44 protein-coding genes and 2 rRNA genes (1 of these 46 cut by a window edge) are annotated in these 57,671 nt (G+C 56.1%); 19 read left to right on the forward strand and 27 right to left on the reverse strand.

Annotation, left to right across the window (positions count from 1 at the left end; translation table 11 throughout):
* Positions 1–129: 129 nt before the first annotated feature.
* Both C4S59_RS05135 and rrf read left to right on the forward strand, forming a co-directional pair.
* Positions 130–2,959: ribosomal RNA gene (locus C4S59_RS05135) — 23S ribosomal RNA — on the forward strand.
* A 109-nt stretch (positions 2,960–3,068) separates the two neighbouring features.
* Positions 3,069–3,183 (forward strand): 5S ribosomal RNA (gene rrf, locus C4S59_RS05140).
* Between the two features lie 154 nt (positions 3,184–3,337).
* Here the strand turns inward: rrf and C4S59_RS05145 are convergent.
* Positions 3,338–4,021 (reverse strand): GntR family transcriptional regulator, encoded by a 684-nt coding sequence (locus C4S59_RS05145; RefSeq protein ID WP_160006758.1) that lies wholly within the window; start codon positions 4,019–4,021, stop codon positions 3,338–3,340.
* A gap of 166 nt (positions 4,022–4,187) precedes the next feature.
* Here C4S59_RS05145 and C4S59_RS05150 point away from each other — a divergent pair, with 166 nt between their 5' ends.
* The gene (locus tag C4S59_RS05150; RefSeq protein WP_103909435.1) at positions 4,188–5,723 is read left to right on the forward strand and encodes an aldehyde dehydrogenase (NADP(+)); all 1,536 of its coding nucleotides are present in this window, start codon (positions 4,188–4,190) and stop codon (positions 5,721–5,723) included.
* A gap of 39 nt (positions 5,724–5,762) precedes the next feature.
* Entirely contained in the window at positions 5,763–6,665 is a 903-nt protein-coding gene (locus C4S59_RS05155) for a 5-dehydro-4-deoxyglucarate dehydratase (RefSeq protein WP_407703044.1), read from the forward strand.
* A gap of 35 nt (positions 6,666–6,700) precedes the next feature.
* Here C4S59_RS05155 and C4S59_RS05160 read toward each other — a convergent pair whose 3' ends face one another.
* Positions 6,701–7,432: a FadR/GntR family transcriptional regulator gene (locus C4S59_RS05160; protein WP_103910273.1), complete on the reverse strand. Its 732-nt coding sequence runs from the start codon at positions 7,430–7,432 to the stop codon at positions 6,701–6,703.
* Positions 7,433–7,656: 224 nt separating this feature from the next.
* On the opposite strand from C4S59_RS05160, the gene C4S59_RS05165 reads away from it, so the two are divergent.
* The 3 genes from C4S59_RS05165 (at position 7,657) to argC (ending at position 11,848) form a co-directional block, all read left to right on the forward strand.
* Positions 7,657–8,805 (forward strand): mandelate racemase family protein, encoded by a 1,149-nt coding sequence (locus C4S59_RS05165; RefSeq protein ID WP_103909437.1) that lies wholly within the window; start codon positions 7,657–7,659, stop codon positions 8,803–8,805.
* Between the two features lie 37 nt (positions 8,806–8,842).
* Positions 8,843–10,432, forward strand: a complete 1,590-nt coding sequence (locus C4S59_RS05170) for an ABC transporter substrate-binding protein (RefSeq protein ID WP_103909438.1) — start codon at positions 8,843–8,845, stop codon at positions 10,430–10,432.
* 438 nt (positions 10,433–10,870) lie between these two features.
* Complete coding sequence (argC, locus tag C4S59_RS05175) at positions 10,871–11,848, forward strand: N-acetyl-gamma-glutamyl-phosphate reductase (RefSeq protein ID WP_103909439.1); 978 nt, start codon at positions 10,871–10,873, stop codon at positions 11,846–11,848.
* Between the two features lie 171 nt (positions 11,849–12,019).
* Here the strand turns inward: argC and C4S59_RS05180 are convergent, their stop codons facing one another.
* The 4 genes from C4S59_RS05180 to C4S59_RS05195 are packed head-to-tail and all read right to left on the reverse strand — an operon-like array spanning position 12,020 to position 15,541.
* Positions 12,020–12,766, reverse strand: a complete 747-nt coding sequence (locus tag C4S59_RS05180; protein ID WP_103909440.1) for an ABC transporter ATP-binding protein — start codon at positions 12,764–12,766, stop codon at positions 12,020–12,022.
* Positions 12,763–13,602, reverse strand: a complete 840-nt coding sequence (locus C4S59_RS05185) for an ABC transporter ATP-binding protein (protein WP_103909441.1) — start codon at positions 13,600–13,602, stop codon at positions 12,763–12,765. Before C4S59_RS05185 ends, C4S59_RS05180 begins: the two co-directional genes overlap by 4 nt.
* Positions 13,603–13,604: 2 nt before the next feature.
* Positions 13,605–14,513 (reverse strand): ABC transporter permease, encoded by a 909-nt coding sequence (locus C4S59_RS05190; RefSeq protein ID WP_103909442.1) that lies wholly within the window; start codon positions 14,511–14,513, stop codon positions 13,605–13,607.
* Between the two features lie 2 nt (positions 14,514–14,515).
* The gene (locus tag C4S59_RS05195) at positions 14,516–15,541 is read right to left on the reverse strand and encodes an ABC transporter permease (RefSeq protein WP_103909443.1); all 1,026 of its coding nucleotides are present in this window, start codon (positions 15,539–15,541) and stop codon (positions 14,516–14,518) included.
* 211 nt (positions 15,542–15,752) lie between these two features.
* Here C4S59_RS05195 and C4S59_RS05200 point away from each other — a divergent pair, with 211 nt between their 5' ends.
* Positions 15,753–16,274 (forward strand): acyloxyacyl hydrolase, encoded by a 522-nt coding sequence (locus tag C4S59_RS05200; RefSeq protein ID WP_103909444.1) that lies wholly within the window; start codon positions 15,753–15,755, stop codon positions 16,272–16,274.
* 73 nt (positions 16,275–16,347) lie between these two features.
* Here C4S59_RS05200 and C4S59_RS05205 read toward each other — a convergent pair whose 3' ends face one another.
* From C4S59_RS05205 to C4S59_RS05225, 5 genes are all read right to left on the reverse strand, one after another.
* Positions 16,348–17,853, reverse strand: a complete 1,506-nt coding sequence (locus tag C4S59_RS05205; protein WP_103909445.1) for a fumarate hydratase — start codon at positions 17,851–17,853, stop codon at positions 16,348–16,350.
* Positions 17,854–18,092: 239 nt separating this feature from the next.
* Complete coding sequence (locus C4S59_RS05210) at positions 18,093–19,052, reverse strand: amidohydrolase family protein (protein WP_103909446.1); 960 nt, start codon at positions 19,050–19,052, stop codon at positions 18,093–18,095.
* Positions 19,053–19,068: 16 nt separating this feature from the next.
* Complete coding sequence (locus C4S59_RS05215; RefSeq protein ID WP_103909447.1) at positions 19,069–20,367, reverse strand: TRAP transporter large permease; 1,299 nt, start codon at positions 20,365–20,367, stop codon at positions 19,069–19,071.
* A complete protein-coding gene (locus C4S59_RS05220) occupies positions 20,364–20,861 on the reverse strand; it encodes a TRAP transporter small permease (protein WP_103909448.1) in 498 nt (165 codons plus the stop codon). Before C4S59_RS05220 ends, C4S59_RS05215 begins: the two co-directional genes overlap by 4 nt.
* A gap of 9 nt (positions 20,862–20,870) precedes the next feature.
* Positions 20,871–21,875, reverse strand: a complete 1,005-nt coding sequence (locus tag C4S59_RS05225) for a TRAP transporter substrate-binding protein (RefSeq protein ID WP_103909449.1) — start codon at positions 21,873–21,875, stop codon at positions 20,871–20,873.
* Between the two features lie 103 nt (positions 21,876–21,978).
* On the opposite strand from C4S59_RS05225, the gene C4S59_RS05230 reads away from it, so the two are divergent.
* On the forward strand, positions 21,979–22,893 hold the full coding sequence (locus C4S59_RS05230) for a LysR family transcriptional regulator (RefSeq protein ID WP_103909450.1): 915 nt from the start codon (positions 21,979–21,981) through the stop codon (positions 22,891–22,893).
* A 17-nt stretch (positions 22,894–22,910) separates the two neighbouring features.
* Here the strand turns inward: C4S59_RS05230 and C4S59_RS05235 are convergent, their stop codons facing one another.
* From C4S59_RS05235 to C4S59_RS05245, 3 genes are all read right to left on the reverse strand, one after another.
* On the reverse strand, positions 22,911–23,498 hold the full coding sequence (locus tag C4S59_RS05235) for a hypothetical protein (protein WP_103909451.1): 588 nt from the start codon (positions 23,496–23,498) through the stop codon (positions 22,911–22,913).
* Positions 23,495–23,845, reverse strand: a complete 351-nt coding sequence (locus tag C4S59_RS05240; RefSeq protein WP_103909452.1) for a hypothetical protein — start codon at positions 23,843–23,845, stop codon at positions 23,495–23,497. The genes C4S59_RS05235 and C4S59_RS05240 overlap by 4 nt, the downstream gene beginning before the upstream one ends.
* Positions 23,846–23,919: 74 nt before the next feature.
* A complete protein-coding gene (locus tag C4S59_RS05245; protein ID WP_103909453.1) occupies positions 23,920–24,390 on the reverse strand; it encodes an Lrp/AsnC family transcriptional regulator in 471 nt (156 codons plus the stop codon).
* A 122-nt stretch (positions 24,391–24,512) separates the two neighbouring features.
* Here C4S59_RS05245 and C4S59_RS05250 point away from each other — a divergent pair, with 122 nt between their 5' ends.
* Positions 24,513–27,911 (forward strand): indolepyruvate ferredoxin oxidoreductase family protein, encoded by a 3,399-nt coding sequence (locus C4S59_RS05250; RefSeq protein ID WP_103909454.1) that lies wholly within the window; start codon positions 24,513–24,515, stop codon positions 27,909–27,911.
* A gap of 110 nt (positions 27,912–28,021) precedes the next feature.
* Here the strand turns inward: C4S59_RS05250 and C4S59_RS05255 are convergent, their stop codons facing one another.
* Positions 28,022–29,665: a sulfatase-like hydrolase/transferase gene (locus C4S59_RS05255; protein WP_103909455.1), complete on the reverse strand. Its 1,644-nt coding sequence runs from the start codon at positions 29,663–29,665 to the stop codon at positions 28,022–28,024.
* A complete protein-coding gene (locus C4S59_RS05260) occupies positions 29,662–30,171 on the reverse strand; it encodes a MarR family winged helix-turn-helix transcriptional regulator (RefSeq protein ID WP_160006760.1) in 510 nt (169 codons plus the stop codon). The genes C4S59_RS05255 and C4S59_RS05260 overlap by 4 nt, the downstream gene beginning before the upstream one ends.
* Positions 30,172–30,310: 139 nt before the next feature.
* On the opposite strand from C4S59_RS05260, the gene C4S59_RS05265 reads away from it, so the two are divergent.
* Both C4S59_RS05265 and C4S59_RS05270 read left to right on the forward strand, forming a co-directional pair.
* Positions 30,311–31,366: a TAXI family TRAP transporter solute-binding subunit gene (locus tag C4S59_RS05265; RefSeq protein WP_160006762.1), complete on the forward strand. Its 1,056-nt coding sequence runs from the start codon at positions 30,311–30,313 to the stop codon at positions 31,364–31,366.
* Between the two features lie 51 nt (positions 31,367–31,417).
* Positions 31,418–33,724, forward strand: coding sequence for a TRAP transporter permease (locus tag C4S59_RS05270; RefSeq protein ID WP_103909458.1), 2,307 nt, complete (start codon positions 31,418–31,420; stop codon positions 33,722–33,724).
* Between the two features lie 22 nt (positions 33,725–33,746).
* Here the strand turns inward: C4S59_RS05270 and C4S59_RS05275 are convergent, their stop codons facing one another.
* From C4S59_RS05275 to C4S59_RS05300, 6 genes are all read right to left on the reverse strand, one after another.
* Positions 33,747–34,484, reverse strand: coding sequence for a FadR/GntR family transcriptional regulator (locus tag C4S59_RS05275; protein WP_103909459.1), 738 nt, complete (start codon positions 34,482–34,484; stop codon positions 33,747–33,749).
* Positions 34,481–35,485: a galactofuranose ABC transporter, permease protein YjfF gene (gene yjfF / locus C4S59_RS05280; RefSeq protein ID WP_200813171.1), complete on the reverse strand. Its 1,005-nt coding sequence runs from the start codon at positions 35,483–35,485 to the stop codon at positions 34,481–34,483. Before yjfF ends, C4S59_RS05275 begins: the two co-directional genes overlap by 4 nt.
* Positions 35,482–36,543, reverse strand: a complete 1,062-nt coding sequence (locus C4S59_RS05285) for an ABC transporter permease (protein ID WP_103909460.1) — start codon at positions 36,541–36,543, stop codon at positions 35,482–35,484. The genes yjfF and C4S59_RS05285 overlap by 4 nt, the downstream gene beginning before the upstream one ends.
* Complete coding sequence (locus C4S59_RS05290) at positions 36,540–38,054, reverse strand: sugar ABC transporter ATP-binding protein (protein WP_103909461.1); 1,515 nt, start codon at positions 38,052–38,054, stop codon at positions 36,540–36,542. The genes C4S59_RS05285 and C4S59_RS05290 overlap by 4 nt, the downstream gene beginning before the upstream one ends.
* Positions 38,055–38,175: 121 nt before the next feature.
* Positions 38,176–39,129 carry a galactofuranose ABC transporter, galactofuranose-binding protein YtfQ gene (gene ytfQ / locus C4S59_RS05295; RefSeq protein WP_103909462.1) on the reverse strand — a complete coding sequence of 318 codons (954 nt, stop codon included), beginning with the start codon at positions 39,127–39,129 and terminating at the stop codon, positions 38,176–38,178.
* 355 nt (positions 39,130–39,484) lie between these two features.
* Positions 39,485–40,483, reverse strand: coding sequence for a GlxA family transcriptional regulator (locus tag C4S59_RS05300; protein ID WP_103909463.1), 999 nt, complete (start codon positions 40,481–40,483; stop codon positions 39,485–39,487).
* 106 nt (positions 40,484–40,589) lie between these two features.
* On the opposite strand from C4S59_RS05300, the gene C4S59_RS05305 reads away from it, so the two are divergent.
* The 4 genes from C4S59_RS05305 to C4S59_RS05320 are packed head-to-tail and all read left to right on the forward strand — an operon-like array spanning position 40,590 to position 45,676.
* Positions 40,590–41,843, forward strand: coding sequence for a sarcosine oxidase subunit beta family protein (locus C4S59_RS05305; protein WP_103909464.1), 1,254 nt, complete (start codon positions 40,590–40,592; stop codon positions 41,841–41,843).
* 10 nt (positions 41,844–41,853) lie between these two features.
* Positions 41,854–42,156, forward strand: coding sequence for a sarcosine oxidase subunit delta (locus C4S59_RS05310; RefSeq protein ID WP_103909465.1), 303 nt, complete (start codon positions 41,854–41,856; stop codon positions 42,154–42,156).
* A complete protein-coding gene (locus C4S59_RS05315) occupies positions 42,153–45,152 on the forward strand; it encodes a sarcosine oxidase subunit alpha (protein ID WP_103909466.1) in 3,000 nt (999 codons plus the stop codon). Before C4S59_RS05310 ends, C4S59_RS05315 begins: the two co-directional genes overlap by 4 nt.
* The gene (locus tag C4S59_RS05320) at positions 45,149–45,676 is read left to right on the forward strand and encodes a sarcosine oxidase subunit gamma (RefSeq protein ID WP_103909467.1); all 528 of its coding nucleotides are present in this window, start codon (positions 45,149–45,151) and stop codon (positions 45,674–45,676) included. The genes C4S59_RS05315 and C4S59_RS05320 overlap by 4 nt, the downstream gene beginning before the upstream one ends.
* A gap of 221 nt (positions 45,677–45,897) precedes the next feature.
* On the opposite strand, the gene C4S59_RS19565 is transcribed toward C4S59_RS05320, so the two are convergent.
* From C4S59_RS19565 to C4S59_RS05345, 5 genes are all read right to left on the reverse strand, one after another.
* Entirely contained in the window at positions 45,898–46,179 is a 282-nt protein-coding gene (locus tag C4S59_RS19565) for a hypothetical protein (RefSeq protein WP_160006764.1), read from the reverse strand.
* Between the two features lie 223 nt (positions 46,180–46,402).
* Positions 46,403–48,661 carry a DUF1963 domain-containing protein gene (locus tag C4S59_RS05330; protein ID WP_103909468.1) on the reverse strand — a complete coding sequence of 753 codons (2,259 nt, stop codon included), beginning with the start codon at positions 48,659–48,661 and terminating at the stop codon, positions 46,403–46,405.
* 951 nt (positions 48,662–49,612) lie between these two features.
* A complete protein-coding gene (locus tag C4S59_RS05335; protein WP_103909469.1) occupies positions 49,613–51,697 on the reverse strand; it encodes a DUF3857 domain-containing protein in 2,085 nt (694 codons plus the stop codon).
* Positions 51,691–52,911, reverse strand: coding sequence for a hypothetical protein (locus tag C4S59_RS05340; RefSeq protein ID WP_103909470.1), 1,221 nt, complete (start codon positions 52,909–52,911; stop codon positions 51,691–51,693). The genes C4S59_RS05335 and C4S59_RS05340 overlap by 7 nt, the downstream gene beginning before the upstream one ends.
* Before the next feature lie 604 nt (positions 52,912–53,515).
* Complete coding sequence (locus C4S59_RS05345; protein WP_103910275.1) at positions 53,516–53,845, reverse strand: DUF2322 family protein; 330 nt, start codon at positions 53,843–53,845, stop codon at positions 53,516–53,518.
* A gap of 328 nt (positions 53,846–54,173) precedes the next feature.
* Here C4S59_RS05345 and C4S59_RS05350 point away from each other — a divergent pair, with 328 nt between their 5' ends.
* The 3 genes from C4S59_RS05350 to C4S59_RS05360 form a co-directional block, all read left to right on the forward strand.
* The gene (locus C4S59_RS05350) at positions 54,174–55,028 is read left to right on the forward strand and encodes a phosphate/phosphite/phosphonate ABC transporter substrate-binding protein (RefSeq protein WP_103909471.1); all 855 of its coding nucleotides are present in this window, start codon (positions 54,174–54,176) and stop codon (positions 55,026–55,028) included.
* A gap of 34 nt (positions 55,029–55,062) precedes the next feature.
* Positions 55,063–56,898 carry an ATP-binding protein gene (locus C4S59_RS05355; RefSeq protein ID WP_103909472.1) on the forward strand — a complete coding sequence of 612 codons (1,836 nt, stop codon included), beginning with the start codon at positions 55,063–55,065 and terminating at the stop codon, positions 56,896–56,898.
* Between the two features lie 373 nt (positions 56,899–57,271).
* Positions 57,272–57,671 carry the start of an MBL fold metallo-hydrolase gene (locus C4S59_RS05360; RefSeq protein WP_234994688.1) on the forward strand. Its footprint extends 581 nt past the window's final position, so 400 of the gene's 981 nt are visible here — the first part of the coding sequence; it begins with the start codon at positions 57,272–57,274; the stop codon falls past the right edge of the window.

A 57,671-nucleotide genomic window follows, 5' to 3' on the forward strand; every position in this document is an offset into this window, starting at 1 on the left:
ACTATACAGTGCACCATGTCCACATCGACAGATGTGGGCGGGAAAGTATGCTTTTGATCCGGAATAGAGGTGCTAGCTGAACCAGCATGGCGCCGTGATAGACCTTCGGGCCTGTCTCTTTCTGGATCAAATCAAGCGCGAGAAGGGCGTTTGGTGAATGCCTTGGCAGTAAGAGGCGATGAAAGACGTGATACTCTGCGATAAGCCATGGGGAGCTGAGAATAAGCTTTGATCCATGGATTTCTGAATGGGGCAACCCACCTGAATGTTTGTTATTATTGCCTTTCGGGGCAGCTAATAACAGGCATAACCAGGTACTTATAGACTGAATACATAGGTTTATAAGAGCAAACCCGGGGAACTGAAACATCTAAGTACCCGGAGGAAAGGACATCAATAGAGACTCCCCTAGTAGCGGCGAGCGAACGGGGACCAGCCGAGTCCTGAGAGTGACCAGAACATGTTGGAAAGCATGACCATAGTGGGTGACAGTCCCGTATGGGAAGCTCAATGGAACGTATTAAGTAGGGCGGGACACGTGAAATCCTGTTTGAAGATCGGAGGACCACCTCCGAAGGCTAAGTACTCCTTACTGACCGATAGTGAACCAGTACCGTGAGGGAAAGGTGAAAAGCACCCCGACGAGGGGAGTGAAACAGTACCTGAAACCGAACGCCTACAATCAGTCGGAGCATCCTTGAGATGTGACGGCGTACCTTTTGTATAATGGGTCATCGACTTGGTCTATCTAGCAAGCTTAAGCCGTTAGGTGTAGGCGCAGCGAAAGCGAGTCTTAATAGGGCGTCGAGTTAGATGGATCAGACCCGAAACCGAGTGATCTAGGCATGACCAGGATGAAGGTAAGGTAACACTTACTGGAGGTCCGAACCCACACCTGTTGAAAAAGGTCGGGATGAGTTGTGCCTAGGGGTGAAAGGCCAATCAAACTCGGAGATAGCTGGTTCTCCGCGAAATCTATTTAGGTAGAGCGTCATCCGAATACCCCGGGGGGTAGAGCACTGGATGGGTAATGGGGCCCCACAGGCTTACTGATCCTAACCAAACTCCGAATACCCGGGAGTACTAGATGGCAGACACACTGCGGATGCTAACGTCCGTAGTGGAGAGGGAAACAACCCTGACCTACAGCTAAGGCCCCTAATTCATGGCTAAGTGGGAAAGCAGGTGGGACGACCAAAACAACCAGGAGGTTGGCTTAGAAGCAGCCATCCTTTAAAGATAGCGTAACAGCTCACTGGTCTAAATAAGTTGTCCTGCGGCGAAGATGTAACGGGGCTCAAGCCATGAGCCGAAGCTTAGGATGCCGTAAGGCATGGTAGCGGAGCGTAGTGTGACATAGTCTCATTCCTCCTTCGATCCTTCGGGATCATTGGAGGAGAGAGGCTTTCTGTGAAGCCGGGCTGTAAGGCATCCGGTGGAGAGATCACTAGTGAGAATGATGACATGAGTAGCGACAAAGAGTGTGAGAGACACTCTCGCCGAAAGTCCAAGGGTTCCTGCTTAAAGCTAATCTGAGCAGGGTAAGCCGACCCCTAAGGCGAGGCCGAAAGGCGTAGTCGATGGGAACCAGGTTAATATTCCTGGGCCAGATGGAAGTGACGGATCTCGAAGGTAGTTCATCCTTATCGGATTGAATGGGCTGCTTAGATGTCCCTGGAAATAGCTCCATCATTAGATCGTACCCTAAACCGACACAGGTGGACTGGTAGAGAATACCAAGGCGCTTGAGAGAACGATGTTGAAGGAACTCGGCAAAATACCTCCGTAAGTTCGCGAGAAGGAGGCCCGGTTCCTAGGCAACTAGGGGCTGGGGGCACAAACCAGGGGGTGGCGACTGTTTATTAAAAACACAGGGCTCTGCGAAGTCGCAAGACGACGTATAGGGTCTGACGCCTGCCCGGTGCCTGAAGGTTAAAAGGAGGGGTGAGAGCTCTGAATTGAAGCCCAGGTAAACGGCGGCCGTAACTATAACGGTCCTAAGGTAGCGAAATTCCTTGTCGGGTAAGTTCCGACCTGCACGAATGGCGTAACGACTTCCCCGCTGTCTCCAACATCGACTCAGCGAAATTGAATTGCCTGTCAAGATGCAGGCTTCCCGCGGTTAGACGGAAAGACCCCGTGCACCTTTACTACAGCTTCACACTGGCATCAGGCACAACATGTGCAGGATAGGTGGTAGACTTTGAAGCAGGAACGCCAGTTCCTGTGGAGTCATCCTTGAGATACCACCCTTGTTCTGCTTGATGTCTAACCGCGGTCCGTTATCCGGATCCGGGACCCTGTGTGGCGGGTAGTTTGACTGGGGCGGTCGCCTCCTAAAGCGTAACGGAGGCGCGCGAAGGTTGGCTCAGAGCGGTCGGAAATCGCTCGTTGAGTGCAATGGCAGAAGCCAGCCTGACTGCGAGACTGACAAGTCGAGCAGAGTCGAAAGACGGCCATAGTGATCCGGTGGTCCCAAGTGGGAGGGCCATCGCTCAACGGATAAAAGGTACGCCGGGGATAACAGGCTGATACTGCCCAAGAGTCCATATCGACGGCAGTGTTTGGCACCTCGATGTCGGCTCATCTCATCCTGGGGCTGGAGCAGGTCCCAAGGGTATGGCTGTTCGCCATTTAAAGAGGTACGTGAGCTGGGTTTAGAACGTCGTGAGACAGTTCGGTCCCTATCTGCCGTGGGTGTAGGATACTTGAGAGGAGTTGCCCCTAGTACGAGAGGACCGGGGTGAACGATCCACTGGTGGACCAGTTGTTATGCCAATAGCAGTGCTGGGTAGCTATGATCGGACAGGATAACCGCTGAAGGCATCTAAGCGGGAAGCCCCCCTCAAAACAAGGTATCCCTGAGAGCCGTGGAAGACCACCACGTCGATAGGCCGGAGATGTAAGTGCAGTAATGCATTCAGTTGACCGGTACTAATGGCTCGATAGGCTTGATTTGATCCAGTAAAAGACAGACCCGTCTATTTACTGCTCAAAAGCATACATCCCTACACACATACTTGACTTGGTTATCGCTCTTAATCAGAGCGATTGAGGTTTTTACTCGGTTTGGTGGTCATAGCACGAGCAAAACACCCGGCTCCATTCCGAACCCGGCCGTTAAGTGCCGTCGCGCCAATGGTACTGCGTCTTAAGACGTGGGAGAGTAGGTCACCGCCAAACCTAGCAAAAACCTCAAAACAGTGTCTCTCACAAACGATGAATTCAGACAATAAGCACCACGACATTGTCGTTGGTGCTTTTTTGTTTTTGAATCACTGGAAATTTTGGCTTTAACACGGGCTTTGAGGCATCAATTTTCCGCAATGAAACCCCGTTAAGCTGCAAAGTAATCGGGAAATCTTTTCTGATAGGTCAGGACCCAATCATCTGGCTTTTCCAGATGCTGTCTTAAGGCTGCCACCGCGCGGGCTGCATCGCCGCTTTCCAACGCATCTGTAACATCGACGTGCCCTTGCAAAATAAGGTCGAGTTGTCCGGACGAGTGGGTTTGTAGCCGCCTGACACGATCAAGATCCGATGTGCGGGACCGCATCAATGAATGCAGATCGCTTCTGCCCAGGGCGTCGAACATCAAGAAATGAAAGTATTCGTCCAGCTCCTGAAACTGTCGAAGCTTGGCCGTATCGGCGCTTACAGACCTTTGTGCCTCGATAACGGCGCGCAACTGGGCAAGAAGAAACGGCTGTGGTGTAGTCGCCAACATGAGGCAGACTTCAGTTTCTAAAGCGCGTCTTAGGAAAAGCGCTTGTGAAATTCGATCGTGATCAATGTGTGTGACCAGTGTTTTGGACTGGGGGTATATTTTGATCAGGCTGTCTTGTTCCAAACGTTGCAGCGCGTCGCGTAGGGGCGTCTGGCTGACAGCGTAGTGTTTTGCCAGTTCCGCACGGGACAGCGACGTACCGGGAACAAGCTCGAGCGACAGAATACGCTGCCGCAGATCGTCATAGATTCGGCCCGAAGCTGCGGGTAGCCCCGATCCTCTGCCTTGCTGCATGGCATTCAGTGCTGATTGTAGAAAGCTGTCCATACGATTGAAATCTCACAATTGTTTGTGTGTCTTATAGCGTGATTTTTACGCTGATTGACCACCTGTTTTAACTAATATATTAGTGCATCAAGTTGAGCGCTAGAAATTTTGACCGCTGTTCGGGGGGAGCATCATGGATCAGATCGCCAATGTATATGCACCACACGGATTGCATTTGGTTGCAGGCCAGTGGGTCGACAGTCCGCAGAGGTTTGAGTCCGATCCGGCAGAAGGGCAGCCTCATAGTTTCGCGGTGGGTACGCGTTATTTGGTGGATGCGGCAGCAAAAGCCGCGAGCGCCGCTTTTCAAACCTACAGCCAGACGTCGGCACGCCAACGGGCGGCGTTCTTGCGGTCGATCGCAGATGAGATCGAAGCAAGAGCATCCGCGATCACGCAGATCGGGATGCAGGAAACCGGTCTTCCAAAAGCGCGGCTGGAAGGGGAGCGCGGGCGCACTGTCCATCAGCTTCGCCTGTTCGCTGACCATATTCAGGATGGTGCCTGTTTTGACCGGCGCCACGACCATGCATTGCCGGACCGCCAGCCATTGCCACGCCCGGACATCAAGATGATCCAGCAACCTGTTGGACCGGTCGCGGTCTTTGGTGCATCGAACTTCCCTTTGGCATTCTCTGTTGCCGGCGGCGATACCGCGTCGGCCTTGGCTGCAGGCTGCCCTGTCGTGGTTAAAGGGCATTCGGCCCATCCCGGCACCGGTGAAATTGTTGCTGATGCGATCTCTGCTGCCGTAGTTTCTACGGGCATGCCGAAGGGCGTATTTTCTCTGATCCAAGGGGGCAAGCGGGATGTGGGCCATGCCCTTGTTCAGCATCCGTTGATCAAGGCAGTGGGATTTACCGGTTCGCTATCAGGCGGGCGGGCGCTGTTTAACCTTTGTGCGGCGCGCCCCGATCCCATTCCTTTCTTCGGCGAATTGGGCAGCGTCAATCCGATGTTCCTGTTGCCAAATGCTGCACGGACGAATGTGGAAAGCATTGCAGAAGGCTGGGCTTCCTCCCTGACAATGGGGGCGGGCCAGTTCTGCACCAATCCAGGAATTGCCATCCTGCCAAATGAGCAGCTGCAAACCTTTGCAGACACAACGATCAAGGCACTGTCCAAAGTCGCGCCCCAGACCATGCTGACCAGCGGGATCGCAAGCGATTATCACGATAGGGTCGATCACGTAAAACACGGCGACAATGTCGATGCCCATCTGGATGAAACAGGTGTCGGGCGATCCGTGTGGCCAACCCTGTTTTCCGTCAAAGCGACCGACTGGATTGCCCAGCCGACCTTGTCAGAAGAAATCTTTGGGCCCTTTGGCTTGATCGTCACGGTCGAAAGCGATGAACAGATGCTGGACGTCGCGCAGAACTTTGTCGGACAGTTGACCGCCACCATGCATCTGACGGATGCCGATTTGCCTTTGGCCAAATCCTTAACGCCTATTCTGCAGCAAAAGGCGGGGCGCATTCTGGTGAATGGCTTCCCGACCGGGGTCGAGGTCTGTGACGCGATGGTTCACAGCGGGCCATATCCGGCCAGCACCAATTTTGGCGCCACCAGCGTCGGGACCTTGGCAATCCGCCGGTTCCTACGGCCTGTCTGCTTTCAAAACATGCCGGACGCATTGCTGCCCGCCGATTGGCAGCAGGACGTCTGACCTTTCATACAATCTCAAAACTTAGGAGAGCCCTTAATGATCGTCCCAAATGATCTGCGCGAAATCATTCGACACGGACTGTTGTCCTTTCCCGTGACGCCGTTTGATGATCAAGACAACGTTGCGAAAAAGCCGTTTCAGTCGCACCTTGAATGGCTGTCTGCCTACAAGGTTGCGGGCCTGATCGTTGCGGGGGGCACGGGGGAAATGTTCTCGCTGTCGCCGTCAGAAATCGTAGATGTGGTGAAAGCCGCGCGCGAAGTTTCCGGCGATGCGCCTGTGATTGCAGGCTGCGGCTACGGTGTCCGGATGGCCTGCGATCTGGCACGTGATATCGAAGCTGCCGGTGGTGATGGCATTCTGTTGCTGCCCCACTATCTGGCAGAAGGGCCGCAGGATGGTGTGGCAAACCGCATCCGTGCTGTGTGTAAGGCAACTAACATGGGGGTTATCGTCTATAACCGCGGGGCATCGCGCGTATCCGCTGAAACTCTGGCACAGCTGGCCGATGAATGCCCGAACCTGATCGGCTTCAAGGATGGCACCGGCGATATCGACACTGTGCGCCGTGTGACCGTGACAATGGGCGATCGTTTGTCCTACATCGGCGGGATGCCCACACATGAACTCTTTGCTCAGGCGTATCGCGGGGCAGGGATGCCGACCTATTCTTCGGCAGTGTTCAACTTTGTGCCGGAAACCGCGTTGGAATTCCACGCGGCATTCATGGCTGGTGACGACGCCAAATGTGAAAAGCTGCTGACAGACTTCTACTATCCCTTCGCGAAAATCCGCGATCGGAAGTCCGGCTATGCGGTGTCCGCGATCAAGGCCGGTGTTGCCCTGCGCGGCTTCGCGACAGGCCATGTGCGCGCGCCCCTGACCGACTTGACCGAGGAAGAGCGTGCCATGCTTCAGGATCTGATCAAGGATCGCAACTAATCCAGATCAGGCGTGCCGGAAAGCCAGCGCGTCTGTCACCCGTTGGCTTTCCTAAGCAGATCACGATAGCGCGAAAGACTGCCTTCTAGGTGGATTTTCATCGCCTCTTCCGCGCGGGCCGGGTCACCGTCAATGATCGCGTCAATGATGCGCATATGTTCGTCCACCAGTTCCGTGTTAGGCTTATATGCACGCGGTGTCCCACTGCCTGCTTCAAGTTCGACACGTGGCACGATGCCTGGCCGGATCAAGGCCAGAAACTCGGGAAACCGTTTGTTCTGAGTAGCTTGAGCAATAGCGTAGTGAAAAGCGAAGTCGGCCTCGCGGGTGTTGCCACCGTTTTCATATTCCGCTGAAACGGCTTTGTTTGCCTCGACGATTGCATCGATCTGTTGTGCCGATCTGCGGGCCGCGGCCAGACCGGCCGCGCGAATTTCAAAGGCGGATCTGAGTTCGAAAAGTTCGATCACGCCCGAAAGGCGTTCCATATCCAGATCGGAAAAAGGCTGCGAGCGTCGGGCATTCGCGGGATCAAGGGCGAACACACCGGACCCTTTACGGGCCTCCACCAGCCCTTCAGAGCGCAGCAATCCAAGCGCTTCTCGTACCACTGTCCGGCTGACCGAATGGGCACGGGTCAGCTCGGATTCACTCGGCAGTCGGTCACCCGGTCTGAAGTGGCCGTTCTCAATTTCGCGACGCAACTCGTCGGCAATCATCACGGCCCGTGTACGGGCGGGATTCGGGGGGGCTGCCGTGTTTGTCATCGCGCTTGCCTCGGACATATGTGCACCTTTCGGCTTTCTGTACGACAGGATGATAGCCGAAGTCTTGGCGAAAAGGCCAGTATATTCAGGGCGTAGTGGGTATATGCGCATCCTACTGCAGAAAACTTTGGTGTTTTTGTTGACTGGCTTCGAAAACATGTCATATGAATCTGTTATACAGATAAATGGACTGCCCGACGTCGAAGCGGGAAAAGGAGACACTTGTGATCATTACTGCAATCGATGTTTGCGTCTTTCGGCATAAAACCCGCCGTCATTCTGACAGCGCGGGCCATGCCCATCCCGGACCAGAACACGACGTGTCGCAGGCAATGGTCACAATCCGCACCGAAGACGGGCATGAGGGATACAGCTTTTGTCCGCCTGAGGTCGCACGCCCACATGTAATTGATAAGTATGTCAAAAAGGTTCTGATCGGACAGGACCATCGCGACCGCGAACGCCTGTGGCAAGAGCTTGCGCACTGGCAGCGTGGATCAGCAGCACAACTGACAGACCGGACGCTTGCCGTGATTGATTGCGCATTGTGGGATCTAGCGGGCCGGACGCTTGGACAACCTGTATACAAGTTGATTGGGGGCTATCGCGACAAGGTGCTGGCCTACGGGTCCATCATGTGCGGAGACGAGCTTGAGGGTGGCCTTGCGACACCCGAAGACTACGGACGCTTTGCCGAAAAGCTGGTGGCGCGGGGTTATAAGGGCATCAAGTTGCACACATGGATGCCACCCGTCAGCTGGGCACCCGATGTAAAAATGGACCTGAAGGCCTGTGCAGCCGTGCGCGAAGCGGTCGGTCCCGATATCGCCCTGATGATCGATGCCTTCCACTGGTACAAACGGACCGAGGCGCTGGAGCTTGGGCGGGGTCTTGAAAAGCTCGGGTTCGACTGGATCGAAGAGCCGATGGATGAGCAATCGATGTCATCTTACCGCTGGCTGTCTGACAATCTGGACATCCCTGTGATCGGTCCTGAAAGCGTGGGTGGCAAACACTGGCATCGCGCGGAATGGATCAAATCCGGTGCTTGCGACATCCTGAGAACCGGCGTGAATGATGTGGGAGGGATCACACCTGCGCTAAAGACCATGCATCTGGCCGAAGCCTTTGGCATGGAATGCGAAGTTCACGGCAATACGGCGATGAACCTGCATGTCGTGGCAGCGACCAAGAATTGCAAATGGTATGAACGGGGCCTTTTGCACCCGTTCCTCGAATATGACGACGGGTTTGATTACCTCAAATCCTTGTCTGACCCGATGGATAGCGACGGATTTGTTCATGTCCCCGACCGACCTGGTCTGGGCGAGGAGATCGATTTTGACCTGATCGAAAACAACCGCATCCGCTGAACGATCACACGCTTTTAACTCAAGGGGAGGAGACCTTATGAATAAGCTACTTACGGGGATTGCGCTGTCAGCGTTGCTGGCGGCCACCCAGCCCGCATTCGCCGAAACGCCGGATGATCAACTGATTGCGGCCTTTGACATGACAAACGTCCTGACGATGGATCCCGCCGCCATCACCGGCGGCGAAGCTGTGCAGATCCTGAACAACGTCTATGACGCGCTGGTCGAATTGAACCCGAAAACCAAGGCCCTACAGCCCCGCTTGGCCGAGCGTTGGGAAATCGGCGAAGACAACCTGTCGGTCGTGTTCCACCTGCGTCAGGACGCGAAATTCGCCTCTGGTAATGCGGTAACAGCCCAAGATGTAAAGTTCAGCTTTGACCGCCTGATGACCTTGGGGCAGGCGCAGTCTTCGGGCCTGAGTTCGCGTGGTTTCACGGCAGAGGGCATCGACGACCAATTTCAGGTGATCGACGATCACACCTTTAAACTGGTGATGCCCCAAGCGGGCGACCCCAAAATGATCCTGATGTATCTGGCGCAGGCGGGGGTCGGTTCGATCCTTGATAGCAAGCTGGTGATGGCCAACGCGGGCGATGATAACGGGCAGGCGTGGCTAACCAACAACTCTGCCGGATCGGGGGCGTTCGTTCTTAATCAATGGCGCGCGAATGAGTTCGTGATCCTACAACGCAATGACGCGTTTTGGGGTGAAGAACCTGCCATGAAACGCGTGTTGATGCGCCATCTTCCGGAAAGCCAAAGCCAGCGTTTGGGGCTGGAACAAGGTGACATTGACGTGGGCTTCAGCCTTGCCGCGCCGGACCTGAAGGCGTTTGAAAACAACGACGCCATCACCGTCGAAACCGTCCCAAGCGCCGGTTTCTACTACCTTGCCGTATCGATGGGCGATGAGAAATTCGCAAACCCGAAGGTGCGTGAAGCGCTGCGGTATCTGATCGACTACGATGGCATCAATGGTGCGATCATGCCTTACTTCGGCATCAAACGGCAGCGCGTGATCAACAGTTCGGCCTTCGCCGCACTGCCCGATCCCGGCTATACCTTGGACGTTGAAAAGGCCAAGGCGCTGCTGGCCGAAGCGGGCTATCCCAACGGGTTCGACACGACACTGCGCGTGATTTCCACGCAGCAGTTCCTCGACTCTGCGACCGCCATTCAAGGCACGTTGGCACAGGCGGGCATCAATGCCGAAATCATCACCGGCGGCGGCGGCCAGATTTACGGTGCGATGCGCGAACGGAACTTTGAACTTCTGGTCGGTCGCGGAGGCGGCGGTCAGCAACCGCATCCGGACAGCAACCTGCGCGCGCTGGTCTATAACCCGAACAACAGCCAAGAGGCTGGCCTGACAAACTTCCAAAGCTGGCGGACATCCTATCAGGACGCAGAGCTGAACGCCCTGATCGAAAGCGCGCTGGTCGAACGGGATGAGGCCGCGCAGTCAGAGCAATACGTCCAGATCCAAGAGATGATCGACGACAAAGTCACCGCGATCCAGCCGTTTTCAGAACGCGTTGTGACGGCGGCCTATCAGTCGGACGTGTCGGGGGTGGTGATTGATCCTTGGGTGTCGCGCTTTGAGGATGTCGTGAAAAACCGGTAAACAGTTTTCTCCCGACGGGAAGGGCGCATCTTGCAAGAGATGCGCCTTTTCTATTGCGGTGTTGGAATGTCGGGTTGAGGGCGGAACGAGTGGAAAATACTGACGCTGGCCGAGTGTCCGGTTGGGGCTCATTTGCGACATTCGCATTTTATCCCACAGCATCGGCAAGCTCTCACTGTAAGATGAGGACACTCTTGACGTGTGGCATCTCTTCCGACATTTAAATGGCTATGTTCGGGAACCAAAACATCACTGATCGACGCCGACGCCGCAGCCAAGCGGCGGCTTCTCGGGCTGCGCATCGGTCATTGGCTTTTGGAGTGGTATCCGGTCTTTCGTAGATACCGCCGACGGAGCACCTCCGATCCGCGTTCCTGAACCCCCGCAGCCCTCGGCTCCGGGGGCTTTCTTTTTCCCGAACCATGAAAGGACAATCCCATGAGTATTCGCGTCGGCATCGTCGGCATCAGCGGTTTTGGTGGCGGCGAAGCTCTTCGCCTGATCGCAAACCACCCTTCCTTTGAGCTTGTTTACGCCGCGGGCGAAGGCAGCGCGGGGACCCCGCTGATCAATCGTTACCCTGGAGTGCCGCACAAGCTGGCTGGACTGGTGATCGAGAAATGGGATCCAGAGTCACTACCCGACCTCGACGTGCTGTTTGCCTCGCTACCCACCGGCACATCCGCGGAAGCATTGGCACGCGTTCCAGACAGCGTGAAAATCATCGATATCGGCGGTGATCACCGCCACGTCGACGGATGGACCTATGGTCTGGCGGATGTCTGGCCGGAGCAGATTAAGGGCGCCACCCGGGTCGCAAACCCCGGCTGTTTCCCGGTGGCAACCCTGAACACGTTGGCGCCTCTGCTGACGGCCAAGCTGATCGAACCTGGCAACATCGTGATCGACGCCAAGACCGGCATTTCCGGCGCGGGCCGGGGCGGTGGTAACAGCAAATTCGGCTACGCGGAGACGAACGAGAACCTCCAGCCCTATGGTTTGCTGAGGCACGTCCACATGCCCGAAATGGAAAAAACGATAGAAAAGATGAGCGGCGGCAGCGCTGCAGGGCTGGTGTTCACTCCGCACCTCGTGCCGATGACCCGGGGCCTGCTTGTCACAATCTACTGCCGAGGACGGACAACGACCGAGCAATGCCTCGACGCGGCCCGCAGCTGTTATGCCGACCGTCCTTTCGTCCGGGTGACCGACCAACCGCCACAGACCAAATGGGTGAGTGGCTCCAACCTTTCGCTCGTCAGCTACGCCGCTGACCCGGAACGAGAATTGGTTATCGCAATGGGAGTCGTCGACAATCTCGGAAAGGGCGCGGCTGGCCATGCGGTGCAGAATGCAAACCTGATCTGTGGTTTGAGCGAAACCACAGGTTTGGAGGGCGCGCCCGTCTGGCCGTGAGGCCGTGGTCAAGTCCCTCCGGCGCTGTCGCTCGCATCATCGCGAGCGGCAGCATTGTCCCGCATAACGACCAAATAAGACTGCCTCTGTATAGCCTATTCCAAAGAGAGGTCTGCGCTGTAGATGATTGGGCTCCGGCCTTGTCAGGCAGGAGCCATCCATGACTTCAGATCAAGCCGCGCCTTCATAGGCCAAGCTGGCAGCGATCAGTTCCTGTGCGTAGGGCGCCTTGGCTGATCCGTCCAGAATGGCCGTGCGGGGCAAGACTTCTACGATATGTCCGGATTTCATGACTGCAAATCGGTCGCACATGTGATCGATGACCGCCAGATCGTGGCTGACCATGATGTAGGTGAAGCCTTTTTCGTCGCGCAGTCGCACCAGCAGGTTCAGGATTTCCGCCTGCACCGACACATCCAGCGCCGAGGTGGGTTCGTCCAGAAACAGGACATCCGGTTCAAGGATCAAGGCACGCGCAATCGCGACGCGCTGGCGTTGCCCGCCAGAGAGCTGATGCGGGAACCGGTCAAGAAACGACAAAGGCAGACCGACGTCCGTCATGGCCTGTTCCATCCGTTGCTGTTGGTTATCCAGACCGTGAATACGCAGTGGCTCGGACAACGTCGTGCGGATGGAATGGCGCGGGTGCAGCGATCCGTAGGGATCCTGAAACACCATTTGAAGCGTGCGGCAACGCTCCATCGCAGGCATGTCTTTCACAGACTTCCCGCCGATCCGCGCCTCGCCGTCCCACAGATTGAGCAACATCGACGCACAGCGCAAAACGGTCGATTTTCCAGACCCGCTTTCGCCAACCAGACCAAAGCACTCGCCAGCCTCGATCTGAAAGCTGACGGCAGGCAAGACGGTGACTTTGCCAAAGGTGATCGACATGTTTTCTACTTCGAACGGCTTCATAGCGTGGCCTCCGACAACCAGGATGGATCGCGGTCAAGAACGGGTAGGGGTCGACGTGGCCCACCGATGCGCGGCTGCGCCGCAAGAAGCCCGCGGGTATACGGGTGCCGCGCGTGATCAAGGTCCTTGGCGTCTAGCGTTTCCACGATGCGTCCGGCGTACATGATCAACACGCGATCACAGAAATTCCGGACAAGGTTTAGGTCGTGACTGATCATGATCAGACCGATGCCGCGTTGTTTGACCAGATCGTCCAGAATGCTCAGCACCTGCAAGCGTACGGTCACATCCAGCGCCGAGGTCGGTTCGTCCGCGATGACAAGTTCGGGATCGGTCAGCAGCATCATGGCAATCATGATCCGCTGGCCCATGCCGCCTGACACTTCGTGCGGGTAAAGATCATAGACACGTTCGGGATCGCGGATTTGCACCGCCTCCAGCATGGCGATTGCTTTCGCCTTTGCATCTGATTTCGTGGTCGAAACATGCGTCCGGTAAGCTTCGGCCACCTGATCGCCGCAGCGCTGGATGGGGTTCAGCGAATACTTCGGGTCCTGCAGGATCATCGACATCCGTGCGCCGCGCAGCTTCAGCATTTGCTTTTCCGACGCGTTCAATAGGTCGACGCCCGCAAAGCTCATCCGGTCAGCCTGCATCGTCGCATCAGGCAGAAGGCGCATGATTGCACGGCCAACTGTTGATTTACCCGATCCGCTTTCCCCAACAATTCCAAGGCGTTCTTGGCCAAGGGTAAAGCTGACGCCGCACACTGCAGGGGTGGGCGCGTTAGGATAGCGAAGGGTCAGGTTCTGTATGTCCAGAATAGGGTCAGCCATGATTATCTTTTCGTCATTTGTTTGGGATCAAGGGCGTCGCGAAGGCCATCGCCCAACAGGTTGAAGGCAAGGCTGACGCAGAGGATGGCGAGGCCCGGAAAGGTCACGAGCCACCAGCTGTCGATCATATAGCGTCGGCCTGTGGCGATCATTGCGCCCCATTCCGGCATGGGCGGCTGTGCGCCCAAACCCAGAAATCCCAAACCAGCGGCTGTCAGAATAACCGTCGCCATGTTCAACGTCAGGCGGATCAGAACCGACGGCAGGCACATAGGAACGATGCTTTTCCAGATGATCCGTGCGGGCGATGCCCCCTGAAGTCGCGCGGCCGAGATATAGTCAGCCCCCCGAAACGTCATGGTTTCTGCGCGGGCCAAGCGGGCAATTGGTGGCCATGCCGTCAGCGAAATTGCGATGATCGCGTTGTTCAGGCTGGGGCCGAGCGCGGCAACGAACGCCAGCGACAGGATGAGCGAGGGGAAGGACAAGAAGATGTCGGTCACCCGCATCAGGACGACATCGGTCTTGCCGCCGAAATAGCCGGCAACTGTGCCTACAAACAGCCCGATGGGGCCGACTGTGATTGTCACCAGAAAGATGATGGTTAGCGTAATTCGTGACCCATGGACAATCCGCGCAAAGATGTCTCGCCCAAGCTCGTCCGTGCCAAAAAAATGCGCGGCGCTGGGCGGGGACAACGTGTTTTCCAGGTTCTGCATGTAGGGATCATGCCCAGCGATCAGCGGGGCAAAGATCGCCGTCAGGATCAGCAAGGCCAAGACGACGATGCCAAAGGCCGAGGTCGGGGATTTTAGCAGGAACGTCAGGATATTGATCGCGGTCTGAACGCTTTGACTGCGCGGGCGTGCGGTAGTGGCGCTGGTGGAAGATCGGGCGGTTTGATGCGACATGCTCATCGTGTCCTCGGATCGAAAATGCGGTAAAGAAGGTCGGACAGGATATTCAGGGCGATAAAGATCACGCCCACCACAAGGACGCAGGTCATGACGGCGTTCATATCCCCGATCAGTAGGTTCGAGGTCAGGTATTGGCCAAAGCCCGGCCAAGCGAACACCGTTTCAATCAACACTGCGCCTTCGAGCAGTGCTCCGTACGCCAGCGCGATGATCGTCACCAACTGAACCCGGATGTTGCCAAAGGCATGACGCCAGATGGTTTGGCGGTTGCTTAGGCCCTTCACGCGGGCGGTTGTGACGTATTCCTGACCTAGCTGGTCCAACATGAAGCTGCGGGTCATTCGGGTGATGTAGGCTGAGGATGAGTAGCCCAGCAGCGATGCAGGCAGAACGATGTGGTTTAAGGCCGATCGGAAAACATCCCATTCCTTGGCCAACACGCTGTCGATCAATAGGAAATTTGTCTTTTCAGGTACCAGTCCGATGTAGAACTGGCTCATTCTGCCAGAGCCTCCGACCCAGCCCAGTTGGGCGTAGAACACCAACAGGGCAATCATCCCTGTCCAGAAAATTGGCATGGAATGACCCGACAGGCTGAACACCCGAATAAGGTGATCCGGCCAGCGATCTTTGTGCACCGCCGCCATGACGCCTAAAGGAATGCCCAGTCCGGCCCCGAAAATGATCGCAAAGGTCGCAAGTTCGATAGTGGCGGGCAAAACATATAGGATATCATTCAAAACGGGTTGGCCTGTGCGTATCGAGGTCCCGAAATCTAACGTGGCCACGTCTTTCAGATAGACAAAGAACTGTTCCCACATGGGCCGATCCAGCCCGAGCTGGCGGTACACGGTTTCATACACCTCGCGCGTCGCGTCTTCGCCGACAATCGCGCGGACCGGATCGGTGGGCATCACCCGTCCGATCACAAAGGTCAGTATCAAAAGGCCGAACAGGGTCACTGCAATCGAGCCGATCTGGCCTGCAACTCCCCCGATACGACCGCGAATTAAGTCGGGCATTCGCGTTCTCCTCCTCTGCAAGCGTGATGGGGAAGCCCGCATCACCTTGCGGTACAAATCTGTTATACAGGTTGAAGAGAGTCAAGACAGCATCCCGAGATTTCCAAATTGTGAATGCGTTCAAAGTTGCTTTGATTGCTAAAGGTGCCTCTTTGCTGGACTTCTAAGGTGAACTGATGCCAAGTATTCCCAATTGATTAAGGAGGATAGGATGGCAGACGGGTCATTTGCAGTTTTGATGCTGATTGCCGGATTGACGGATATGACGTTCAATCATTGCGGCACGGAAACTGGCTGCTTGGGCAAAGCAGAGGTCACTCCCCGCCTTTCGCTGGCGCTGGGCGAGGTCATGGAACGCAATGCCATCGAGGAAGACGAAATCTATTTCCGCTATGACTTGGGTCATAAGCGCGGCCCCTTCGGCAATGCGTTTGGAGTCTCGGTTTCGGAAAATGGCGCGACATGGGTGGGGTTCGGCACCACGTACAAAATGGATTTGGGCAATTCGCCGATCTACACCGAACTGCATTCCATGCCGGGTCTCTACTTTGACAATGGCGGGTTCGATCTGGGTGGACCGATTGCGTTCCGGTCCGGCATTGAAATCGGGTATGAGGCGCCGTCTGGCTGGCGCATGGCACTGAGCTATGATCACCGATCCAATGCCGGAATTTACGAGGACAATCCGGGGATCGAATTGATGCAATTCCGGATTTCGATGCCCACGCGCTGAGGAACAGGCAAGGTGTAAAAAAATGGCGCCGCCGAGATGCTCGGGGCGCCAATTTTATTTCGTGTGGAGTGCCTTAGCTCAGTTCGGGAACACGCTTCCAAGCGGCAGGGCCGGTTTTGTGGATCGAGTTGCCTTTGGTGTCCACGGCAACCGTCACCGGCATGTCTTCGACACGCAGCTCATAGATCGCTTCCATGCCAAGATCCTCGAACGCAACAGGCTTGGCCGCCTTGATCGCCTTGGACACAAGGTAGGCCGCACCGCCAACCGCGATCAGATAAGCCGCTTTGTGCTTGGCAATCGCTTCCAGCGCGACGGGGCCACGCTCGGCTTTGCCGATCATCACCTTCAGACCAGTGTCAGACAGGATACGGTCTGTGAACTTGTCCATACGGGTCGAGGTCGTCGGGCCTGCGGGGCCAATCGCCTCGTCACCCACGGCATCCACCGGCCCGACGTAATAGATCGCACGGCCTTTCAGGTCGACGGGCAGGGACTCGCCCTTATCCAGCATGTCGATCATGCGCTTATGGGCCGCGTCGCGGCCGGTATAGAGCGTACCGGACAGCAGCAGTGTCTGACCCGGTTCAAGCGTTGCGATGACATCGTCATCCAGCGTGTCCAGATCGATCCGGCGGGCATGGGCGCTTGCCGCGTCCAGCAGGATTTCCGGCCAGAGCGAGATGTCCGGCGGCGTGAATTCCGCAGGGCCAGAGCCATCAAGCGTGAAATGCGCATGACGTGTCGCCGCGCAGTTAGGGATCAGGCCAACGGGCAGGGATGCGGCGTGTGTCGGGAACGACCGGATTTTAACATCCAGAACGGTTGTCACACCGCCAAGACCCTGCGCACCGATGCCCAAAGCGTTGACACGTTCGGCGATCTCGAGACGCAGCTCTTCGGTTTTGTTCGATGGGCCTCGGCGGATCAGATCGTGCAGATCAATCGGCTCGGACAGGGCCGCTTTGGCCAGCGCCATCGCCTTGTCCGCGTTGCCGCCAACGCCGATCCCCAGAATGCCAGGGGGGCACCAACCGGCACCAAGCGTTTCCACGGTTTCAACAACCCAATCCGCGACCGAACCCGACGGGTTCAGTGTCGTGAATTTGGACTTGTTTTCAGAGCCGCCGCCTTTGGCCGCGACTTCCACGTCGATTTTGTCGCCAGCGACCATTTCAACGGTCAGCATACAAGGCGTATTGTCGCCCGAGTTCTTGCGCTGGCCGAAGGGGTCAACCACCACAGACGCCCGCAGCGGGTTCGTGTCACGCAGATAGCCCTGACGGGTGCCTTCATCACAGATCTCTTGCAGGGACCGTTTGAAGTCTGTCTTGGCTTCGACGCCGTATTTGATGTGGATGTTGGCAGCACCAGTGTCCTGGCAAATCGGACGGCGGCCAATGGCGCACATGCGCGAGTTCACCAGAATTTGGGCCATAGCCTGCTTTGCGCCGGGGTTTTCTTCACGCTCCCAAGCTGCAGACATCGCGCCAATGAAATCGGATGGGTGGAAATACGAAATGTACTGCAGAGCCTCGGCAATGGAGGCAATCAGGTCATCTTCGCGGATCAGTGTCATTTCGGGCCTCTTCGATACGGCGAATCTGGGTATGTACTGTACCAGCTTGGGCCTCAGGTACAGTGTGAACGGCTAATACAACGCGGTTTTGCCCGATTTTCTAAGGGATTTTTGCCGGAAAGGCCGCGAAGGCGGGCAGAAGCCGGTCGACGGTTCCCGAGTTTTTACGAATAGGGAATCGTAGGCGGCCTTCCCATGACGGCGGTGGTTTCCGTCATGGGAAAAATGTTAGCGTTATCTTACAGGTTAAGCAGCGCGATCGCATTTTCACGCCCGACCTTGGCGCGTTCTTCGTCGGTCATCGGCGCAGCATCAAACCAGTCGCCTGCCTCTTTGGGGCGTTCGAACGGATAGTCGACCGAGAACATGACACGATCCGCGCCAATCGCATCAATCGCACAGCGCAGCGGTTCGTCCGAATAGACGCCAGCAGTGGTGCACCAGACATTGCGTTTAAAATATTCCGATGGCTTCATCTCTAGCCGCATGTCGCCACGGTTCGAAATCTCCCACCGGCTGTCGAAACGCCAAAGTTGGTAGGGCAGGGTTTCACCCATGTGCCCCAGAACCAGCTTTGCCTTGGGAAAGCGATCGAATACGCCGCTGAACAGCACGCGAAGCGCGTGGTTGCCTGTCTCGACGGTCCATGACCACACAGGCCCCCACAGTTCGGGGTGGTTGTGATACATGAAGGGCACGTCTGGCGGATTGTTGGGGTGAATGTACAGCGGCACACCCAAATCGGCGGCCCGTTCCCAAACCACGGAATAGCGATCATCATCCAGATAGGTGCCGTTCGAGCAGCCGTTGATCATGGCCCCCGACATCCCCAGATCACGCACGCAGCGTTCCAGTTCGTTCGCCGCCTCGGTCGGGTCCTGCAGCGCGAGATGGGCAAAGCCGCCATAGCGCGTCGGTGTATCGGCGATCTTCTGGCCAAGGAAGTCGTTCACCTGTTTGGCCATACGCACGGCAGTCTTCGTTTCCGTTTCCGCCTGCACACCGGGGCCAGCCAATGACAGAACGGATTTTTCGATCCCGATCTGGTCCATAGCGCCAAGGCGTTGTTCGCCGAAGTCTTCAAGCGCGTCACGGGCTTTGCCGAACAGGGCGGGGCTGATGTTGATTGCCGTCTTTGACCAGTAGTCGACGAAATCGGGGTGCATGAAATGCTCTTCAAGAGCGATCTTCTTGGTCATGTAGTCCTCTGGGGTTTTAGAAAAGCAGATTGGGTAGCCACAGCGCTATTTGCGGAAGCGCGAACAGCAGGGCCACAAGGATGATGGGGGCGATCAAAAACGGGATGATCGACCGGAAAAGCCGCGCCATATCAAGCGTCTGACTTTGTGCTTTGATGATGAACAGGTTCATGCCGACAGGCGGTGTGATCAGGCCGAGTTCGACCAGAACAGCCACCAGAACACCAAACCAGATCGGGTCGAAACCGTAGCCTTCGACGATGGGCAGGAAGACCGGAACGGTGATCAAAACCATGCCGATCCCTTCCAGAAAACATCCCATCACGATGTAGATCACAACGATCAGGGCCATGATCAGAAACGGCGTCAGTTCCGCAGCCATAGCAAGTTCCAAGAGCGTGTCAGGCAGTCGGGTTTGCACGATGAAGGTGGCAAACAGCTTGGCACCGATGATGATCAGGAACAGACCGCAGGAAATCCGGACCGAGGCTTGGATCGCATTGACCAAGCCGGACCAATCCAATGTGCGTCGCAGAAAGCCGATCAGGATCGCACCGAAGGCACCGACAGATGCGGCCTCATTCGGGCTGAAGATACCGGCATAGATCCCGCCGATCGTTGATACGAACAGCAGAATGAAATGCCATGGCTTCAACAGGGCTTTCACCCGTTCCAACGCCGACGGCTTCGGTTGGTTTTCGGCATCCACCGCGCGTCCGGCCAGAACCCATGCAACGACAAGGTACAGCAGCAAAAGCACTAAGCCCGGGATCATCGACGCCGCGAACAAGCGGGCGACCGAGGCTTCGGCAATTGAACCGTAGATCACAAGAATGATAGACGGCGGGATCAGGATGCCCAGCGATCCACCCGCAGCGACCGAGGATGCGGCATAGCCTTCTTCATATCCGGCATGACGCATCTCGGGCAGGGCGATCCGTGTCATGCTGGCGGCGGTTGCAACCGACGATCCGCAGATGGCGCCAAAAGCCCCTGACGCCGCGATGGACGCCATGGAAAGCCCACCGCGCAGCCCTGAAAGCGCGACGCGCGCAGCCTGAAACAGATCACGTGACATGCGTGACCCTGATGCAACCTCGCCCATCAGAACGAACAGCGGGATCACGGACAGCGGATAGGACGAGGCAAGGTCAAAGACACCGGTGCCCGTAACGAATTTGGTCATGGACACGGAATTCAGAATCGAGTTTCCGATGATCCCGCAGGCCGCTAAAGCCAGCCACACGGGTTGGCGGGCCAGAAGCAGGGCAAACATGATGCCGATGCCGGACAGGCCCAAAGCAAAAGAACTCATATCCGCTCTCCGCTTTCAGGCTGGTTTTTGAGGCGGGCTGCCAGCAGGGCCAGAGCGGCCCAAAGAATGCCGAACAACCCGACAAAGGCCACGGCCCAATAGCTCCAAAGCGGCAGACCCAGTTCCAGCGAACGATCGCCGTAAAGCCAAGCGTCGCGCGCTGGGCCCCACATGGACCACCCGATAAAGAGGAACGCGCAAAAAGCGCCCAGTGCCGAAATGGATTGAAGCACGCGCAATACGCCTGCGGGCAGAACCCTGTCGAACAGGTCAATCACGATATCAGCGCCCTGTAGGATCACAGGCGCAATCCCGAACATGACCATGACCAGCAGCGCGACACTGACAAGGTCATAAGTGCCGCGCACCGGGGTGTTGAACAGAAACCTCAGCGCGACATCGGCGACGGTCACCAGCATCATGGACGCCAAGGCAAGACCGGCCACGAATTGCATCGCGCCAAGCAGTTTGTTCGTAAAACTCCTGAACATCATAAACTTGGTCTATTTGGTGTAGGCGTTCAGGAAGTCGGACACCGGAAGCCCGCTGGCTTCGGAGGCTTGGGTCACTTCTTCCACGACCGACGCCAGAGTTTGACGAAGGCTGTCCAGTTTGTCCTGTTCCAGCGCTAAGACCTGTACGCCGCCTTTTTCCATAAAGGCACGGCCTGCGCCTTCGCCTTTGTCCCACATCGCACCAAAGGCTTCTGCACGATCAGGCCCTGTTGTTGCGTCGATCAGGGCTTTGTGTTCGTCGCTCAGGCGATTGTAGGCATGATCGCCCATCACAACCGAAAAGCTTGCGCTGGCGATGCCGGGTGTCAGGGTGAAGTCCGATACGGGTGCAAGATCAAAGGGGATCGTTGCTTCGAACGGGAAGGTCGCGCCATCGACGACACCTTTGGCCATCGCATCTGCGGTTTCCGCAGGCGGCACCGGCACGGGCGATGCGCCCATCGCTTCGATGATCTTCTGCCAGACAACGCCCTGATAGCGAATGCGTTTGCCTTTGAAACTTTCCAAGTTGCTGGGATCAAAACCCTTTACGTGGAACATCAAGGGTGGCGTCACGGCCATCCACAGAACGCGCGTGCCTGCATGTTCCTCGGTTAGATAGTCGGGCGCCAGTTCTGTCAGGCGGCGCGATGTGATCGCACTGTCCGATCCTGCCGAAGGGGCCACCAGCGGCAAACCGGCCAATTCGCTCAGTGCAAATCGACCCGGCGTTGCGCCGTGCAGAACAACAGAAACGTCCGCACCACCCGAGCGAACCAGATCAAACTGGCGCGGGGGCGGGGCCAACTGGCCTGCGGGGAAAATCTCGACGGTCAGCTCGCCATCGGTTTTGTCAGACAGCTCTTGGCCCCATGCCTCTAGCATGCGGTTGAAGGCGTGTTTCGGCGGCAGGAACGTCGAAACTTTCAACGTTTCCGCGATGGCGGTTTGCGACATCAAAAGTTGAATTGCGGTGCCTATCGCAGCAACTCTGGCGATCTTTAAAACTGTCATTTTTTCCTCCCGAGAACAGTTTTTCTTGTCCTTTGAAGTCAGCTTGACAGTCGGTTTTCTATTCGTCCAATAATGAAAATTAAGAAATCAATTCGGTTTAGTTATGAAAATAGACCCGCGACATCTGCGTTATCTGCGTGCGATTGACACCCACGGAACGTTCATTCGCGCCGCGGAAGCCGAGGGTATTTCGCAGCCCGCCCTGACCAACAAAATCGGAATTCTTGAACAACAGCTTTGTGTTACGCTGATCGAACGCGGCCGGTTCGGTGCGCGCCTGAATGCGTATGGTAAGCTGCTGCTTCGTCACGCACGGGCGATTGACGCGGTGTTGGGGCAGGCCGTCAGCGAAATCGAATTGGCCCAGCAGGGGCAAAGCGGGCCTTTGATCATCGGGGCAACACCCATTTCGATGATCGAGCTGATCCCCAAAGCGCTCGAGACGCTGGACAAGCAAAACGCAAGCCTGCGGGTGTCTGTGATCGAAGAATATGACGATCTGCTTCTGGATAAGTTGCATGCAGGCGAGGTGGACGTGATGATTGGCGGTTTGCTGGTTGATCAATTGACCCCTGACGTGGCGGCTGATCCGTTAATTTCCCTACCGCTCGAAGCCGTCGTGGGCAGGTCCAGCGCCCTTTGGGATCGCAACGAAGTATCGCTGGCCGAGCTGTTGGAACATTCCTGGGCCTTGCCCGCATCCGGCAGCGTGATCCGAAGCTACGTGGACGCGATTTTCGTGGCCGCTGGTGAATCGATGACCAATCAGTATTGGACGTGCACCGGTTTGCACGGACTAAAATCCATGATCCGGAAAACCGAACGTGTCAGCCTGATGCCCGGTCACGCGTTCCGCATCGAAGCCAAAGCCGGAGAACTGAAAGGGCTGCGTCTGACTGATCCCACCAGTAGCCGGAAGCTCAACCTTCTTAGGTTGAAACACATCCAACTCCCGCCCTATGCCGACCTGTTCATCGACGCGCTACATGCCGCGGCGGAAGATCACGTTTGGGTCTAGGCTGGCCACAACGCTGATCAAAACCAACCAATGATCGTGTCGTAGGCATAAAGCCCCAGATACGCGAGCGCGATGTTGTAGAAGATATTGCCAACAGTCAGCGGCAGGATCGTGCGCCAGTATCCGTAGCCCCCCATGCTAAGCGACGCGACGACGAAATCGTTCGAAAACGGCGACACCGTTCCATAGGCCACAAGGGCAGGGGTCACAAAGCGGGGGTGTTTCAGCAGGTATTCTGCAAAATGGTCAATGGTCGCCACAACACGCGGCGGAAGGCTGTCTTTGACCTGTTTGCCGATCAGAAACATGGTGCTGTCGCCCAGCATCACGCCAACAGCCGTGCAAACGCCAAGCGCCACCGGATCAAGCCCGCCTACGGCAAGGCTCATCAAAACAAAGTGGTAGGGAATGCCGGTGAAGGTCGTGAAGCCGCCGATCATGCCCAAGGCGAACATTAGCACATAGGCGTTATCGCTGCCGACCTTGTCGATGATTGTGTCTGCCGGAAAGCTGGCCAATGTGAACGAGATCGCCAGATAGACGCAGATCACCATGGCGGTTTTCAGGATAGCGGAACGGCGGGGGTGGGCCTTGGCTTCAGTCATTTCAGTTCAGGGCCCTGAATGACGCGCAAGCCGTCAACCTCGAACAGCTTTTCACCAATGAACTCACCGCGTGTCATGACATGCTGGCCGACGCTCAGATCGCTCAGGCTGTCCAGATCAAGCAATATCGCATCGGGCGGAACGATCAGGTGGGTGGTGATGCCCCGCACATCGCGAATGTCCAGACTGTCCTCGGCGACCATTGTGATCTGGCCCGCAAGACGGTGAAAACTGTTCCGCGCCTGCATGATCAGAAAAAACACAGACACCGCAGTAAAGAAGGCAGCAATGGCGAGCCCGAAAAGGATCGTCTTCTTCGCCGAATATGGCTTGTGATGCTTTTTCATGGCGGTGTGCGGCCCGTGGAAATGCAGATGTGCGGTTTGCTATCTTTTCACTGATACCGAAGCGCGCTGGGCTTTCATAGCGGCACTTCGCGGGTGTGCTTGATGCGGCGCAGCGCAAAGATCGTGGATGTTCCCGCAACGCAATCAAGTTCAAGAAGTCTGCGCATCAGGATGGCTTCGAAATCCTCGATGTCGCGCACAACCATGTGCAGCATGTAGTCCCATTCGCCACTGACGGAATAAACCTCAAGGATTGACGGCTCGGCGTCGACCGCGCGCTTGAAGGCTGCGCGCGCGTCCTTGTCCTGCGATTTCATTCTGACCTGACAGTAAACATCCATCCCGCGCCCGACCTTAGCCGGATCGACAAGGCGCACAGGCGGGCCGATCACGCCGCGCTCTTCCAGCGCACGGACGCGCCGCCAAACGGTCGCAGACGAAGTGTTTGTCGCGGCAGCAAGGTCCGCAACACTGGCAGAGGCGTCACGTTGCAAAATCGAAAGAAGTTTTGCCTCTACTTCCGAGACTTGATCTGAACTTGCCATGAATTGGTCATTCCTGAATTAAATAAATCAAAATATGCCCGAAGGCTGATAAGGTTGAAAGCCTTTTTCACACCGCATGCGACAAGCTTTTCCCGAGGACATACGACCCGAGGAGGCCCGCCATGACCGACCAAACCCCGATCCTGCGTGATTACGCCTTATCCGATCGCTACACCAAGACCACAGGACGCGTGTTTATGACTGGCACACAAGCCATCGTTCGCATGGCGCTTGATCAGGCACGGCGTGACAAGGCCGCGGGTCTGGATACGCGGGGCTATGTTTCGGGATATCGCGGATCGCCGGTCGGGGGGATTGATCTTGAAATCGGGCGAAACGCGGATCTGGTCAAAGATGCGGGCGTCACGTTCCTTCCCGCCGTGAACGAAGAGTTCGGGGCCACACAGATGATCGGCACCCAACAGGTGGAAACCGACCCGCACAAGACATGCGAGGCGGTCTTTGGCCTGTGGTACGGCAAAGGTCCGGGGGTGGACCGTGCAGGCGATGCGCTGAAACACGGGAATGCCTATGGGGCCTCGCCCAATGGCGGGGTGCTTGTGGTGGCAGGGGACGACCATGGCTGCGTGTCCTCGTCCATGTCGCACCAGTCGGACGTGGCGTTCATGAACTTTTTCATGCCCGTTCTGAACCCTGCGAACGTGGCCGAATTCCTGCCATTTGCAGAATGGGGCTATGCCCTGTCGCGCTTTTCTGGAATGTGGGTTGGCTTCAAGGTGATCTCGGAAACGGTTGAATCCGGCATGTCGTTCGAACTTCAGCCGGATCGCGCCTTTGTAACACCGGACTTCACCCCGCCCGAGGACGGTCTGCATTACCGCTGGCCCGATCTTCCGGGGCCGCAGATCGAGGCGCGGTTGGAGCATAAGAAAAACGCCGTCATGGCCTTTGCCCGCGCCAATCCCATTGATCGTGCTGAATGGGGCCACATGGCGCGGTTCGGCATCGTGACGACGGGCAAGGCGCATCTGGATGTGCTTGAGGCACTGCGACTGTTAGGCATCGACAAAACCCGCGCCGCCGCGCTGGGCATCGATATTTACAAGGTCGGCATGGTCTGGCCGCTGGAACACGAAGGCGCGCTTGAGTTCGCGCAGGGCAAAGATGAGCTGCTCGTGGTCGAGGAAAAGCGCGGCATCATCGAAAGCCAGCTCAAAGAGTATTTCTATGATTTTCCGGGCCGCAAGCCGCGACGGATGGTGGGCAAACGCGACGAAACAGGCAATCGCCTGATCCCGTGGACGTCCGAACTTGGCCCCGTGATGCTGGCACAGCATATCGCCGACCGGCTTGAACGGAATTCTGTCGATCTTGATCTGGTTGATATCGCCGCAAAAATCACGCCCGAACCGCATCCGATCAGCGTTTCAGGGGCAACAAGGACACCGTATTTCTGTTCGGGCTGTCCGCACAATACGTCCACCAAAGTCCCCGAAGGTTCGCAGGCATTCGCGGGGATCGGGTGCCACTTTATGGCATCGTGGATGGGGCGGAACACCACGTCGCTGATCCAGATGGGCGGCGAGGGGGTGAACTGGGTGGCGCGGTCGCAGTTCAACGGCAACCGCCACGTGTTCCAGAATTTGGGCGAGGGGACCTATTATCACTCGGGCTCGCTTGCTGTGCGTCAAGCTATCGCTGCGGGCACAAACATCACCTTTAAAATCCTGTTTAACGATGCCGTGGCCATGACAGGTGGCCAGCATGTGGACGGGCCGATCACGGTCGAGGCGATTGCGCGTTCGGTGCTGGCTGAGGGGGCCAAGCGCGTGGTGATGGTCAGTGATCAGCCTGAAAACTTGCCCAAGGTGGACGGCGTGCAGGCCTTTCACCGCAACGAAATGGATCGTATCCAACGAGAGTTGCGCGATATTCCCGGCACCACGGTTCTGATCTATCAGCAAACCTGCGCGACTGAAAAACGGCGCCTGCGCAAACGTGGCAAGATGGAAGATCCCAAGCGGTTTGCCGTGATCAATCCTTTGGTTTGCGAAGGCTGCGGTGATTGTTCGGTCGAGTCCAACTGCCTGAGTGTCGAGCCGTTAGAGACCGAATTCGGGCGCAAGCGGAAGATCAACCTTAATACATGCAACAAGGATTTCACCTGCCTGAACGGCTTTTGCCCCAGCTTTGTCACCGTCGAGGGCGCAAGTCTGAAGAAAGGCGCGCAACGCGGTGAGGCTGCGTTCGAACGGCTAAGCAAATCCCTGTCCGCGCCGGAGCAGCCGACGCTGGATACTCCGTGGGATATCGTCGTGACGGGCGTTGGCGGTACGGGGGTTGTCACCGTGGGTCAGCTGATCGCAATGGCGGCCAACCTTGAGGGCAAAGGCGCGTCGGTGCTTGATTTTATGGGCTTTGCGCAAAAATTCGGCCCTGTCATCAGCTATATTCGCATGGGGCGCGATGCACAGGAGGTCAATCAAGTGCGGGTCGAGCCGGCAAGCGCGGATGCATTGATCGGCTGCGATATCGTCGTCAGTTCCTCGCCCAAGGCGTCACAAACCTTCCATTCAGGTACACGGGGCGTTCTGAACACGGCCGTCATGCCGACAGGTGATCTGGTCCAGAACCGCGACGCTGACCTGAATGCCAAGACACGGCTTGATGCCATTGCGGCGGCAACCGGTAAGCTGGGTACACTCGATGCCAACGCGCTTTCCGAGGCGCTTCTGGGCGACACGGTTTTTGCAAACGTTATGATGCTGGGTGCGGCATGGCAGGCGGGATTGGTGCCGCTGTCGCTGAACGCCTTGATGCGCGCGATTGAACTGAACGGCGTCAAACCCGACCTGAACAAACGCGCCTTTGGCTGGGGACGGATCGCCGCCGAGGACGTAAGCGCCGTGAACGAAGCGGCAGGGTTGGTCACGCCTCCGATCCAGACTCTGGATGAACAAATTGCCCGTCGCGCGACGTTTCTAAGCGAATATCAGGATGATGCTTGGGCCAAGAGCTTCCGCGAGATGATCGCCAAGGTGCAGGCGGCCGAGGCCCGTGTGTCCGGCGCCGCAGGTGATCTGACAGCAGCCGCGATGAGCGGTTTGTTCAGGGTGATGGCCTATAAGGACGAATACGAAGTTGCCCGTTTGCACATGGCCACAGGGTTTTTGACCAGCCTGAAAGACCGGTTCGAGGGCGACTTCACCGTTAAGCACCACCTCGCGCCCCCGATGTTACCCGGAAAAGACGCGCGTGGGCGACCGTTGAAGCGGGCCTTCGGGCCGTGGATCAGACCCGCGATGCGGGTCCTGGCCCATGGCAAGCGCTTGCGCGGTACCGCGTTCGACCCGTTCGGCTACACCGATGAGCGCCGTCTGGAACGCGCGTTGATCACAGAGTATCGCGCGATGCTGGATCGTTTGATTGCCAATCTGAACGAAACCAACATTTCGCAGGCGATTGACGCGGCGGGCTTGGTCAATGAGGTCCGCGGCTTCGGCCCCGTCAAAGAACAAGCCGCGAAATCGGCGCTTCAAGCGATACAGCGCGTGGGCTGATCAGACAGCGACGCCGGACCCGAAGGATCCAGAATAACGGGACGTATCTGAAACTGGCGGACAGCAAAGAGGAGCTGCGAAGGCCTCGGCCGCTGCGGGGTGAGTCGCGGTCAGCGCCCGACCGGTTTCAGATCTTCGAACCGTTTACCGGTTGTGGTGAAGTATTCATCCTCATCCCAGAAGCCGATCAGGATACCGCTTTCTGCGGCCATTTTCTGGCGGGCAAGTAGACTGGGTGTTGCGGTGATACGTGTATGGTGGCGCGTGGCCCAATCCAGAAGGGCGGCCTCCATGCGGGCGCGCACTGTGATGTGTTCGGCATCCGTCGAACCACCCAGATCGGTCAATTCGGATGGATCGGTTGCAAGATCAAACAGCACCGGTCGGAAGCCTTCGCAGCGGATGTACTTCCAGCGGCCATCAAAGATCATCTTGGTATGGGCGTCTTCCTGTCGCTGCTCAAGCGTGCGGGCCATGTCGGACCAGTGATAGTCATGTTCACTGATGGCATATTTACGTGAAAACCCTTCGGTGCCGTGCAAAAGTGGCGTCAGATCGCGGCCTTCGATAATGTGTGGTTTCGGGGTGCAGCCAAGCGCTGACATGAACGTTGGCGCAAGGTCGATCATCTCGATCAGAGCATCCGAAACGCTGCCGCGTGTGGCGTCTGCTTCGGGGCGTGGATCGGCGATGATCAGGGGCACTTTCACAGCCATCTCGTGGTAAAAGTCCTTATCCCCCATCCAGTGATCGCCCATGTAATCGCCATGGTCGGACGTGAAAACAACGATGGTATTCTGAGACAGCCCCTTTTCGTCCATCCAAGCGAACAGTCGGCCCAGATTGTCGTCCAGCTGTTTGATCAGCCCCATATAGGCGGGGATCACATGTTCGCGGACATGATCGCGTGAAAAGCTCTTGCAGACGCGGGCATCGTGATAGGCCCTCATCAGCGGATGATCGGTGTCCCGTTCGGCGGTGGACCTGACGGGCGGCACGATATGACGTTCATCGTACATGTCGTGATAGGGGGCAGGCACGATATAGGGCCAGTGGGGTTTGATGTAGGACAGATGACACATCCATGGCCGTCCATCCGCCGTTGCCTGTTCCATGAAATCCATGGCGCGGTCGGTCATATAGGCGGTTTCCGAATGTTCTTCGGGGACATTGGCCGCCATCCGCGAATTCTTCAACAGCCAAGCCGACAGTAGCTCTCCGTCGTCGTCTTTGCCTGAATTTGCGAAGTCTTCCCACGGGTTGTCCGAGTCGTACCCATGCGCGACAAGATAGTCGTCGTAGGCTGACCATTGCTGGCGGGGGCTATCGGGGTGCAATCCGTCGTCCCGTTCGAACACTTCGAAACCGCATTCAGAGGCGCGTACGCCGATTTCGCTTTTGGGATCAATGCCCAGCCAAGCCATACCTTCTGCATCAGCGGCCATATGGGTTTTGCCCACCAGAACGGCGCGCGCTCCGGCCTCGCGCAGATGATCGCCCAGTGTCGGCTCGCCAATCCGCAAAGGCATGCCATTCCATGTTGAGCCGTGGCTGCGCACGTAGCGGCCGGTATAGGCCGACATGCGGGATGGGCCGCAGACCGGCGATTGAACGTAGGTGTTGGTAAACCGCACGCCGCGATCTGCCAGCGCGTCAATATGCGGGGTGTGAAGGTGCGGGTGGCCGTAGCAGCTGAGATAATCGAACCGGAGTTGATCCGCCATGATCCAGAGAACGTTAGGTTTGTCGGTCATTCAGCCGTCTCCTGATTCAGGATTTGATCTACAGGGATTTGAAGGAACTCTTCGAACCGGTCCAAAAATCCTGTGAATGTCCGGATTTCTTCGTCGGAAAACCGCTCGCGCAGGGCTGCACGACGGCGGGCCATTATGGGGGCGGCGGTCTCATAGGCGCTGCGGCCTTCGTCTGTTAGCTCGACAATGGTTTGGCGTCCGTCTTCTTCAGACCGCTCCATCCGCACATATCCCTTGCGTTTCATATCGGGCAGGGCGCGGCTCAGTAGTGAATGATCGGTGCGCTGGATCGTTGATAGGTCGCGGATGGTCATGGGGCCTGCTTCGTGAAGGTCCCACAAGGTGCGCCATTCAACAATCGACAACCCGCCGCCGATTTGCAGCAATTGCTGACCTTGCTTGCGCGACGTCGAATAGACCGCAGGCAGGCGCGAGAACACGTTCAGGTCTTCGCGGTTCTGCCTGCGTTGAATTCGATCACGATCGATCTTTGAATCCAGGCTCATATGTCTCCTCCGATGGGTCTGATAAGACATGAAAAAAAATTACGTGACAAGTCATATAATTTCTGCCAGCGTGAAAAGGCTCGCGTCCGTCAGGGCGCGGCCGCCTTTGGAGGAAGGTGCAAAAGTTAGGGAGGATTCCATGATCAGACAGACCATTCTCGGTGCTGTGCTGGCTGCTGCACCGCTTGCGGCCGCGGCGCAAGCGACGCTGACCGCTGAGACCACCACGCCGGGTTCGACCCCGCATTACATCGACACCACGCTGGCCGCCGTTCTGGACAGCGCAGGGGTTGCCAACCTGCAGATCACCGAAGGCGCGACGCTGACCAACTCTGTTCAGGCGGTCGCCGAAGGCCGTCTCGATATGGCTCCGGCTCCGCTGATCCTGCCGTTCCTTCTGTCTCGTGGCATCGGTCCCTACAGTGGTGTCGGTCCGGAGAAGGGCGCTGAGCTGGCCTCGAACATCCGTGTGTTGTTCTTCAATGCGGGATCGGCCCAGATCTTTGGCTATTACAACAGCAACCCTGTTGAAGACGTGCGAGACCTTAGCGGTAAGCGTATCTGGAACGGCCCGCCGCGTGGTGCTGCCCTGACATCGGGTCGGGCGATGATCCAGTTGCTGAGCGGGCTGAAAGACGGCGAAGGCTATGAAGGCATCCAGAACCCATGGCCTGACACGGTGTCGAGCATCACAGGCGGTGGCGCTGATGCATGGACCATTCCGGAAGGTCTGCCCTCGGGTCGGCAGATCGCGATTGCGGCGGCTGGCGGCATCACCATCCACGACGTTCCCTCTGACCTTTTAGCCAGCGAACTGGGTCAGCAGATCATGGCTGCTCCGGGGCACGCGCCTTATTCCGTGCCAGTTGATGAGGTCCGCAAGGCCTATGAGGGCAACGACATCACAATCGTGACGGATGACGACAGCTTTGACAGCTTTGCTACGGCCTTTGGCCAGATCGTCTCGGCCTCAATGGACGAAACGTTGGTATACGATATCACCACAGCCTACCTCAAAGGGCAGGAACGGTTCCTGACCAGTTCGCCACGCGGCCCCTTCCTGATGATGAGCTTTGGCGACCTTGATGGGAAAAGTCAGGGTGCTTGTGGCGCGGTGCAGATCAAAATGCATCCCGGTGCCATTCGCGCGTTCGAAGATGCGGGCCACACCGTCGCGGATTGCCTGCGTCCGTAACACGCTTTCAGGGGCCGCCACGTGCGGCCCTTTTTCATAAAGTGACACACCATGACTGACACCACACCTTTGTCCAAGCCGCTGGGCCAGCGGATTGCCTTCTGGCTTGCCCTGATCCTTGTTGTTGTCGGTATGGTGAACACCCTGCCGGAAATTCCCGGCCTTCAGGATCTGGCGCGCGACCTAACAGGGCGTCCGTTCTTCCGTGTGTCCAACTTCCCGCCAGAGTATTTCTACCCGCCTGTTTTTCTGTTGATGATGCTGATCGTCGCGCTGGATTCCAGCGTGTATCGGGCATGGCGAGAAGAGCGACCGAACATCGCGTGGCTCGGATTTCTGCTGGATGCCGGTCTGATCCTTGCCGCGTTTCTGGCGGCCTTCGGTTATCTTGTCGAAATTGACTCGATCTGTCTGATCGACCAGATCACCGGCGAACGCGCCCGCCTTATCCAAGAGGCGGCGGAACGCTCGGCAGGCGTCATTCCCGGTATTTCGTTCGAGGCCGAAGTGCCCGCCTGTCAGGCCCGCTTCGGCATCTGGATTATTCCGCTGTTGTTCACGATCATTACGCTGTTTTTCCTCTACAATGTGCGTGTCTGGGGGCTGCCGTTGGTGGCCGTGGCGAGCATCGTGGTGATCTACACGGTCGGAACCGCCCTGATCTGGGTGTTTGATTTGTCCGACAACAGCTTTCTGCTGACCAAGCTGGGCGCCGATGGCGGCGATGTCACGGCGGCGGCGATACAGAAGGCAACCAACGTCTTTATCACGCCCGACGGTTTCATGGGCCGCTTCATGGAAATCGTCGTCAGTCAGGTCTTTCCATATGTCATCCTTGGCGCGCTTTTCGGGTCATCTGCTGGGGGCACGTCGCTGATCAAGCTGGCGGTGATGAGCACGCGCAGATTGCGCGGCGGGCCTGCCCATGCGGCTATCGTATCGTCTGCCATGTTCGGCACGATCACCGGCGGTCCGGTGACGAACGTGCTGTCTACGGGACGGCTGACCATTCCGATGATGCAGCGCAACGGCTTTTCGCCGCAGTTCGCAGGCGGGGTCGAGGCCGCAGCATCATCCGGCGGGCAGATCATGCCACCGGTTATGGGCGTGGCAGCCTTTGTCTTGGTTGCCCTGACTGCGGTTCCCTATGACAAGGTCATCACGGCGGCGTTTCTGCCCGCGATGTTCTTTTTCTTTTCGATCTTCCTTGCCGTCGTCTTTCAGGCCCGCCGCGAGAAAGTCGAACCGATGCGTGACATTCCCGACGACCTTTTAATGAACAAACAGGACTGGTTGAACCTGATCATCATCTTCGTGCCAATCATGACGATCCTGTTCCTGCTTCTGGGCAACAAGGACGCGCTGGGCGGCAGTTTTCTGGCGTCGATCCTGCCTGCGGGTGTGATCCGCACAATTACCAATTCGACTGGCGACGCGGTGTCAGCCGGTTGGTGGGCCGTGGCGGTTCTGTTGCCGCTGCTGTTTCTGGATCCGTCAACGCGCGCAAAACCATCACGGGTTCTGATGTCGTTGGCGGACGGGGGCTTTTTGTTGTCGCGACTATTCCTGCTGTTGTTCGCGGTCTCGATTATTTCGGCGTTTCTGAACGAAAGCGGGCTGACCGGCGAACTGACCCGCGCTGTGACTTCATGGCTCGAACAGGCGCAGGTGATTTCGGTCTTTGGGTTCGAAATTCACATTGTCGGTGGCGTTTATCTGATGCTCGCGCTGACATGTGCGATGTTGTGCGCGATCCTGCTGGGTATGGGCATGCCAACGGTTCCGGCCTATGTGAACGTTGCCTTGCTGTTGGGGCCGCTGTTGGCCAATCTCGGGGTCAGCTTTTTCACCGCACATATGTTCGTGTTCTATTTCGCCGTCGCCTCGGCGATCACCCCGCCGGTGGCGATTGCGGCTTTTGCTGCGGCCTCTATCACCCGAACCGAGCCGATGCGCACAGGCTTTGCCGCCGTCAGGGTTGGCATCGTGATGTTCACGATCCCCTTTGTATTTGCTTGGTATCCCGAACTTCTTCTGATCCAAGAGGCGGTGACCATCACCAGCGAAACGGGACAACGGGCATTGATCGAAGGGTATACGGGCCAGATCGAATGGGTTGCCCTTGGATGGCTGGCTGCACGTCTGATCCTTGCGTTGTATCTGATGGCATCAGCGCTTGCGCGGTTTGATCGCGGTCCGATGGCGCGATGGGAAATGTTCCTGCGGCTGGGGCTAGCTCTGCTGGTTCTATGGAAGTCCCCGACGATCATGTGGATCGGCATCGTGCTTGGGCTTGGCCTGATCATTTTCCATGCGTTGGCCGCAAACCATCAAGGTAAACGCGCGGTCGCATCGTGATGTCAGAAACAGGGCAGGGCACCTAGCCAGCGACGGCGCCTTTCATGACCACATTGGCATAGCCGTCATGGATGACGCGACTCATGGCATCACGCGCATCCAGCTGCGCGCCCGAAGCGATGGCCGATACAATGGCGCGGTGCCTTTGGGCGACGGTCTCTCGACGCTCAGAGAAGTCGCCGATGTGTTCTGCCATGAACAGCGAATAAAGCGCGGTCTGCACCAGATCGCCCAGCGACTGTAGGAACCGGTTTCCAGACAGGCGCAGAACCTGTTTATGGAATTCGTAGTCAGCAAGCGCAAAATCGGTGCGGTTGTCCGCTGTAGCCAGCCGGTCGCACAAGGAGTTCAATTCATCCAGGTCGACCTGATTGACACGTCCCGCGGCTTGCGCTGCGGCCGCCGGTTCAAAGATCATGCGGATTTCGTAAAGCTCTTCGTAAAAACGCGTCGGATTGCGGGCTGTCGCGTGCCAGCGCAGAACGTCTTCATCGAACATGTTCCATTCGTCCGCAGGGCGTACATGAGTGCCGACCTTGGCCTTCGACTGGATCATGCCCTTGGCAATCAGTGTCTTTTTTGCCTCGCGCACCACGGTGCGTGACACGCCGAACATCTCGCATAGATCAGGATCAAGCGGGATCATTGTTTCGGCAGGGTATTCGCCAGCAACGATGGCGCGGCCAAGCTGGTCCACCACGAAGGCCGTGTGATTGGACGCGCGTTCCGCCCCTGCGCCGCCCGCTGTGACCAATGTCATGAGAGAGCGGCGGAACCAGTCGCTGTGCGTTGCCGAGCCCGAGTTGCTCTTTTCTCTGCCGCCCACGTCAGTCCTTTCTGCAGGAGGATGAATGCAAACAGCAGTCCTCCAATTACGATTTTGGTCCACCAACTCGACAGCGTGCCGTCGAAGACGATGTAGGTCTGAATCAGACCCATGATGAGGATGCCAAAGAATGTCCCTGCGACAAAGCCGTATCCACCAGTTAACAGCGTGCCACCGATGACAACAGCCGCAATGGCATCCAACTCGACCCCGACAGTGGCCAGCGAATAGCCCGCCGACGTATAGAGCGAGAAGACGATCCCCGAAAGCCCTGCCAATCCACCGGAAACTGCGTAAATTCCGATGGTGGTGCTGGCCATCGGTACGCCCATCAGACGCGCTGCCTGCTCACCACCACCCAGCGCATAGACGTTCTGGCCAAAGCGGGTGCGGTGCGCGGTGATGATGCCAACTAGGAACGTAAGAACCATCAGACCACCAATCAAACGGAACCGTGCGCCGTCGATCTTCCAGTAGAGACCTTGAAGCATGTCGTAGAATTCATGCGTGATCGGCACGCTTTCGGTGGACAGAACATAGGCCGCGCCGCGCGCCAGAAACATGCCCGCCAGCGTCACGATAAACGGGGGCATTTCCAGATAGTGGATCGTTGCGCCCATCGCCGCACCAAACCCAGTCGTTAACGCCAAAACCAAGGCAAAGGCTACCAGCGGATGAAGCGAGGTGTCGCGCAGGATCACAGCCAGGAACACGCCGGTGAAGGCAATCACCGATCCGATCGACAGGTCGATCCCGCCGGACAGAATAACAAAGGTCATGCCAACGGCAGCAATTCCCAGAAACGCGTTGTCCGTCAGCAGGTTCGCCACAACCCTGAACGATAGCATTGCGGGGTAGGCCGAGGCGCAAAGCGCATAGGCCACAATAAACGTCGCCAACGTGATCAGAAGCGGCAGATGCGTGGAGCGGATCATTGGGCAGCCTCCTTTTCGGGACGTTGTCGGACAAGAGGATCGGGCTGTGGCTGTGGGCCAGAAGCGCGGAGCATGTAGATGTAGTTTCCGATCCTCGGGCTCTGGATCACAAGGATGCCAAGGATCAGAAGCGCCTTGATCACAAGGTTGAATTCCGGCGGAAGGCCCGACAGCAGGATGACCGAATTGATGGACTGGATGATCAGCGCACCTAGAAGAGAGGCGACAATAGAAAACCGGCCACCGAGCAACGAATTGCCACCGATCACGACCGCCAAGATCGCGTCTAGTTCCAGCCATAGACCTGCATTGTTGGCGTCCGCGCCCTTGATATCCGCGGCAACGATCACGCCAGCAAGTGCTGCGCAAAGTCCGGATACGAGATAAACGCAAACCAACAGCACACGGCTGTTAATCCCCGCAAGACGAGAGGACCGTTCGTTGATCCCGATGGCCTCGATTAGCATACCCAACGCCGTACGACGGACGCCGAATGTCACAAGGGCCCCAAGCGCCAGCCAGATCAGGATCGGGGTAGGGACACCAGCAATCGTGCCCGCGCCCAAGTTGATCAGGCCCGCGTTGTCAAACGTCAGGATTTTGCCTTCGGTCACAAGCTGCGCAATCCCGCGTCCGGCCACCATCAGCACAAGCGTTGCCACGATAGGCTGGATGCGCAGCACCGCCACCAGAAACCCGTTCCACAATCCGCACAGGCCGCCAGCCAGCAGCGCTGCCAACAGGGCCGTTCCCCAACTGTGTCCATCAACCACAGTCGCTGCCGCCACCGCGCCGGCAATGGCCATGACCGCGCCAACCGACAGGTCGATCCCTTTGGTTGCAATCACAAGCGTCATGCCGATGCACAACAACGCGACCGGAGCGCCGCGGTTCAGGACGTCGATCAGATTTCCAAACAGCCGCCCGTTGCGGAAATCGATATGGAAGAACTCGGGAAACACCGCCACGTTCAGCGCCAGTGCCACCGCAAGGATGACAAGCTGGGGCATGATGCGTTTGAAAACGGATGGGCGTGGTCCGACGGTGGGCTGGGTCATGCGACCTCCTCCGTGGCGATAGCGTTGATGATATTGTCGGGGGTGATTTCGTCGCCAGCCAGTTCCCGCACCTGTTTCCGGTCACGCAGAACGATGACGCGGGTGGAATAGGCCACCAGTTCCTCAAGCTCGGACGAGGCGACAAGCAGGGCCATGCCATCGGCGCGCAACTGTTCGATCAATGCGATGATCTCGGCGTGGGCGCCAACGTCGATGCCTCGGGTCGGTTCATCAAGGATAAGAAAATCGGGATTTGTAGCCAGCCACCGCGCGAGAAGCGCTTTTTGCTGATTGCCGCCCGACAAAAGCCGGATAGGCATATCAAGCGACGCGAGCCGGATATCCAGCGCCCGGACATAGCTTTCGGCGATTTCCTGAACCTTCGCGCGCGGGATCGGCCGCATCCAGCCTTGGCGCGCCTGAAGCGCAAGTATGATGTTGTCGCGCACCGACAAGTCACCGACGATGCCGTCCACTTTGCGATCTTCGGGGCAAAGCGCGAAACGATGCGCCACCGCATCCCGCGGGTTGGTCACGCCAATTTCTTGTCCGCGCAGCATGATCTTGCCTTGATCTGCGGGCACCACGCCAAAGATCAGATTGGCTGTTTCCGTTCTTCCGGACCCCAGCAAACCGGCCAGTCCGACAACTTCGCCTTCGCGGATATCAAGAGAGAACGGCGCGATCATCCCGCGTTTTCCAAGGTCCTCGACCTCGACCAGCGTCTTGCCTGCAACGCCCACATCACGGGCTTTGACACGCGCCTCAAGCTGGCGGCCCAACATCATTGTCACGACATCATGCTGCGTGACCTCGGCCAGCACACATTCTCCGATTACGCGACCGTTGCGCAGGATCGTGGCGCGGTCCGAAATGGCAAAGACCTGATCAAGAAAATGCGTAATAAATACAATGGATAATCCGCGCTTCTTCAGCTTGCGGATCACCCCGAACAGAAGTTGCACTTCGTCATGATCAAGGCTTGCTGTCGGCTCATCGAGGATCAATACTTTGCCAGACATCTCAACCGCGCGCGCAATCGCGATCACCTGTTGGATGGCGACAGAATAGGCGGTCAGCGGTTCGGCGGGATCAATCTCTAGCCCGTAATCCTGCAATACCGCGCGGGCCTCGGCGTTCATGCGTTTGCGTGCTATAAAACCGCCGCGCATGGGCTGACGACCAAGAAACAGGTTTTCGGCCACGGTCAGGTTGGGCAGCAGGTTGACCTCTTGGTATACCGTGCCGATCCCCAATCTCTGACTGTCTGCGGTCGAGGCGGGTTCGACCTCGGTTCCGTCCAGCATGATCACACCGGCGTCGCGCCGGTAAGCCCCTGTCAGGCATTTGATCAGTGTCGATTTGCCAGCGCCATTCTCACCCAAAAGCGCGTGCACTTCGCCGGGCATAAGGCGCAGTTCGACATCATCCAACGCGATCGTGCCGGGGAAAAATTTCGATATGCCCCGTGCATGTAAAACGGGCCTGTCCGATGTGGAAATATTTGTCATACAGGGGACCTTATCCGCCAAGGTGCGGTCTGCCTATGGCCGTCGAAAAGCTGCCGGACGGAGGAGCGTCGTCCGGCAGAGGACCGGGCGCTATCAAAACGCCCGGAACAAGACGCTCGTATCAGTAGCCGAGGTCTTTTTTCATGTTGAAGATCGCCTCATTGTCATCCGCGCTTGTGAACAGCTTGGACTCTGTCTGGATCCATTTTGCAGGCATTGCGCCACTGGCCAGATAGGCTTCCAGTGCATCAAGCGCGGGGCCAGCCATGTTCGGCGTCAGTTCGATTGTGGCGTTCATTTCGCCTGCGGCGATGGCCTTATGGGCATCAGGAACGGCGTCAATGGCGACGATCTTGATGTCTTCACCGGGCTTCAGGCCGGCCTCTTTGATCGCCTGAATGGCACCGACGGCCATGTCGTCGTTATGGGCATAAAGCGCGCAGATATTTTCACCGCCTTCTGCCTTTAGGAAGCTTTCCATCACGACCTTGCCTTGAGCACGGGTGAAATCACCGGTCTGGCTGCGCACGATTTCAAGGTTGCCATGGCCCGCGATGCCCTGCTCAAAACCGTTCTTGCGGTCGATGGCGGGGGATGATCCTGTGGTGCCCTGCAATTCGACGATACGGCAGTCGGCGCCGTTCATCTCGTTGACCAGCCATTCGCCGGCAACGCGGCCTTCGTGCACCAGATCGGACGTCACCGCTGTCAGATAAAGCGACTCGTCCGCGTCAATCGTTCGGTCCAGCAGAACCACGGGGATTTCCGCATCTGCGGCTTCTTCCAGTACTTCGTCCCAGCCGGTGGCCACGACCGGAGCCACCAGAATGCCATCCACGCCCTGCGCGATAAAGCTGCGGATCGCCTTGATCTGGTTTTCCTGTTTTTGCTGTGCATCGGCAAACTTCAGATCGATGCCACGTTTTTCGGCCTCTTGCTTGGTGACCGTTGTTTCGGCCGCGCGCCATCCGGACTCAGAGCCGATCTGGCTAAAACCGATGGTCATATCCGCGGCAAAAGCAGCCACTGGTCCAATAGCGATGGCCGACGCCAAAAGCGTTGTCTTAAATGTCATAGTTCCCTCCCTTTCAGAGCAGTCTACGGCTCTGTGCGACTCATTAAGTATTATTTTATTAATTTTGTAAATAGATCCGTTGTCCGTTGGTTTGGCTTTGTGAAATTCAATTGCAGATCAATTACTTGGTGTGTTTTGGGTGCGATGGTTTGATATGCTGGAAGGCGGATCGATGCGCTTTTGCGCCATTTCATTAGCCGTTTTATCAACGGGCGCGCGCCTATTCTGCGCGCGATTTCTTAAGTACGTTTCCCGGCCCTTCTGGCACCAAATAAACTGGGACTCGCGGTACATAAAAAGCGATCAGCTCAGGTCTCACGGTCAGACGAAAGATAGACCCCGCTAAGCGCTATGGTCAGGTGTTGGACAGCAGATCTTGTGATTGCTTGGCCGCTCTGTACTGGCTCGGAGTGAAACCGCGATCCTGTTTCAGTGTTTTGGACAGATGTGCCCCGTCACAAAATCCGCAGAGCTGTGCAATTTCAGGGATAGAGGCGTCCGAATTCGTCAGCTTTGACTGTGCTCGATCCAGCCTCAGATCCATGTAAACGCGCGATGGGCTGGAAGACAGGTCGGCTTCGAAATGGCGCAATAACGTGCGGCGGGCGGTTCCCAAACGACCTGCGAGGGCCGAGATCGTCAGCGGCACCTCGATATTCTGCTGCATCAACAAAACGGCCCGTTTCACGAGCGGGTCCTTTGGTTGCCGCGCAAGGCTTTGACCAGGTTGGGGGCGATCACCACCTAGGGCATTGTCGATCATCATGATGTTCAGGCTTTTGATCGCTGCCGATTGGCCGAGATGCCGCGTCACAAGAAAGGCGGCCAGATGCGATGCGCCATGTCCGCCCGAGCAGGTCAGTCGGTCCCTGTCGACCACGAAAATCTGGTCTGAAACGGGTCGCTCGGTTTCGAAGCGGTCAAGGAAATCCTGATGGTGAAACCAACTGACACAACAGCGGTAGCCTGCCAAAAGGCCTGCCTCTTGCAGGTGAAACACGCCCGTGCACAGACCAACGAGTGGTGTTCCCGCTGCGGCGCGTGTGCGCAGGAAGGTGATCATGGCGTTCGACAGGCCGGTCTCTTCGCTCATCAAGCCGCCGACAACGATCAGGTAGTCATATGTCCCCGCGTCCCGCAGCCGCGTGTCCGGTGATACCCGCACGCCGCAGGATGATCGAACTGGGTTCATCGTGTCGGATAAAACGTCCCAGTCACATAGGATCGGGCGCGAACGGTCGGCTTCGTCTGCAGCAAGCCGGAGCACATCCACGAAATTTGCGAACGCGGACAAGGTAAAGCTTTCGGCAAGCAAAAAGCCGACTTTAAGACGTTTATGATCTGAATGCGCCATGTCCCATATTTACACATGAGTTGTCCCGATACTACCCGCAAGTGACAGGCGACTCGCGTAAATTTGGTGAAATCACCCTCAACAAACCAACTTGCGAGGCCGCCACATGACGCGTTTTAACGCCTTTGCCCTGCTGAAGAATGCCCTGAACGGCCACAAAGGCTGGACCGAGCAGTGGCCCGATAGTCAGCCCAAGAAAGAATACGACGTGATCATCGTCGGGGCGGGCGGCCACGGGTTGGGCGCGGCCTATTATTTGGCCAAACAGCACGGCATCACCAATGTCGCTGTGATCGACAAGGGCTGGCTGGGTGGTGGCAACACCGGACGCAACACGACGATCATCCGGTCGAACTATCTCTATGACGAAAGCGCGCGGCTTTTCGATCATGCGGTGGATCTGTGGGAAAACCTCAGCCAAGAGCTGAACTATAACGTGATGTATTCGCGGCGTGGCGTTCTGATGCTGGCGCACAATGTGCACGACGTGCAGTCGTTCACGCGTCACATCCACGCCAACCGTCTGAACGGTGTCGATAACCGCTGGCTGACCCCGCAGGAATGCAAAGACTACTGCCCGCCGCTGAATATCTCGGCGAACGCGCGCTATCCTGTTATGGGCGGTGCGCTGCAGGAGCGGGCAGGGACGGCGCGGCACGATGCGGTGGCATGGGGCTATGCCCGTGGCGCGGCTGAACGTGGTGTGGACATCATCCAGAACTGCGCCGTCACAGCCATTCGCCGGAACGCAGATGGTTCTGTCGCGGGCGTCGAAACCGCCAAGGGTTTCATCAAGGCCAAGAAGGTCGCTGTTTCGGCGGCGGGCCATACCTCAACCGTTATGCAAACCGCCGATGTGCGCCTTCCATTGGAAAGCTACCCGCTGCAGGCGCTGGTGTCGGAGCCGGTCAAACCGATTTTCCCCTGCGTGGTGATGTCGAACGCGGTGCACGCCTATATCAGTCAATCCGACAAGGGCGAGCTGGTCATCGGTTCGGGCACGGACCAGTATACATCCTACAGCCAGCGTGGCGGCCTTCCGCTGATCGAACATACAGTCGCCGCGATTACCGAGGTCTTCCCGATCTTCAACCGGATGCGGATGCTGCGCAAATGGGGCGGCATTGTCGATGTGACACCAGACCGCTCTGCGATCATTTCGAAGACGCCGGTTCAGGGGCTTTACGTTAACTGCGGTTGGGGTACGGGCGGGTTCAAGGCAACACCGGGCGCCGCGCATACCTTTGCCTGGACTGTGGCCAAGGACGAACCGCACCCGATCAACGCGCCTTTCACCATGGAACGCTTCCGCACCGGTCGTCTGATCGACGAAGCCGCCGCTGCCGCTGTCGCACACTGAGGACAAACACATGCTTCTGATCCATTGCCCCCATTGCGAAGAAACCCTGCCCGAGGCCGAGTTCGCCTATGCCGGTCAGGCGCACATCGTGCGTCCCGCCGATCCCATGAGCCAGACCGACGAACAGTGGGAAGAGTTCCTGTTCATCCGCGAGAACGCCAAAGGCGCGCATTACGAACGCTGGCGTCACCTGCACGGGTGTGGCCGCTTCTTCAACGCGGTGCGTGACACCGTTTCTGACCGCTTTTTGACCACCTATCCCTCGGGCACACCGCGCCCGGACCTTAGCACTCTGACGGAGGGCAAAGCATGAGCTATCGCATTCCTGGCCGTGGTCGCATCGACCGCGCACAGCCGATCCGTTTCACCTTTGACGGTCACGATGTTGAAGGTTTCCGCGGCGATACCGTTGCTTCGGCTCTTCTTGCCCAAGGCAACCACCTTATGGGCCGGTCGTTCAAGTACCACCGTCCGCGTGGCCCCGTAGCAGCAGGCTCGGAAGAGCCCAACGCCCTGATCGGCACGCGCCGTGGCAAGGGGCAGTTCGAACCGAATACGCGCGCGACCATGCAGGAACTGCGCAAGGGGCTCGAGACAACGTCGCAAAACAAATACCCGTCGTTGAAATTCGACGTGGGTGCTGTGAACGACGCGGCTTACATGCTGTTCTCGGCGGGCTTCTACTACAAGACGTTCATGTGGCCGCGGAACTTCTGGCACAAAGTCTATGAGCCGTTCATCCGCGCTGCAGCCGGTCTGGGCGTTAGCCCGACCGAAGAAGACCCAGACGTCTACGCATCGCGCAACATGCATTGCGATGTGCTAATCGTTGGTGCGGGACCGTCCGGTCTGGCCGCTGCGCGTCAGGCAGCAGGTAAGGGCCTGAAGGTCGTTCTGGTTGATGAACATTCCGAGGCGGGCGGCACGCTGCTCTCTGAACCGCAGGCCAAAATTGATGGCGTGGCGGCATGGGATTGGCTGTCTTCCACATTGGCCGAGCTTGAGGCGGCAGGTGTTAAGGTTATGACCCGCACCACTGCCATCGGTTACTACCACGAAAACTTCATCGGTATGGTCGAGCGTTTGACCGATCACCTTGACGAGGTGCCGCAGGATACTCCGCGCGAACGTATGTGGCGTGTGCGCGCCAAGCAGGTTGTGCTGGCGCAGGGTGCGCTGGAAAAACCGCTGGTCTTCCACGGCAACGACCGTCCGGGCGTGATGCTGGCGGGATCGGCGCAGACCTTCTTGAACCGCTTTGGTGTTCTGGTGGGCAAGCGTCCTGTTGTTCTGACATCGCACGATAGCGCATGGTACGCCGCGTTCGATCTGGCAGGCGCAGGTGCGCAGGTTCAGGCCATCGTCGACACACGCGCCGAAGTGCGCGCAGATCTTCTGGATCAGGCGAAAGCGCTGAACATTCCGGTCAAGCTGAGCCACACAGCCACGGCGACCTCTGGTCGTCTGCGCGTGTCCTCGCTGCGCGTGAACAAGGTCTCTGGCAGCACAGTGAGCGCGGGCTCTGAAATCAAGTGTGACGCTGTGCTGATGTCCGGTGGCTGGACGCCGTCGCTGCACCTGTTTTCGCACACGAAGGGTAAACTGGCGTGGGACGATGACCTGACCACTTTCTTGCCGTCCGATACGCCAGAAGACTGCGTGATCGCGGGCGCGGGCCGTGGCCTGTGGGGAATCGAAGCGGCGCTGGCAGATGGCGCGGCACAGGCCCAAGCCGCACTGGATGCGTTGGGGCAGGCGGGTGACGCGGCCAGCTATGCCGTGGACGAGGATCGTCCTGGTACGGGCGTGATGCACAAAGAACTGCCAACCGACAAACAGCCAGGTCGCGCCAAAGCGTTTGTTGACTATCAAAACGACGTGACGGCCAAGGACCTGCGTCTTGCGGTTAAAGAGGGCATGCGTTCGATCGAACACGTCAAACGCTACACCACCAACGGCATGGCGACCGATCAAGGCAAGATGTCGAACATCAACGGCCTGAACATTGCCGCCGATGCGCTTGGCAAAAAGCAGCCGCAGGTGGGTCTGACAACTTTCCGCCCGCCTTACACGCCGACAACATTTGGCGCCTTTGCTGGCTATCACCGTGGTAGCCATTTCGAAGTGACGCGGAAAACGCAGATCGACGCATGGGCCGAGGAAAACGGTGCAGTGTATGAACCCGTCGGCCAGTGGCGCCGCGCGCGTTATTTCCCCAAGTCGGGTGAAGATATGGACGCCGCGGTCAAGCGTGAATGCGCCGCAACGCGGTCCAGCGTAGGCATCTTCGACGCTTCCACGCTGGGCAAGATCGAAGTGGTTGGTCCCGATGCCGCTGAGTTCGTTAACCGCATGTACACAAACCCGTTCCTCAAGCTAGCACCCGGCAAATGCCGTTATGGCCTGCTGTGCGGCGACGATGGCTTCATTCGCGACGACGGCGTGATCGGTCGCATCTCTGATGACCGTTTCCACGTCACGACCACCACTGGTGGCGCGGCACGCGTGCTGAACATGATGGAAGACTATCTGCAGACCGAATGGCCCGATCTTGATGTCTGGCTGACGTCGGTAACCGAACAGTGGTCGACCATTGCCTTGAACGGCCCGAATGCAGCCAAGCTGTTGCAACCCCTCGTGCCGGATCTGGTGCTGACCGAGGAAAACTTCCCGCATATGTCCTGTGCTGAAGTGGACGTGGCGGGCATTCCTGCGCGTCTGTGGCGTGTCAGCTTTACCGGCGAAATCGGTTTCGAGGTCAACGTACCCGCACCGCTGGGTCGCCAGCTGTGGGAGACGCTTTGGGAGGCAGGTCAGCAATATGACATCTGCGCCTATGGCACCGAAACGATGCACGTGCTCCGCGCTGAAAAGGGCTACATCATTGTCGGACAGGACACAGATGGCACCGTCACGCCGTTTGATGCGGGTATGGGCTGGGCCGTTGGCAAGAAGAAGGCAGACTTTGTCGGTATGCGCGGCATGGCGCGGCCTGATCTGGTGGCCAAAGGGCGTCGCCAGCTGGTCGGTCTTCTGACCGAAGACGGCTCCAAACTGGAAGAGGGCGCGCAGATCGTGCTCGACCCGAACCAGCCGATCCCGATGAAGATGGTGGGCTTTGTGACGTCGTCCTATGATCAGGGCACTGTGGGCCAGCCGATTGCGCTGGCGCTGGTCGAAGGCGGGCAGGACCGGATGGGCGAAACCGTCTATATCCCGATGCCCGATCGCACGATCGCCGCCAAAATCGTCTCGACTATCTTTGTCGATCCCGAAAACAACCGTCTCAAGATCGGAGCCGCAGCATGAACGCGCTCACCTCCTTCCCGACCGAAACCCTTGTCTCGAACGCTGCCGTCAGCGTGACCAAAGTTCCCCATCGTGCGCGGCTTTCGCTGCGGGCACGCGGCGATCTTGGTCCGCTTGAACGGGCTCTCGGTTACAGCCTTCCGCGCAAGATCGGTGGCGTGACGCTGGGTACGGCCTGTCTTGGTCCGGACGAATGGATCATCATGACCGACGATGCTGCTGCGATCATGGCCGCCTGTGCGTCCGTTGATTTGCCGCACAGCCTCGTGGATGTATCCGGACGCGAAATCTCCTTTGAGATCGAAGGCGATCGTGCAGGAGAGCTTCTGACACTTGGTTGTCCGCGCGACATTGATGCAATTGCCGACGGCACCGCGCGCCGCACTGTTTTCGACGGCGTGACCGTAACGCTGTGGCGCGATACTTCGGAACGCTTCCGTATCGACGTCTGGAACAGCTTTGCGCCCCACGTAGCACATCTTTTGGAAATCGGCGCGCGCGAACTCGCTGCTGAAATGGCCTGAAATATACAGCCTGTCTTTGTAAGGACTTTTCCGACGTTTGATCGCGTTACCGAGGGCGGCATCTTTGATGCCGTCGTCGTTACCGCTTTGCCAAAAGGGCGTGAATGCCAGCTGACCCAAATTGAACTGATTGCCTCGGAAAACATCGCCCCGGTTTCAGCCATGGCGGCGCTGGAGCTGGGCGAAAAAGCGATGTTCCTTGTCGATCGGGCCATCACCCATCAAACGTGAATATCGAAATGATTGTGTCGCGGCGGATCCATGCAGGCAAGCTTGCCGGGTTCCATTTCAACGACATTAAGAGTGGCGACGATGCTCTGGATAGTGGCACCATTGAACAGTATCACCTGTTTCTGATTTTGAACGAATTGGTCGATGCCGAAGGGAAGGCTGGTTTGGACCTGGCGCATATGATCGACCAATCCCATAATGTGACTGATACGATCGAAAGACTGATGATCGTAGGTCAACATGATCTTGTCGAATAGCAGGCCTTCCTTCACCAGGAACTTCCGATTTGTTGCTCTCGGTCCAGGCCAGATATTCGAGGTATTAACTTCCTTCTATTTCGTCTTAAAAAATCCGCGCATTCAACCTGTTGAAGCAACATGTTTATCTCTGATGAGTTAGATAGGGGAATTGAACTGTTGTGAGGAAAGCGGATGTTTCGCGGTTTCCTAATTTAAATGAAACCAATTATGGAAATTTGCAGAAGGTCGTGAGATGTCAGCCGCCGGCTGTTACGGCCACGACTTGACTGAAATCGCGATGCGCCAGGTCCTCTGGTTTGATCCAGAATTCCACCATGCCTAAATCGCAAAACATAAAATCCAAACCACTGTCACTATCTAATGCCAGCAGGCGGAGGCCGGGCGCTTGTGTCGAGTTGGTACGAAATTGGGGATGGCCCAGCATCATGTGTTGGGATAGCGCGGGGTTCGGACGTAATTCCGCGTCAAAAAAGTCAAAAAGCGCCTGTGGAAGGGCTACACGCAATTTGGCGTCTGTCGCTGCTTCCTGTGTCATGGATTTCAATACATTGCGCAACGAAGTATAAACTGCAGGATACTTTCGTAGAACCATCTGCTCGAGCCACTTTTCGAAAAATTTGGCCTCTCTGTCTGGTACAATTTCGAGATCACCAAAAGCGGTCAGCCGATCTGAGACTTGGTCCAAAAGGCTTAAAGCTTTGGAAAATTTGGCAATCTTCGCATCGAGAGCTTGGCGTTTTTTCTCTTGATCCTGTTTTGGCTTGTACGTTTCAAGGAATTGTTTGGTTCTTTGCGCCTCATCAATCATCTGTGATAGCTGGGCATGATATTCCTTTGCAAAGCGTTTCATCGTGCCACCGCAGAACGGAAAGCCTGCTTTTTGCAGATCGCGCGCCAGAGTGAGCTGTTTTTTTGGCTTGCCCTCACTGTCCGTTAGAACATCTCCCGTTTCGGCGTCGCGCATGAAACGTTCCTCAAGCAATTGAGCCGGTTTGGTTTGTGATGGTTCCGGCAAAAACTTGGAAATTGCCTCTTTCTGAGCTGCCGTAGCTACTTTGTGCGACCCTTTGGGATCCCTATCGTTCCAACAAAAGCTTTGGGCCAAATGCGGTGTGATTGGCCAGCGCGGATAGGTTCGATGACCCGGCTTTCCAAAAATATCTGCCAACTCCGCTGGCAGTTTTGCTGGGTTTTTAGGAATATCCTGAGCAGGGACGTATTTAACTTGTGCGCTGCCATCTTCTTCATCCCAGATCATTTCTTCATCAACATAGGCGAAGAACAGCAAGAGTCCGTCCTCTGGCATCGCATCTCCGTCTTTCACTCGCGGAAGCTCTGCACAATCTATCTGGGCCAGAAAATGTAGTGGCGCACGTGACGCCGGTAAAGTGGGCCATGCCATGAAACTAGGTAAGAGGGGCACGCCGCCAAACCAGGAACGGCCCTCAACGGTTCCTGTAATGGGCCATGTTCGAGCCAGCAGGATTGCTTCTTTTGCGTTTTCATTCAAATCTGTGAGCAGTTCGTCTTTCGAAGGTTGGTGTTGGGACCTCGATTTTTCGTCTGCAGGCTGCGGCACGTGCGCATTTGCATTTTTCGCAGTCTCCATATCCCATAGTTGTTTTTCCGGCTTCGGCAGGGCGTCAAAGCGTTTTTTGAAACGGAGCAGTTGAATGAGGAATGACGGATCCGTAAGCGCAATCCGCCACATATCAGCAGTCCCAAAGGCTACATGTGAGAGCAAAACCAATTTGCGCTGCATTATTATCGGCAAATCGATGATGGGATCTGGCAATTTGAAAGTACCCTCAAGCCCTTCTTTAATGCGAGCGTCTCGGATCAAAGCGGCAAGGGTCACAAGTCGTTCGTTCGAGGTTGCGGGCCTATGTACTAGCATTTGAATAATTACATGGCCTATCCGAACTCGATCAACTTTACTCCCGGCAAGTGGTGCCAAAGCTTTGCGTATTGCCAATCTTGCGTTAACCCAAAAGCCTCTGTTTTGCTCTCGGGGCATGGCTTTGACGAAGGCTGCTCTCAGGGCAGAATGCTCTGATTGACTTAGTCCCTCAGTGTCGGCCAGAGTTTTGGCGATCAGATTTGTAGACAATGACCTTTGAAAAATTGGTGGCACACGACGATCGATTTTTATTGCGTCTTGCATCAAACGCTCGAACCGTGCGGCTTGTTCGTCCAAGCTGGCATTTGGTTCAAGCTCATAGGCCTTAATAAGCGCGGCAGAGATTTTTCTCAGGCGTTTCTCTTTTAGGAACCCTGAATTCCAGCTTAATTGCCACCGCAATCGAACAAGAGCGCGCAAGCCAGCCGCTCCAACCCGAACATTCAGGTCGTTCCAAATTAACAGTCCTAGAACGATCGGTAGGGCAATGACCGCAAGTAGTGCGAAAACTGCCAAAGCGGCGAAGAAAAAATTTCTGAAAAAAACGAAAGCGATTATCGGTGCGGATATTTGGTAAAAACGGTCTAGTATCATCTCATCAAACCAAAAGAATTCATTATGATATTGCGTGTGAAGGGGGAGTTATTTAGGTGAGGTCTAGCAGGCTACGTGGCGTTTTCAGGGCTTGCATTGATTTAAGGTGCGCTATTGACTTAAGAAAAATGGCTATTGCATTGATATAATGTGCTTCGAAATTACGAAATAGGTTCTTCAATAATTTTGAAGTTTTTTCATGATAGATACAAAATTTAATATCCAAGTCCGGGTGAGCATTCCAGCGATGTGAAGCCAGTTTGGCTCGCGTCTATTCATTTTCAGTGACACCACGCGCGCTCGAAGCCGAGATTAAAAGGGTTCGTCAGAGCCTCCTGTTCTGCTTCGAACTCATAGGAGGTTGCGATGCAGACTTTGCCTTTTCCGAACATGATGAAAACTTGCCGTCCAGTCTACGCTACACCTCTGGCGCGACGGGACATTTCAGGGTGAACAGAATATTCAGCTCAAAGATCGTGCACGCGCTGGGCTAGATTGAACTTCCTCGGTCTGACTAAAGGACATTACCGTCCGGCATCCGGGCCTTGCCAATGCGGCTACTATCAGTACGCGTCTTGAATAATAGGACCAACAGCCCGTGATCATTGCATTAATGGCAGGTGACATGACGGTGTCTGGGATGCTTTGTGTTTTGGGAGAATTGAAGACGCGGCGTCTCGCGACGGCACCGGATGCTGCGTCGGCTCTTTGAGCACAAAGCAAGATCACGCGTGCTATAGTCAACGGTGGGGCGCGCAGCTTCTCAACAGGGGATCGGTTTCTTCGAGGAACAGTTGGATCGCACCCATACCACCGCGCCGCAATAAGCCTGTTGCGGGTGACCCCGTGACCAATGATCAGGACTACTCCGTTGAGGAGTCGGAAGCCTTCGCGCAGTCGAACTCGCAAACGGTTAAACATATGCGCGCTAAGAATTCTAGGACAGTTGGGCTACATTGCCGTTTGCTGTTCAAGCGTCGTTCGATAACTGTTTCGCACGGCAACAAAGCAGATGGCTGCAAATAGAGACAAGAAAGCAAAATTTATAAGTTGTCCAAGCTTTAAGTTCCCGAAAACCACAGTTTCAGTCAGTTCGGGTTCATGTCCTTTATAGAGAAGATTGTACCAATGATCAGAATTGGCATGGTATTTCTCAAATGACTCGGAGTAACTTTTAATTTGGTCGGCAGGAATGACGTCTTGTTTGACGGTCAGAGTATAAGCAGCCTCAATCCAGTTTTCTCCGCTGTTTCCTTGGCGGGTAAACGCGAAGAACTCGTTATCTTCAGTAAACTCTTCCGGTCGGTTGATCGCATATGGAGCATTCATCAGGCGCACCCGATGTGCCGCAAAAACACTGCTTGGCAACTCAGCTTCTTTGTCTGACAGGTCCTCTGGATCAGGGAGTTGGTACTTGGTTTTTGATGGCGTCAGCCAGAACTTGGTCCACTGTTCATTCTTTTCGAAAGTGCTTTGTGGAATAGCGTATTTGGCCGTGTAGCGGACTTCATTGAGATCAAGATCATCCGTGACTTTGAGAGGAGCAATCTGTTCGATATCCTCAAATCGATATTCTAATGTCTCAAGGAAGTCTTTGCCTCTTGCGGTCAGCGGTTGCGCGTTCAGCTTGCGGCGCTCTTGGTCAGCCAAGGCCCCTCGGTATATGTGGTCTACGTACAATTCGGCTGCGACATCTGTCGTGTTTACAAAGTCATAGGTGTCAAAAACCTCTTCCAGCGGCTGCACAGATGCCAGGTCGGGTAGGGCAACCAAAGTGCTCCCACCCTGAATAAGCGGCAGTGCAAACCCAAAGTCACCGTGTGCGATCTCAGGACCGCGGCCGCCTTGGAAGTCCTCTGTCGGATCAAGAAAGTAGATGCCTTCCGCTCCGTGGACACGGACGATCGCATGGTCAAACAGCCAAGGACCTGGCAGTACAGTGTCTAAGGATTTGCCGCGGAAGGTATTTACCAAGGCGACGTCGGCTCGGATGCCCATCACATCCAGCATTGAGATCAACAGCAAAGCCTTGTCTTTGCAATCGCCCCATCCGCGCTCTTCGACTAGATAAGGTTCTCGGGGGATGTAGCCGCCGGCACCAATCTGGTCACCATGATAGCGAATTGTGCTTTGCACGTACCGTAGTGCTGCTGTCACGCGGTCAGTTTCGGTTTCACTGGCCGCAATGATTTCCTGTACTTGCCTCTGCGCCAAAGGTCCGAGGTTTCTGTCAGGCGCGTAGGCCTCGGCAAGCCCTGAAGAAATTTGTTCCCAGTCTGAGAATGTTGTTACAAGAACCTCGCCAAAGGGGTGTTTCCAGATCGGTTGGTAGAGATCGAATTCGGGCGGTTCTGCATCGAACAGTGCCAGTTCCTTTGTCACAAAGCCGTTCTTGTGTGTCACTGTCAGCGGTAGTGCAGGCGATCGCGTTACGTAAAGCGGTCTGGCCTCTGAGATTGTGTAGCTATGATAGCGTGCGCGTACTGGTGCGAATGGCATCTCTGTCAGGCCGTGCTGAAATTCGTGTTCAAATATCGGCGGCACGACATCTTTGGTCCACGCGATATCAAGAATATCTCCGACCTGAAGCTGGCTGATAGGTGCGCTTAGCGTTTCGTTACCTGTGACAATCCCGTCAAAGAGTCCCGGTTCGCGTTGCATCACCGTGAAATCCAACTGCTCGGTGACATCCAGAACGGCATCGCCACGATGAATGCGAACCCAATTAAGGCTTAAGGCGTCTTCACGTGCACGAAACAAGGTTACCAGACCAGCATCATCCAATCCTGCGCGCGTGGAAATCTGGAAGACATCTCGTCGGAAAATCGAGTGTCCGCGATCACGGATCAATATCTGATGGTCCTCCAAAAGCGTTTCCCGCCCATTGTGCATGAAGCGTTCGCTTAGGTGGTCCGCTGCGGGAACGTCACGCACGCTTACCCAATCGGGTGTGGTTGTCTTGTTGAATACTTCGGCCAATACCGTTGTCGGGAATGCGAGAATAAGGCACGCGGAAAAAAGAATGTGCTTTAGCATGGCGCAACCTCCAAAGCCCTCGGTGCCGGAGCATGGCTTTTTTTTTCGACAGGCGTTCCCCAGAATCCGAGGTGACCCAATCGTATCAATGCCCGTTTTAGATCATCTCGGGCTGGAAGCACGGCCAATGGTTGGTTGCCCTCGCTGATAATTATGAGCCCATTGTGTTCCCATGCTTCTATTGCAGAATTCAAATTCACTTTCAGGATGAATCCTGCACGATGAACAGACACGGAATCTCCAACCACATGCATAAAGCCTGGTTCGAATTCCTCATTTCCAAGATTGGTGTTCATTGGGAAGCCATTTCCAAGCTTTGTATTGAGAAATGCAAAGGCTTCGTGAAGAACACGCGGCAGGTTCACACTCATGGCAAAGAGAGACATCATGGCAATTGGATTTGGCAAATTACCTTGGTTCAGAGCAGATACGGTACCTTCAATGAAAAGCGGATAACATACGGCGAACAGCCCAAGGTAAAATAGACTTTGCCATCCAGAGTTGTTGGGCATGTTTTTGAACTTTTCCCACTCCTCAACCGCGCGTTTGATCTTTGTGCGATCCGGGCTGATTGCATCAGGGTCGGTCTGTAAATCATATCCGGGCTTAAACGATGGAGCGGTCAGAGACTGTTTTCGGGTCTTTCGTAAAAGTCCCTTGAGTAGGTGGACGTCAGATGCGTTGAGTCTTGGACGAAGCAAATGCTGACGCATTCCGCCCGCAGGAATCATCAATAAATCATGAAATCGCTTAGTCTTACCTAAGCGATTAAGAGGGAGAACCTCATTCAGGTTCTCCATTTTGAATTCTATCCTGTCAGGGTAAAGCGCCACTTCTCGCGGCCCAGTGGATACACCCTGCGTTCTAGTCGGGCCGCTTCTGTCCAGAGGTCCAAAAAAATTGGCCAAATCGATGCCGACAAACTTCAATTGTACGAGCAGGTGAGCCGTCAGGCCGATCAACAACAAGGTCAAGAGACCAAATGTCAAAAGCTGATTAGGGTCGAAATCGTCAATTTTTGCGGAGGTATTCAGAATCCATGAAATCGCTTTTGTCCAGAATAGGCCCAAGACGGCTATCCAAAGCCCGTGCATAAGCATCCAAGGGAGAAAGGCGAAATACCCTTGGTATCGCATAAACAGATTATGGTCGCGCGGGGTTATGGGGGCTTGAAAAACAAAGGGATTGTTTTCAGAAACGCTTGACGGAACCATTTTACACTCGCAAATTCGCTGGTTAATAAAACAACCCTGAATGGAAATTGGGGCTGTATTTTGTCCCTAATGGTACGTGTTTCAGTCGATTTTTGCGGGCTTGGCTTGTCGTTTCGCAATATTACCAAATTGCGTTTTTTAAATGTATTTTTCGGGTGGCGTCAGACTTCGTTTGTTCGCTTGTCCTAAGGCTCTGGCCTTATTGAGCTTCACAGCCAGTAGATGACGATTTTGGTTTGAGCGATGGCAGAAAAGAATACCTTGGGCGCCTGTAGTATCGAGTTGGTATGCCGTGCCAGTCCCTAAGCCTACTGAACATCATCCCAAGGCCGCTGCGCAGTTTGACGCCGCGTTGAGTGTTCTGTTCACTCTTCGCGGCATCCTATCGTTTACTCGGTCTTACAAAAGCGCTGAGGTCGTTGCTGAGGTTGTGCAGAAAAGGATCACAACTGTTGGAGGCATGACTGCTTCTGTCGAGTCAGGGCCAACTTGGAAGAACGGGCGTCGCAAAAGCTTCAATGCCCGTTGCCACAACAAGTTTACTCTACAGCCTGCGCCAATACGTTAATTCATTCGCTTTCTTAACGAGCGCAAACCCAAGCGGTTACCGTTGTACGATCCGCATGGTCAACGCTTCGCCGCCGCTTTGTATATCGAATAGGCGGTCTATGTTCGGGTGTGCACCGGGTCGGTTCTGCGCGTCTTCGGTATGTTCTGCAAAGACCGCCAGTCCATGTGTGGCAGCTTCGGCATTTAACGCGCCATACGTTTCGAGCAGGTATTGGTAGACTGCCAGAGACCCCTGTTTGCCCGGTTGGTTCTCAATGGTTGCGACCACATTTCCTGCGGCATCGACCAACTCTAATTTCTCGATATCGTCGATGGACGGAAGCTGTTGAAGGTTTTCTTTGAACGACGAAGTCGGCTGGAACATCAGGTAGTCCTTTTTAAATGCGTGTCCCGACTGCGCATACCAGAGCCAAAAGCGTTTGGCCAAGGGCACACAAACGCCCAGAAAGTCCAAAGTGTTATGCCTCATTCTTGGAATATTTATGTCCGCTGATCTTTGGGGAACCTGCATAGAACGTCACAGTTTCTGACCACGACATCAGTATCAGTTCGTTAAACACTGGCCGATCTTGATCGAAAGACAGGTGGAGTAACGAACGAAAGATACACCGTTTATCCTTTTGGGCCCTATCTTTGAGCGTGAGAACCTGTTCCCCTACAAAAGATTGAAAGTTCAGATTGTGAGGTAGTAAATGGTCTGCAGCTCATTTCGGCAGATCTTCAAAGTGATCAGCGCCAGTGCCTTTCTTGTGGCATCTGGAGGCGCGCCAGCATGGTCTGAGACAGAATACTCTTTCGGCGTGGTTCCCCAATTCGAAGCGCGGCGGCTGTCTGATATCTGGGCGCCGATATTGGATGAGCTTGAACGTCGGACCGGTCTGAATTTAACGATGGTTGGCTCACCCAGGATCCCAGATTTCGAGCAAGGTTTTGCAAGGGGCGAATTCGATTTCACCTATATGAATCCCTATCACTCGCTCATTGCTTTCGACACACAAGGGTACGAGCCATTGGTTCGGGATGGTGCGCGTCAATTGTTCGGTGTGCTTGTCGTCGAAAAGGACTCGGACTACAAAGAGGTCGCGGACCTTGAAGGCAAGAAAATCGCATTTCCTGCACCCAACGCGCTAGGAGCGTCCCTTTTGATGAGGGCGGACCTCAGCCGCCAACATGGCCTGAACTATATCCCGGATTTTGTGAACACACATAGTTCAGCTTACCTGAACGTATTGCTTGGCGAAGCGGAAGCAGCGGGCGGTGTCATGGCGACATTCAATGCGCTCGACCCCGCAATTCGTGATCGACTGCGGATCGTTTACGAGACGACGCGCATGCCTCCACATCCTGTTGTTGTGCACCCGCGCGTGCCAGATGAAGATGCAGAGAAAGTTCGTCAGGCGTTTATTGATATGTCCACCAGCCCCGAGGGGAGGGAACTGCTCGCGCAGATTCCGATGCTAGAGGCCGTGCGCACCGATCCCGGCGAATATCTGGTATTGCGAGATCTCGGATTGGAAGACTTCTATGTCGAGACTGGTGTAGAGTAGTTCTCAGCCGGACTCGTCCCAAATTGGATACGTCATGTCTAATTGGTCGATAAGAAAACGTCTTTTTGTCGCGACAGCGTTCTTCACATTGATCTGTGTCGCGCTCTTCCAATTGCTATGGGTTCCCCGAGTCACCACGGTTCTGGTCGAGGCCGAAAGGCGCGAGGTTCAAAGACAGGTCGATGTCCTGATCGACGGTCTTGTGCCTTTTATCCTGAGCAATCAAAACGCGGCAATCTATGAAACCCTGAACAACATCGGCGACCGGTTTGATAACTGGCACAGAATTCTTCTTGTCCGTGACGATGATCGGCAGATCTATCCTTTGCACGATGTTGAACAAACGACTGGGGCCAACACCATCGGAATGTCACGTGATATCAATATTCGGGGCGATACTTGGGGACGTATCGAAATCGACGTTGATCTAACCGAACAATTAGCCAGCTTGAATTCGGAACTGAGACGCCTTGGCGCTGCCGCTGTTTCATTTCTAACTGTGTCGATCGCGGTTGTGGGCTTCTTCGTGGACCGCATGATCACACAGCGGTTGGTGAAATTGGCTGCCGCCGCCGACAAATTGGGGGCAGGGGATTACGATGCTGATTTGCCGAGTCCCGGCAACGATGAGGTCGGGCGCCTGACCGAAAGTTTTGGTGCAATGCGCCATCGCATTGTAGAAAACATTTCCTCAATCAACGAAGCACGCCAGCAGGCGGAAACCGCGCTGGAAGCCAAGTCGCGGTTTCTGGCGACAGTCAGTCATGAACTGCGAACGCCCTTGAACGGAATTATTCCGGTTGCGGACATTTTGCAGGCCTCACCTCTCGACGCGCATCAGAGTAAACTGGTGGAGACGATCAAACAGTCCAGCCGGTCGCTTCTGACCATTGTTGACGACATTCTCGATCTTACACAGATGGAAGAAGGACGGCTTGAGCTTCGCAGGGTTCGGTTCGAACCGCGCAAGCTTGTGGAAGGCGTGATCGACATGCTGAAGGCGTCAGCACAGGAAAAGGCGCTTTTTCTCAACCGCGAGGTGGACGCAGGTGTCGGAACCTATTTTGGTGATGAGGACAGAATTCGCCAGATCCTCGTAAACCTGACAGGAAATGCCATTAAGTTCACCGAGGCAGGGGGCGTGACAATCAGGTGCAGGTGGCTTTCGGAGGCAGAGGGTCGGTCGCAGATCCAATTCGAAGTCGAGGATACCGGCATCGGCATTGAGAAGGCCGATCATGAACGTATCTTCGACCGCTTCGAACAGGCCGAAGGTGGCTTGGCGCGGCGTTTCGGGGGCAGCGGCCTTGGCCTTGCAATCACAAAAAGTCTGGTAGATGCGCTGGGCGGTAAAATGGGGCTTCGAAGCGACTACGGGAAGGGAAGTGTTTTTTGGCTAACGATACCGCTTGAAAATGCCGACCCTGAAAGCGCGATTATACAGCTGACCGAACAAGGCGGTTGCGAAGGCACGAGGTCTCCGCATGTCGGGGAAACCGAAGCGTTTGATATCCTAATCGCGGATGACAATACGTTTAGTCTGGAAATCGCGAAGGCGATTTTGGGAAGCCACGGTCACCGTGTCCAGACAGTTACAAACGGACGAGAGGCTGTTACTGCGGCAGAGAAATCGGATTTTGATCTGATCTTGATGGATGTCCACATGTCCGAGATGGATGGGTTAGAAGCGACCCGTCGCATTCGCGCGCTACCCTCTGGAAGATCAGGCACCCTGATCATCGCACTAACCGCCAGCTTGTTTGATGACGACAAATCGCGCTGTCTGGCTGCAGGCATGAACGATGTGCTCGCCAAACCCTTTACGCATGAGACGATCCTGAGAAGTGTCGAAAAGCTTCGGGTCGCATGATTTGACCCCAAATCCCGATTGCTCTGCAGTTTCATCGGTTTCAGAGTACGGACCTGTGCATCGAATAAAATAGTTACGGGGCATCCCATCTATATAAATGCGATTGGTGCATCGGGACTTAGATTTTCCTAAATAATATGGCGCTTTTTTCCCGGTCGTTGGGACTGGGGCCGGTGAAATTGCGTCTGTCTGACAGCGCCGGTTGCTTTCATTGCCGCGTGTGCTAGTTGGCTCTTACCAGTGAAAGTTGTGGCGGCGAGGCCGCGCATGATACCCCCAAGTGGAAAATATGAAATTCAGTCGGCGCGGATTTTTTAAATATACGGCTGCGGCTTTGGGCGGCTCGGCTCTGGGCGCTTGTGGAGTGATGCGGATGCGCAGCACACAGAACAGGTATTACCAAGGTCCAGTCAGCGACCATTTCGATGGCGTGCGCTTTTTCAACCCCGGTGGTGCGGAACCAAAAGGTTTGGCCGATCTGTGGAAGTGGCGCACCGGCGAAAAACCCACGCCATGGCCGGAGTCCATCCCACTTGCGCAGGTCGTAAAGCCATCTGCACGCGTTGCCGATTTGAAGGTGACGATGGTGGGGCATGCCACAGTGCTGGTGCAAACCCGTGGGATGAATATCTTGACCGATCCCTTTTGGTCGGATCGTGCATCGCCCGTGCAATTTGGCGGGCCCAAGCGGGTGATAAAGCCGGGGATTGCGTTTCAGGATCTGCCGCCGATCGATCTGATCCTGCTGTCGCATTGTCATTACGATCATATGG

The sequence above is a fragment of the Thalassococcus halodurans genome, from assembly GCF_900108225.1.
Taxonomy (GTDB): Bacteria; Pseudomonadota; Alphaproteobacteria; order Rhodobacterales; family Rhodobacteraceae; genus Thalassococcus; species Thalassococcus halodurans.

Coding starts and splice junctions, on each gene's coding strand:
- C4S59_RS05285 (WP_103909460.1), bottom strand. CDS start 36,543: ATGACCCAGCCCACCGTCGGACCACGCCCATCCGTTTTCAAACGCATC.
- C4S59_RS05150 (WP_103909435.1), top strand. CDS start 4,188: ATGGATCAGATCGCCAATGTATATGCACCACACGGATTGCATTTGGTT.
- C4S59_RS05315 (WP_103909466.1), top strand. CDS start 42,153: ATGAGCTATCGCATTCCTGGCCGTGGTCGCATCGACCGCGCACAGCCG.
- C4S59_RS05310 (WP_103909465.1), top strand. CDS start 41,854: ATGCTTCTGATCCATTGCCCCCATTGCGAAGAAACCCTGCCCGAGGCC.
- C4S59_RS05230 (WP_103909450.1), top strand. CDS start 21,979: ATGAAAATAGACCCGCGACATCTGCGTTATCTGCGTGCGATTGACACC.
- C4S59_RS05340 (WP_103909470.1), bottom strand. CDS start 52,911: ATGGTTCCGTCAAGCGTTTCTGAAAACAATCCCTTTGTTTTTCAAGCC.
- C4S59_RS05190 (WP_103909442.1), bottom strand. CDS start 14,513: ATGTCGCATCAAACCGCCCGATCTTCCACCAGCGCCACTACCGCACGC.
- argC (WP_103909439.1), top strand. CDS start 10,871: ATGAGTATTCGCGTCGGCATCGTCGGCATCAGCGGTTTTGGTGGCGGC.
- C4S59_RS05170 (WP_103909438.1), top strand. CDS start 8,843: ATGAATAAGCTACTTACGGGGATTGCGCTGTCAGCGTTGCTGGCGGCC.
- C4S59_RS05350 (WP_103909471.1), top strand. CDS start 54,174: ATGGTCTGCAGCTCATTTCGGCAGATCTTCAAAGTGATCAGCGCCAGT.
- C4S59_RS05255 (WP_103909455.1), bottom strand. CDS start 29,665: ATGACCGACAAACCTAACGTTCTCTGGATCATGGCGGATCAACTCCGG.
- C4S59_RS05235 (WP_103909451.1), bottom strand. CDS start 23,498: ATGACTGAAGCCAAGGCCCACCCCCGCCGTTCCGCTATCCTGAAAACC.
- C4S59_RS05275 (WP_103909459.1), bottom strand. CDS start 34,484: ATGACATTGGTCACAGCGGGCGGCGCAGGGGCGGAACGCGCGTCCAAT.
- C4S59_RS05195 (WP_103909443.1), bottom strand. CDS start 15,541: ATGCCCGACTTAATTCGCGGTCGTATCGGGGGAGTTGCAGGCCAGATC.
- C4S59_RS05250 (WP_103909454.1), top strand. CDS start 24,513: ATGACCGACCAAACCCCGATCCTGCGTGATTACGCCTTATCCGATCGC.
- C4S59_RS05185 (WP_103909441.1), bottom strand. CDS start 13,602: ATGGCTGACCCTATTCTGGACATACAGAACCTGACCCTTCGCTATCCT.
- C4S59_RS05210 (WP_103909446.1), bottom strand. CDS start 19,052: ATGACCAAGAAGATCGCTCTTGAAGAGCATTTCATGCACCCCGATTTC.
- C4S59_RS05300 (WP_103909463.1), bottom strand. CDS start 40,483: ATGGCGCATTCAGATCATAAACGTCTTAAAGTCGGCTTTTTGCTTGCC.
- C4S59_RS05220 (WP_103909448.1), bottom strand. CDS start 20,861: ATGATGTTCAGGAGTTTTACGAACAAACTGCTTGGCGCGATGCAATTC.
- C4S59_RS05240 (WP_103909452.1), bottom strand. CDS start 23,845: ATGAAAAAGCATCACAAGCCATATTCGGCGAAGAAGACGATCCTTTTC.
- C4S59_RS05215 (WP_103909447.1), bottom strand. CDS start 20,367: ATGAGTTCTTTTGCTTTGGGCCTGTCCGGCATCGGCATCATGTTTGCC.
- C4S59_RS05225 (WP_103909449.1), bottom strand. CDS start 21,875: ATGACAGTTTTAAAGATCGCCAGAGTTGCTGCGATAGGCACCGCAATT.
- yjfF (WP_200813171.1), bottom strand. CDS start 35,485: ATGATCCGCTCCACGCATCTGCCGCTTCTGATCACGTTGGCGACGTTT.
- C4S59_RS05290 (WP_103909461.1), bottom strand. CDS start 38,054: ATGACAAATATTTCCACATCGGACAGGCCCGTTTTACATGCACGGGGC.
- C4S59_RS05345 (WP_103910275.1), bottom strand. CDS start 53,845: ATGTTCCAGCCGACTTCGTCGTTCAAAGAAAACCTTCAACAGCTTCCG.
- C4S59_RS05355 (WP_103909472.1), top strand. CDS start 55,063: ATGTCTAATTGGTCGATAAGAAAACGTCTTTTTGTCGCGACAGCGTTC.
- C4S59_RS05305 (WP_103909464.1), top strand. CDS start 40,590: ATGACGCGTTTTAACGCCTTTGCCCTGCTGAAGAATGCCCTGAACGGC.
- C4S59_RS05145 (WP_160006758.1), bottom strand. CDS start 4,021: ATGCAGCAAGGCAGAGGATCGGGGCTACCCGCAGCTTCGGGCCGAATC.
- C4S59_RS05330 (WP_103909468.1), bottom strand. CDS start 48,661: ATGATACTAGACCGTTTTTACCAAATATCCGCACCGATAATCGCTTTC.
- C4S59_RS05265 (WP_160006762.1), top strand. CDS start 30,311: ATGATCAGACAGACCATTCTCGGTGCTGTGCTGGCTGCTGCACCGCTT.
- C4S59_RS05200 (WP_103909444.1), top strand. CDS start 15,753: ATGGCAGACGGGTCATTTGCAGTTTTGATGCTGATTGCCGGATTGACG.
- C4S59_RS05205 (WP_103909445.1), bottom strand. CDS start 17,853: ATGACACTGATCCGCGAAGATGACCTGATTGCCTCCATTGCCGAGGCT.
- C4S59_RS05335 (WP_103909469.1), bottom strand. CDS start 51,697: ATGCTAAAGCACATTCTTTTTTCCGCGTGCCTTATTCTCGCATTCCCG.
- C4S59_RS05320 (WP_103909467.1), top strand. CDS start 45,149: ATGAACGCGCTCACCTCCTTCCCGACCGAAACCCTTGTCTCGAACGCT.
- C4S59_RS05160 (WP_103910273.1), bottom strand. CDS start 7,432: ATGACAAACACGGCAGCCCCCCCGAATCCCGCCCGTACACGGGCCGTG.
- C4S59_RS05180 (WP_103909440.1), bottom strand. CDS start 12,766: ATGAAGCCGTTCGAAGTAGAAAACATGTCGATCACCTTTGGCAAAGTC.
- C4S59_RS05260 (WP_160006760.1), bottom strand. CDS start 30,171: ATGAGCCTGGATTCAAAGATCGATCGTGATCGAATTCAACGCAGGCAG.
- C4S59_RS05245 (WP_103909453.1), bottom strand. CDS start 24,390: ATGGCAAGTTCAGATCAAGTCTCGGAAGTAGAGGCAAAACTTCTTTCG.
- ytfQ (WP_103909462.1), bottom strand. CDS start 39,129: ATGACATTTAAGACAACGCTTTTGGCGTCGGCCATCGCTATTGGACCA.
- C4S59_RS05270 (WP_103909458.1), top strand. CDS start 31,418: ATGACTGACACCACACCTTTGTCCAAGCCGCTGGGCCAGCGGATTGCC.